Genomic DNA, 57,671 nt, shown 5'->3' with positions numbered 1-57,671 from the left:
GCCCCAATTTTGATTGGTTACGCCAATACGCAGCCGCGTGCCTGCTGACAGCGAAAGTACCCTTTAGATTGACGTCCACCACCGAGTCAAACTCCTCCTCGGTCATGTTGATCAACGTCCGATCCCTCATGATGCCCGCGTTGTTTACCACCACATGGAGGTCGCCGAATTCGCGGATGGCGGTTTCGACCAGCCGCTGCGCGCCATGCCAGTCACTGACGCTGTCAGTATTAGCCACGGCCTGGCCGCCCGCGGATATGATTTCGGCAACCACGTCATGCGCCGGACCATTGTCCGGGCTCGCTCCCCCAACGTCATTGACAACCACACGCGCACCCTCGGCCGCAAGCAGCAGGGCATGCTCGCGGCCGAGACCGCGTCCGGCGCCAGTCACAATCGCCACTCTTCCATCCAGAACACCCATAAGCCTGCTCCCATTCATTCGATCGTTCTTTAATACTGATGCTCGAGCAAGATTGTCCCGAGCCACTCTGCGATCACTGAAATTCCGACGCAATTGTGTTGTCGCTCAACTAAACATGCAGGAACTCAGACAGCAAAACCTCACATAAGTTGATTGTGAGAAATACAAGATGACCGCAGCGCAACGCCAATACTGCTACTCGAACATTGTCATCACTGTTGGATTACCAATTACGATGGGTTTGGGCCGGTGTAATTTACCTGGTCGGCAGGAACGTGCCGCCACGTGTTTCCTTGTGCAACCTCCTCCAAGTAGTGGGCTGCAAGGCCGACAGACCGCGGTGCGACCAGGAATATTCGCGTCGTCTCCCAGGTGAACCCGAGATCAAGAATGAGAGCTGCAATCGCGCCATCGACGTTCGCTGGAATCTTGCGCCCAACCGCTTGACTCAGCTCGTGTTCCAGGTGGGCCAGCAACGCCGAGTGATGGGAGAAGACCCCTTCTTCCTTGGCGATACCCATCAGAATAGGAAAGCGCGGATCCGCACCGTGTTGCGGATGACCAAACCCCTCAAGAGGGGCGCGCCTTGCCCTGCTGTCAGCCACAATCTCCTTGGCGGCTCGCTGCAGCGATTCGTCGGTGACCTCGCCATCTTCGGCTATTCGATGAACAACCGATTGCAACTTCAATGCCAGTTGTTGTCCGGCGCCACCCTGGATGTCCCCGAAGGTGGTTACTCCTGCTGCAATCCCTACTTGAATGGGAACCCCGTATGATGCCAGCATTCTGGTGATCGTACTCGACGGCGATATTCCGTGTTCCATCACCGAGACGAGTAGAGCATCAAGAACGCGAGCCTGACCAGGTGTTGAACGGTTCCCGGTAAGAACCAGGTACATCATCTCAGAATATGAAGTATTCCCGATCAATTGACTCAGGCGGTGTCCCCGAATAATTACATCGTCCTTCTCGACTTCCCCGATGTCAGTTTCCCAAGCATTGGTATCACGTGTGGTCACTTGATGTCCTCAGTTCTAGTTTTACGTGTAATTCAATAGCTTGCGCATCGAATGCTCCGAGCCTGCACGCTGGTTTCTTATATTGCGCCCCACCGCCAACGCAGCGAGGTAACAGATCCGCGATGCGAGCCTCGTGAGTACCATGGCAGCCCTCTAGACCGCCCTTGCAACCTAGATTGCCGGCCCTCGGAGCCGGCGAGCTAGTCGCAACCCGGTGGACCAATTGCCTCGTTTGCCAGTGTCCTGACTGGCTTGAGAGCGGTACTATGCAAGCAGGATATCACTTACTGATCAACAATCAAGTGTCTGACGAGCGGGCGGACCATAATAGGTTCGACTGCCAAGTTTTGCGGCAGAGACCAACCGGACACTCGACGGCCCATAGATTGCTAAACGGATTCAGGCAAAGCGAAGACTGCGATATGTTCGTGGAATGGCTCCTTCAACTCCGGGCATGCACAAGTCCTCCCCGCCCGCCGATCCCAGCACCCCAGCTTCCCGCGGCGCTGTGGCGCCCGTGTCGGGGCGCGTCGAGCGGCTCATGCGAACCCGGCTGCGTGGCGCCGTTGACGGCACGGTACCCGAATGCACCGGTTCCATGGTCACTGGAGTTTGGTGCCTGGACCATGAGGGGCGCCCAACGGGGTTGACGGCCGCCTCCCTGTTGGACCAAACTCTCGCAACTTCTATCCGCGCCGCCAACCCGGACCTTACTTGGATGGTCACGACGGAGCTGCAACTGAACTTCCTGGCCCCGCTACCTGCTGACGGCACAGTACTGGAGGCTTGGACCAGAAGCGGCTTCCTAGATCCGAGGGGAGGCGTATCCTTTGGCAGTCTCCGTGGGCCGGACGGTAGGGAGCACGTACATGCCGTTGGCTGGTTTCAAACAGTCGGACCCACCCCCGCCGGGGCACTTGACCATTTCAACCGTATGGGCGCGCTGCCCTTGGGGCCCGAATCCGACGTCACGTTGGACAGGTTGCTTGGCATGCGTAGTCCGGCCTCGAGCCCTGAGGGCGGGAAGCCAGCGAATACCGAAGGTTTCCTTAGGGGGCCGGACTTCCCTGCGGTCGATGAGTTCATGAATCGCAATGGGACCGTTCACGGAGGGGCTATGACCATGATGGCGGGACTCGCTGCCCATGCGGCCACTCCGGCTCCTGATCATTTCGATCTCCAGTCCCTGCGGATGGTGTTTCTGCGCCCGTCCACTGGACCGATTGCTACACGCGCACGAATCCGACATACAGGCCGCTCCCTGTGCAGCGTGGACGTGGAACTGTTCAGCATGCGTACAACTCCACGGAACCCGGCACCACGTGGCTCAGAAACTGCTCCGCGAGAGAACCTTGACAAGGCCTTCGAAACCAAGCCAGTCGCACAAGCCCACGCACTCTTCCGTCCGGCCCGCTGACCGACCTAGAGTGACCAGTCGAACAGTGCCGGTGACTCTGGACGTCAGCGGCCGGGCGCCTTCCGAACGGGAGTCCCAACCGGAAATGGCCTTTGAGCGGCCTGTTATTCGGTTTGTTTCCTGCAGGTCACGCAGGGATCAGCGGTGATTCCTGCCCATGCTTCACCCCATCGGGCTGGAGCTCGTTGAACTATTTGGTGACCTTGCCCATACGGTTTGCGATGGGTGTGGTGAACAACGGTTTGGTCAGGAACCAGGCTGCGGCGATGACCAACAGCGAGATCAGAAACACGACAAGGCCCCACCAGTCCACCACGTCCCGGGAACCGTACATGTGGTTTAGGTTCTGTAAGGCTCCGGTGAAGAACACCAGGAACACATGCACCACCGCAAACGCAACGAAGTAGAGCATCACCGGAAAGTGCAATGCCCGCGCCCATTCCACCGGATATATCGTCGTGAGGCGCCGAGCGCGTTCGGGCCACCAAGTCGACATCCGGGCGCCCGTCAGAACCGCCAACGGGGCGGCGATGAACACCGTGAGGAAGTAGGCCATCACCTGCAGTGCGTTGTAGTGCACCCAGCCGTTTTCGGCCGGCCAGTCCAACGAGGCATATTGGACTGCCGCTGAGAGCATGTTTGGGAAGATGTCCCAACTCGTCGGTACAATCCGCGTCCAGTGCCCGCTGACAAATAGCAGAGCGACGAAGATTATCCCGTTCACCACCCAGAGCACATCCAGAGCCTGGTGCAGCCATTGGGACAGGGATACCTTTTTCGGGCTGTTGCCCCTTGGGGAGAAGAACGAGTCCTTCTTCGCCGTCCAGTAGCCAGGAGGCTTACGCTCCGTACGCACCTGGAGACCGGTGCGGATGATCAGCACGATGAAGAACATGTTGAGAAAGTGTTGCCAGCCCAGCCATGCCGGGATTCCGACGGGAGCGCCATCCGGCTGCCACGCGTGACCGCTGTAAGACATGACGAACTGCTGCACACCTTCAAGGGTGCGCAGCCAGCGGGCGCTGAACACCACCACTGAAGCCAGAATCATCAATACGGAGATAACGACGGCGGGCTTCCGCCATCCCAGGCCAGCCACGTTCCCCTTACTGACGGGGCCGCCCCAGGCGGCTCCCTTTGTGTCGAGGAGACGCGTCGAAGAGGTCGCTTTGGCCGCCGAGGGGGACAAACTCGACTGGGCGGCACCAGAACCGCCCCCTACCTCAGAATCAGTCGGTGGGCGTGCGACCTCCTCCCCACCGGCCGTATGGGGAGGAGCGCCCATACGGCGTTTCCGTGCAGGAGTAGGATCGGCAGCGGACTTCGATTGGTCGTATTCCTGTGCAGCCCGCTCCGCTGGCAAGTCCATTCCCTGAAGTTGCTTTTTGTCGATCAACGCCGTGCCGTCATCACTGGTCTCCGGCGACGTCATGGCCCCCTCTGCAACCAGCGAATCACCCTGCTGTTGTTGCTGCAAATGCGTCTCCAAGCGCTCCGCAGGCACAGGCTCTGTGTCCCCTCGTCCAGGGGCTAGCGGCGTATATCCCGCCATGCGGCGCCGTTTCGATGCCGGGTTGGGGTTTGGCTCGCTAGTCATAGATCTCGGTCCTTTATCTGTATATCAACTTCGGGTTCATACGGTGGGAAGGCCTCCGTCGGCACTACTGAGCATGGTCCTGGGTGGGTAGCGGACTGCCGGCATTGGTCAGCTGCGTCGCTTGTTGATCTCTTCGATCAGCTGTGGGACCACTGTGAACACGTCCCCGACGATGCCGTAATCGGCGACGTCGAAGATCGGTGCATCCTCGTCCTTGTTGATAGCAACGATCGTTTTAGAAGTCTGCATCCCTGCCCGGTGCTGGATCGCCCCGGAGATTCCCAGTGCCACATAGAGTTCCGGAGTCACCGTCACGCCGGTCTGACCCACCTGGTGGGACTGAGGCACGTACCCGGCATCAACGGCAGCACGCGAGGCACCCACCGCGGCGCCCAACACGTCGGCAAGTTCCTCCACCACGCTAAACGCCTCCTTCGAACCAACGCCGCGTCCGCCAGAGACGACAATCTTCGCCCCTCGCAACACGGGTCTGCCTGCTTTCGCCGCAGCCTCGGTAACCTCATCGATCCTGGCCCCGCTCGCCGTCGGTGTTGCAATGTGCGCGGTCGTAACCTCAGGGGATGCAACGGCCTCGGCCCCGCCCTCAATGGAACCCGGACGCACCGTGACCACCATCAGGCCCCCTTCCACCGTCGACTCCGTCGTAAAGTCGCCGCCGAACACTGAATGGGAAGCAATGATCTCCTGGCTCTCCTCGTCAAAGCGAACCGCGACCGCATCAGCGGCTACGGAACCGCCAGACACGATTGCGAGCCTGCCCGCCACAGCGTTTGAATCGTTCGTCGCCGGCATCAGCACCAGGCCGGCCCGGTAAGTCTTTACCGCGTCTGCCATGGCACCGACCTGCGCGGACCCCAACTCGGTGGGGGCGCTCTCCGATTCGGCCAGGTACACGTTGGCCGCACCCAAGGCCCCCAAGTCAGCGGCTAAGCCCCCCGACCGGCCTGGGGCGGTAACCGCCACCGCTACGGGCTTGCCGAGCTCGGCAGCCAGCCTAAGCAGGCCAGCTGCAGTGGACTTCGGCGACCCCTCTCGGGTCGTCTCAATCAGGACCAAAACGTTTCCCGTGTATGCCATGGTGTCTTCCTTCAGCTGTATAACTTCAGTATCAAGAGGGATTTGCCCGTGTTCAGATGAGGCGGTTCGCCGCAAGAAACTCAGCCAGCTGCGTTGCCGCGGTACCGTCGTCAACAACCTTCGGTCCGGCCTGCTTGGCAGGGCGGGCCGAAGCCGAGACCATCACCGATGCAACTTCCGGAGTGGCCGCGATCCCCAGATCAACGAGCGACCAGCTGGCCAACGGCTTCTTCTTCGCCGCCATAATCCCCTTGAAATTTGGAAACCGAGCATCAGCGGACTTCTCAGTGACCGATACTACTGCTGGCAAAGGCGATGACAATCGCAAAGCGCCGCCGTCCACCTGGGCCCAACCCGACACGGCATCCGGCCCGATGAGGAGCTCATCCAACCCCGGAACTACCGGCCACCCCAGGATCTCGGCCACCATTGCTGGGACCATTCCTCCTCGCCCGTCCGTGGCCGCATTGCCGGCAACGACCAGATCGACGCCTCCAAGCTTTCCGATGGCGGCAGCCAGCACCCGCGCTGTCTGCACCATATCGGAACCTGCCAAGGACTCATCCGAGACCAAAACTGCGGAATCCGCGCCCATCGACAACAGCTTCCGGAGGGTCTTCCCTGCGTCCTCCGGCCCCATCGCGACCACGACGACTTCGGTATCTTTGCGCAAATCCTTCAGCTGAAGGGCGTTCTCAAGAGCCCGTTCATTAATCTCGTCCGGCACCGGCTCAGACGCACCGCGGTCCAGCATTCCGGATCGCAAGTCGATCTTACGATCAGACCACGTGTCCGGAACCTGCTTGGCCAACACAACAACTTTCATGGAGAACCCTCCTCGGGGGGCCAACGCTTCCGCTTTTCATGTTCCAATTTACGGGGAATCAGCGAAGAATACTAGTTGCTCGACAACTATTTTGTTGTCGCCCCTCGACTAAACGTACGGCTGGCCGAAAGAGCGATCTTTTGCCCGTTCAGAAAGCACGGCAGTGCCCACGGGTCAACGACTAAGGAATGCCGGAATGAGGAGTTGAGCCTCGTCGGTGGCCATGCGCCCACCGATGGTCGCAGCCTCGCGTGTGCCTGCCTCCTCGCGCGAAAGACCGGGGCCCTGGCGCAGGAGCCTTCGGACATCGCCGAGCGCACCGGGCGCACCCGCCACCCAAGCTGCGGCCACCTCCTGAGCGCGGGCCATTGGGTCGACGGCGACTTCTGTAACAAGTCCCTGATCTAGCGCTTGACTGGTGTTCAATGGCCGTCCGGACAGGGCAAAGGCCAGTGCGCGGTGTAGCCCCATGGCCCGGGGCAAGCTGGCAGAGGTGCCACAGTCGGGAGTCAGGCCAATGGCGGGGTAGGCAAAAACAAAGCTCGTACCGTCCGCTGCGATGATGACGTCGGCGGCCAGCATGATGCCAAGCCCACCACCGGCAACGGCCCCGTGCACGGCCGCCACCACAGGCTTCTGCAGTGATTCCAGAGCCTGCACAGCCCCATCAATTGTGGTTGCCAGCTCAGTCAGGAATGGACCTTTGTCTAAGGACTCCGCGAACGCGGAAATGTCTCCACCAGCACAGAACCGCTTGCCGTTTCCGGTCAGCAGGACCGCCTTGACCGCGTCGTCCTCCGCCACGCGGCTGACCGCCTCTTCGAGGGCCACGGCCAACGGCATATTTATCGTGTTGGCTGCCTCAGGGCGGTTGAGCTGCAGGTGCCCGATGCCGCCGGCAATAGTTAAAGTTACTGGCTTCGGCATCAGATCCTCCGGAAGAGTGCTGCTAGTGCCTGTCCGCCGCCGATGCACATGGTGACGATTCCCAGTTCCAGGTCCCGGCGTGCCATGTCCTTGGCAAGACGTAGCGTCAGGATCGCCCCGGTGGCACCGACTGGATGGCCTAGGGCAATAGCTCCGCCGTAGGGATTGACCTGGGCCGGGTCGAGGTCGGCATCCCGGATGACAGCGACGGCCTGTGAGGCGAAGGCCTCGTTCAGTTCAATCGAACCGATATCCTTAGGGGTGGTGCCGGTCTTATTGAACAAGGACCTCAGCGCCAGCGTAGGTGCGTAGCCCATGAGTTCGGGTTCCATGGCAGCCGTGGCAACGGCCTCAAGACTGACCAAGCCCTTCAGGCCACGCTCCGCGGCCGCAGACTCGCGAGCCAGGACGACAGCGGCGGCGCCGTCGTTTATGCCCGATGCATTGCCGGCCGTGACGGTCCCCCCAGTGGCAAAGGCCGGACGCAGTCGCGCCAAGGTCTCCATGCTTGTCTCAGGCTTGGGGTGCTCATCCTTCTCAGCTGTGAAAGGCTTGCGACCTGCGACATTGACTGGCGTAATTTCCTCAGCGAACGCCTCCTGGGCTTCGGGCGCAGCGGCGCGGCGTTGAGATTCGACAGCGAACTCATCCTGTTCCATGCGCGAAACATTGTATTTTCTGGCTACATTCTCGGCGGTAACACCCATGTGGATGCCGTGCAGGGGGTCGGTGAGCATCATGAGAGTACCGTCGCTAAGCGATCGGTCGCCAAGACGGTAGCCCTGGCGCGCGCCAAAGTCGTAGTACGGCATCCGCGTCATGGATTCGTTGCCGCCAGCCAAGCTGAAGTCAAGCTGGTTCCACTGCATTTCCATGGCTGCCGACCAGATGGCCTGCAGGCCCGAGCCACAGAGCCGGTTGACGTTGAAGGCCGGAACCCGTGTCGGCAATCCTGCCGTCACGGCGACCCGCCGGGCATTGTACGCATCGGCCCCCACTTGACCGATGCAACCCATGACGACTTCGGCGATGTCGTCACCGGTGACACCGGACCGCTCCAAGGCTGCTTTGCTGGCCGTCGCCCCCAGCACGTGGCCAGGGACATCCTTGAAAATGCCGCCGAAACTGCCGGTGGGGGTGCGCGCACCGTCCAGGACGATGATTCTCTCCACGATTTTGTTCTCCGTTGCTCTTTAGATAAATGCTGGTGTGACTATGAAGGCAAACGTGAGGGGCACCTTGTCACGAGGGAAGGCCCCTCTCCCAAGAGAGGTCAGGGGTCAAGATGCGGAGTTCAGACCCACTGCGTGAAACTGTCCACTGTTTCCCGCGGGGTAACAAGGGTGTTCACCGGCGCTGACTCGTCGGCGTAGCCAAGGGACATCCCGCAAACCAGCGTTTCGTCGGCGCCAGCGCCGATGATCGGCATAATTGTCTTCGCATAGTAATTCCATGCCGCTTGAGGGCAAGTATGCAGTCCCCGCGCTCTGGCCATGAGCATGATGTTCTGCAAGAACATCCCGTAATCGATGAGTGATCCTCGCCCCATGACCCTATCGACCGTAAAGATCAACCCCACCGGGGCGTCGAAGAAGCGGTAGTTACGCTGGAGCTGTGCGTGCATCTTGTCCTTCTCTCCCCTGCCGATGCCGAGAAGGCCATACAAACTCCAGCCGTTCTGACGCCGCCGGTCGATATACGGTGAGACCCATTCCGCCGGGTAGTAGTCGACCTTCTCGCGGTGCTTTTCCGCCAGTCCTGGATCAGAGTAGACGGCGTCGTCCACCGCGCATACCTGGTTCACGAGGTTGTCCCGTGCATGGCCCTGCAGCACGTACACCTTCCAAGGTTGCGTATTCGTGCCGGATGCGGCTTGACTGGCGACGCGGAGTATTTCCTGGATGTCGCTTCGGGCAACGGCCTTGTCCGGAAGGAATGCCCGGCACGAAAAGCGGCTCTCGATGGCGGCTTCAACACTGGCTGGGTCCCGCACTTCGGCCGTGACGCGTGATGATATCAACGCAATTCTCCTAGCACCGTATAGATTTTCAGTAACTCATCCTGATCGCCTTTATCGGCGTTCAGGTGAAGCTGGAGAAACTGGCCGGCACCTCTCCGAAACCGGCCCGTCTGCCACTTCAGTTGTAGTCTTTTTCCAATATTCGTCATATCGGGGGTTTGCGGAGCTTAGACGGTGCCTGCTTTTCGCAGTCCCGCGATCTGGTCGGCAGAGAGTCCCAATTCGCCCAAAACCTCGTCCGTGTCGAAGCCCAGCCCAGGTGCTGGCCGCATCATAGGCGCCGGGGTCCCACTGAACCTGGGCTGCGGTGCCGGCATTTTCAGCGGACCGACCCTTGGATTCTCCACAGTGGCAATAGTGCCCCTCGCCAGGTACTGGGGGTCGGCAACGATATCCTCGATAGAGTAAATGAGGGAGTAGGCTAGGCCCTTATCATCGAGGATTCGGCACAGTTCCGGAACCGGCAAAGACTTGATCCACACACCAACGAGTCGATTTATCTCCTCGATATTGGCGATGCGATCCGCATGCGTGGCGAATCGCTCATCACCGACCAGTTCCGGTATTGCTTCGCACAGGCGGCGGAACATACGGTCCGAGGATACCGTCAGGACAATATGGCGCCCATCGATCGTTTCGAAGTGGTCCCCCGGCGCTGCCGCGAAATGCAGGTTCCCCGTGCGCTCCCGTGTCTGGCCGAACTTCTCGTACGCGGTCACCATGACATCAGTAAATCGGAAGACCGTTTCATACAGCGAAAGGTCGATCTGCTGACCCTTGCCGCCACTGACGTCCCTGTTGTAGAGAGCCACCATGGTCCCGAAGGCTGCAAGGACCGCCGTCTGATAGTCAGCAATGGCAACGCCGACCTTCACCGGAGCCCGGTCAGGGTATCCCGTGGCGTTCAACACCCCGCCCAGCGCCAGGCCCATCCGGTCATAACCTGCTCGGGGCGCGTAGGGGCCGGTTTGTCCATACCCGGAGACGCTGAGCATCACCAGCCCAGGGTTCACCTGCTCTAAATCCTTCCAGGCAAGGTTCCAGCGTTCCAAAGTTCCGGGACGAAAATTCTCCACCAAGACATCGGCGCTCTTCACTAACTCCTTCAGGATCCTTTGCCCCTCAGGCTGACGTAAATCGAGTGTGATCGATTTCTTGTTGCGCCCTTCGACGTTCCACCACAAGCTCTCACCCTCGCCCAAGGTAGGGCCGATATGACGCAAAGTGTCGCCCTTGCCCGGTTGCTCGACCTTGATCACCTCAGCGCCGAAATCGGCCATCAGGGTTGCAGCGACCGGCCCGGCGACCATGGTGCCCACATCAATTACTCGTATGCCTGACAATGGTCCTTTGTCGATTTTTTCCATAGATCTAATTCCTCAAATCATCATTACGCATGTGATGGGGCACGGCCCGGGACGTATCACCGACTATTTGCCCTGGAAGCGCGGTGGGCGTTTTTCCCGGAAGGCAGCCAGCCCCTCGACACGGTCGGCAGAGTGGCTATATAGGTTTACCAACGCACGTTCGTAACGCAGTCCGATGTGTGCGGGCTGATCCAATGAGTCATTCAGGGCCTGCTTCATTTTTGCCAACCCCACGGGGCTCTTAGCGGCGAGCTTGCTGGCCAGAGCCGACACCGCGTCGTTGAGGCCGTCGTCCGGGACCACTTGGCTCACCAGGCCCATCGCCAGCCACTCGCGGGCCGCGGGCATATCGCCCGTGAACATCAAGTACTTGGCATTGTTAAGACCGATCTTCCGGGGCAAACGCACTGTTGCGCCCGCCCCTGGGAACATCGCGTAATTCGAATGAGCGTCCCCGAGGACCGCCGACTCCGCCGCGATAACAACATCGCAGGCCAACACCAATTCCAAACCACCAGCGATAGCAATACCGTTAATCGCCGCGATCACAGGTTTCGTGCACGCCTCGATCAAATTTGTGAGTTCACCTATTTTCTTTACAAATCGGGCACCACTTTCGGGACTGCGCTTTGCACTGTCCTTCAGATCCGCGCCCGCACAGAAAGCCCTACCCGTACCAGTGAGGACAATGGCCCGCACCTCTGGATCTTCCTCGGCGTCCACTATGATCCGGGTCAGATCATCCACCAGGGACGCGGTGAGCGCATTCAATGCCTGCGGCCGGTTAAGGGTGAGCCACAGAACGTGCCCGCTCTGCTGCAGTTGAAGTTCGTCCGTCTCCGTTGACAGCTCTATTGACATTCGTTTTGCCCTTCTAATCTAACTACGATGAATGTGCCCCGGCATTCCATTGACGCCGTCATGCGTAGCTGTTGTCTATCTGACATCGAGTGGGTTGACGGCGGAACCTACTTCGCATGGGACAGCGAAAGAAGCGCGGCGGCTGAATAGGCCCGGCCCCGTCGCAAGGCCACCTCTCACCGCAGTCCCAACCCCTTCGCGACGATGCCACGCAGCACCTCTTTGGTTCCGCCGCGGATCGTGGAGGAAGGCGCATTCAAGACCACATGAGCCAGGGCAGCCCGATACGCGTCGGAGGCGTTGGGATCGGGCTCGGCTTGCAACGCGAGCCGCAAGATTTCGGGAATCTCCTGCTCGAAGCAGGTGCCCAGGTCTTTTACCAGCGCGGCGTGCAGTGCGGCATCCTGACCATCGGCGATCATAGTAGCCACACTGCGCGACATCCGCCGCAGCGTGGTGAGGTGGGCCACCAAGCGCCCGAGGGCTCTAGCTCCCACAGCCGACGGTTGACTCTTCAATACACGAACGAATTCTTCCAAGACACTGAGATGCGACAGGAAACGCTCCGGCCCGCTGCGTTCAAACGCCAACTCACTCGTCACCTGTTTCCATCCATCACCTTCGACGCCGATGAGCGCCTCGTCGGGGAGAAACGCATCCTGCAGGTGCACTTCATTGAACTCCTGCCCTCCAGCGATGTTTTCGATCTGCCTGCACACGATTCCGGGAGTCTTCATGTCGACCAGGAATTGGCTCAGGCCCGCGTGGCGCTCCTGGCTTGCCGGCGAGGTGCGGCAAAGCAGGATCATATAGTGGCTGCGGTGAGCATTCGTGGTCCAGATCTTCGCCCCGTTTACGAGCCAGCCTCCGTCCACCTTCGTGGCGCGGGTGCGTACAGAAGCCAAATCCGACCCGGAGTCCGGCTCGCTCATTCCGATACAGAAGTAGGACTTGCCGGCGGCGATGTGTGGCAGGATTTCTTCGCGCTGGCTTTCACTGCCGAACCGGAGCAGCAGTTGGCCGCTCTGCCGGTCGGCTACAGAGTGTGCTGTGATCGGAGCCCGGGCGGCGAGCAGTTCCTCCATAACCACATAGCGTTCCACGAGGCCGTAGCCGCCACCGCCATAGCGCTGGGGAAAGCCCATCCCGATCCATCCGCGCGCTCCAAGCGCTTCACTGAATTCAGGATCGTAGCCACCAAAAACGCTGGCTGCCTGTGGGTCTCCCCGCCAATCAAAATCGTCGAGGAACTCGCGTACTTCCGCTCGCAGACGCTCGCCGACCTCCGACTGCCGCGGTCGCGGAAAGGACAGGTTGCTCATCGCGTCGCTCCTATGTCGAGGCTGCTCCTCGTCGGCGCAAGGGTGCGCCAGAGGGTCTTCTCCGATTCATTGCACAGAATGCTTTCCCCAAGTACGTCAGCCCAGACCGCTTCGCTGCCGTATTCGTCGCGCCAGGACCAGAGCCGTTTCGTGAAGCGGTGCAGTTCATGCTCCTCAGTGAAGCCGATCGCGCCGAAGACCTGGTGTGAGATGGCAGCGGCTTCGCCGGCGGCTTCCCCCGTACGGATCTTCGCACTGGCCACTGCAACGCTGCGCATGAGTGACTCCTCCACCCCAAGGATCCAGTCATCAATCGCCTCGCTGCCGGCTTCGGTCGCTGCGCGCGCGGCTGCTGCCTGCGTGGCGAGTACGGCAATGTTCTGCTGAACCGCCTGAAACTTGCCAATCGGCCGGCCGAATTGGACCCGCATATTCGCGTAATCCACGGTTAGCTCCAAGGCGCGTTCGATGGCACCCGCCATCAGTGCACTACGCATGACTGCAGAGATTGCCAGCAGCGAATTGGACTCAAACGGCACAGGCACCACGGCAAGCGGGGCGACGCTTTCGAGCGTCATGTCATCCCGAGGCTCCCCTGCCAAGTTCTGCCCGGCTTTAATCGAGACGCCGGATGAATCGCGGGCAACTACGATCAGCTGGGCAGCCGGGCCCTCACTCATGAAGGCGACGTGCGTGCAGGAGCTGCCCCAAGGCACGCGCACGAGAGCGCCGTCGACGTGCCACTCATTGCCAGAGCGGCTGAGCCGAACCGGTTCCAAAGGCGGAGAAAAGGCGATTGTCGGCAGCTTTGCGCCTTCAACGCCTGCAATGTCCAGGAGCCAATGCCCAATCATGGCCTCGGCCATCGGCACGGGAGCGGCATGCTTTCCAGCGATCCCCAAAAGCTCGCAGGCAATTGCCCAGCTTACGCCGACACCGCCCTTACTCTCAGGCACCAAGGCCTTATCAATTCCTACGCTTTGCAAAACCTCCCAAAGGTCAGGGGGCCCCTCAGCGAAAATGCTCGTCGCCGTTTCATGGAGCATCTCTCGAGTTTCATCATCCATCGTTTGCTCCTTCCTTCTTTTCTCGATCGCTGGGTGCCGCGAACGTGTGTTCGACCAATTGCACTACCTGATCCCTGATTCCACGTATGTCTGCTGCAGATCCTTGTATGAGACGCTGGGATGCAAGGCCACGAAGAGCGCCCACCACGAACTCCGCCCCGATTGCTGGATCGATATCTCCACGCACCTCACCCTGGGCAATTCCTATGCGCAGGTTGTCCTCCAGCCACGCAAACATCTCACGGTTGTATACGGCTACAACTTCGGCCGTCTCCGAGTTCTCAAGCAGGGACTCCGCCAGCAGCAGCAGGAGCGTGCGGGTGTTCGTCCACTTAGGATCGCTTCGGCCCAGGTAGACGCGGACATAGCCGAGTACCGCTTGCAAACCAGCGGGCGGCGTGGGCGCAGACTGCATCTCCTGGGCGAAAGACCGATTGATGTGCAGGGTCAGGGCCCGTAACAGTGCGCCCTTGCTGCCGAAGTGGTGAGCGGCCTGTCCCCGGCTGTAACCCGCCGTCTGGCCGACTTCTGCCAGGGTCATTCCCACCCAGCCTTTGCGCGAAAGTAGGGTGCGCGCGGCGGCAAGAAGCCGGGTCTCGGCTTCCTCCCGCCGCTCTTGCTGCGTGCGACGCCTCGGCGCCGACGCCTGCTCTTCCCTGCCTGCTGGGCGGTTACTCCCCCGGGCGGCTGCTGGTCGCTGCAGCTCGGTCTTGTTAGGGACGGCCCCATTGTGTGAGAGCCATCCGGTCGCTTCTTCGACTACTTGCCCTTTATCCACGTCTAACTCCTCTGAACGCCCTTGTAGCCTAACAACTTACTGGTCAGCAATCAAGAACTTGTTTGTCGGTTATCAATTAAACGTAAATTTAGCACCTCAGCGGCAGTATCTAGGCGCCTCAGCCCAACGGCTAGATTGGCTCTGCGTTAGGGCCTACCGTTTTATTCAAGTGAAAGGGCTTGTCGTTGACTCTCTCGGAGGCGCCTGTTCGGTCCAGGTAAGGGGTAATGCCGCCCAGGTGCAGCGGCCAGCCGGCACCGGCCATCATGCACAGGTCCACGTCCTCCGCGGAAGCGACCACTCCCTCTTCAAGCAAAAGCCCGATTTCTTCTGCCAAGGCGTCCTGAACTCGTTCGAGCAATTGTTCCGAGGCGGCCGGGCAGTGAGCGAATTCCAGGAGGCCAATGGTGGACTGCGGGATATACCGGCTGCCATCGTGTTCAGCGGTCCAGAGCGTGGTGATGCCGTGGTCGATGAGTCTTTGAAGATTGGTAGATACGGGGAACCGGTCGCCGAAGGCGTTATGGAGAGATTCGACGACATGCTGTGCGACTGGAAGACCGATCATGGCCAACAGCCTGAACGGGGTCATTGGCAGGCCCATGGGCTTGAGTGCTTCGTCTGCGATCTCGGCAGGGGTCCCCTCGTCAAAGGCCTTCAGAACCTCCGCCACCGAACGCAGCAGCACGCGGTTGACAACGAAGGCCGGCGCATCAAGGACGAGTACCGCAGTCTTCTTCAGCGCCCTGCCGAGGACAAACGCTGTGGCCAGAACTTCGTCGCTGGTCTTGGAGGTCCGCACGATCTCCAGCAACGGCATAGCGGCCACCGGATTGAAAAAGTGAAATCCGATGACCCGTTCCGGGTGCAGGAGGTCTGCCGCCATCTCCGTCACCAGCAGCGAGGAGGTGTTGGTGGCTAGAATGCAATTTTCGGTAACAACGGACTCAACTTCTGAGAGGACCTGCTTCTTGACGGAGAGTTCTTCGAAGACCGCCTCGATAACGAAGTCAGCGTCGGTAAAGGCGGCCGTGGACACCGAGCCGCTAATAAGGGCCTTAAGGCGATCGGCGTCATCCAGGGAGATGCGTTTCCGGGTGTACAGTTTGTCCACCTGTGCGTGGACGTGACTAACACCCTGATCCACGCGGCCTTGGTCGATGTCCGTCATAACAACGGGCACCTGCAGCTGCCGGGCAAACAGCAGGGCCAACTGCCCGGCCATCAGGCCCGCGCCGACAACTCCGACCTTGTTGATCGGGCGGGCCAGCGCCGGATCAGGCGCGCCCGACGGATTCTTGGCTCTCCGCTGTAGAAGTTCAAGAAAGGCGTACACGGAATCCTTGAACTGCGGTGTCAGGATCAGTTCGCCGAGTGCGTTGACTTCCAAATCCGCAGATTGTGCTTGGTCGAGGCTCCTGCCCAGTTCGAGCAGATCCAGCAGACGAGCAGGGGCAGGTGCGGCATTGGAGGTCTTGGACTCAACGATGGCCCGACCAGCAGCCACGGCCGCCTCCCACTCTTCCTTGGAAGAGCCGGCAATCGAAGCCCGCCGCTGGTCAAGTTCTTCCCGGTGTGCAGCATCGGTCATAATCCGGTCCGCCCAGGCCAGGGACCGGCTCAGGAAATCGGGACTGTCGAATATAGCGTCTGCAATACCAAGCTCGTGCGCTGACTTGCCGTCAAGAACCTTGTTGTTAGCCAGCGGGTTCTCGATCATCACCTTCACGGCATTGGCGGGCCCGATGAGGCGCGGAAGTCGGTACACTCCGCCCCAGCCGGGCACCAGGCCGAGGTAGGCCTCAGGCAGGGAGATCCCCTTCGCGTCCGATGAAATTGTACGGTAGCGCGCTGCCAACGCGACTTCCAGCCCGCCGCCTATGGCCGCGCCATTGATGAAGGCGAAAGTTGGAACTGTTATTGCCGCGAGTGCGCCAAACACCTGATGTCCTTGACGTGCAGCAGCTCGGGCCGACTCCAGGTCCTCCACGCATTTCAGAGACTTTAGGTCTGCGCCGGCCACAAAAAAGCGATTCTGGCCGGTGATACCAACGCCAGCCACACGTCCTGAGTCGACTCGCTTCGCGACTTCCGCAAGCATCTCGTGGAGCGCCTGCAGCGATTCAGGGCTAAAGGTGGCGGGCTTACCGTCACCACCGGTCACAGTGATCAGTGCGAAGTTGCCCGCTCCAGGCAGTCGGACTTCTGTCAATTGCACATAGTGCGAGAGCCCGCCGAGGGGCTTGGCATCCGGATCTCCGGATTGAGCTTCCGTGCGAGTCGGGTTTGTCATATGTCATTCCTTAGTCGAGGGAGTCAGTAGTGGCGGTCCGACGGCGTCAGATCGGCTCTACAGAAGGGCATCGCGAGGTCACGGGGATACCTGGTGGGCGACTTGTGCGGCGGGGCGTGCCCGGGAGGACGACCGCCTACCTTGCGTTACCCTCTCGCCACCGTGGGCATATAATACTTGCCAGGCAACTATGATATTAGTGCAGTTTGTTGCACGAGATTTGGACCCGCGCATGCCCAAGGCCCGAGGCGGACCTCTCTCAGCTGAGCATCGGGTACCAGGATTCAGTCGCGGCTCGCCTCGGACGCCAGCTTTCTGAGAACGGGAATGACTGCCTCGAGCACCCTGCGGTCTTCCGGCGTCAAGCGCTCGCTGACTGTCCGATCCAGCCAGCCGTACCCAACAAACACCTCCTGAGAAAGTTTTTCGCCACCCTCCCGCGTAAGTTCGATCCAGACCCGGCGACGGTCCACGTCATCGGGTACGCGCGTCACAAGCTGCAGCCGTTCCAATTCCCGCGATATACAACCGACTTGATCAACCTGCTTGCTCTTTCATGCGAAGATACCAAAAGAGCCTCTCTGGCAGGGCGCGTATCGACTTCTCGCCCAGAAAGAAAGCGATCGCAACGCTGTCCTCGTGCGGCAACCGAGCTTGAGGATTCCGGACACGACTGGTCGGGCGTCCAGCCGTGTCCAGAATCCCGCGAGGCGGTCAAGCGACTGCCGTGATCAGGCCTGAGCGTCGCGGATGGCTCGATTCACGGCGGAAATGACAGCCTTGAGAGCCGCCGTGCTTGTGTTGGCGTCGATGCCGACGCCCCACAGCACGCGCTCCCCCACTGCACACTCGACGTAGGCTGAAGCCATCGCGCTACCGCCCTCTGAGAGGGCGTGCTCGCTGTAGTCCAGCACCCTGAGGTCCACACCATCCTGCTGGAGGATGCTCAGCAGGGCAGCGATTGGGCCGTTGCCGGTGCCGGTGCGCTGAACCTGCACGCCGTCCACGGTGAGTGAGGCGTGAAGCGTCATGCCGCCGTCGGCATCTGTTTCTGTCTTGACCCCGCCCAAGGAGTAGCGGCCCCACTGCCCGTCAGCCTCGCGGGAGGGCAGATATTCGTCCTGGAAGATCTGCCAAAGCTGAGCGCCGCTGACTTCCCCGCCCACCGTGTCAGTGCGTCGCTGGATGACGCCCGAGAACTCGATCTGGGCACGTCGCGGCAGATCCAGGCTGTGTTCGGTCTTAAGCAGGTAGGCCACTCCGCCCTTGCCGGACTGGGAATTGACCCTGATGACTGCTTCATAGGTGCGGCCCAGGTCCTTGGGGTCGATGGGCAGATACGGCACCTGCCAAGTGAAGTCGGAAACGTGTTTACCGGCAGCGGCCGCGTCCCGTTCGAGTGCTTCGAAGCCCTTCTTGATGGCGTCTTGGTGTGATCCGGAGAACGCTGTGAAGACGAGATCGCCACCGTAGGGCGAACGCTCCGGGACGGGCAGCTGGTTGCAGTACTCCACCGTGCGGCGGACCTCGTCGATATTGGAGAAGTCAATCATGGGATCGATGCCCTGGACGAAAAGGTTCAGGCCCAGGGTGACAAGGTCCACGTTTCCGGTCCGCTCGCCGTTGCCGAAGAGACAGCCTTCGATCCGCTCTGCGCCAGCCATGTACCCCAGTTCCGCGGCAGCGACGCCCGTTCCGCGGTCGTTGTGTGGGTGCATGGACAGGATGATGCCCTCCCGGGGGTGCAGATGACGGCTCATCCACTCGATCGAATCGGCGTAAACGTTGGGAGTAGCCATTTCCACGGTTGCGGGCAGGTTAATGATGACCTGCCGATCAGCGGAAGCTTCAAAAACATCGGCCACGGCATTGCACACCCGCACTGCATACTCCAGTTCCGTGCCCGTGAAGGATTCCGGGGAGTACTCATAGATGATATGCGTGTCAACGAGCGTTTCTTCGTACTTTTTGCAGAGCCGGGCGCCTTGGAGGGCGATATCCAAAATTCCGTCCTCGTCTTGGTTAAACACCACGCGGCGCTGCAATACCGAGGTGGCGTTGTAAAGATGGACGATCGCCTGCTTGGCGCCCACCAAGGATTCGTAGGTCCGCTCAATCAGGTGTTCGCGGGCCTGAGTCAGGACCTGGATGGTCACATCGTCCGGGATATGGTTGCCCTCGATAAGCTGCCGGACGAAATCGAAATCGGTCTGGGAGGCGGACGGGAACCCGAGCTCGATCTCCTTGTAGCCCATGCGGACCAGCAGGTCGAACATCTTCATCTTGCGCGCCGGGCTCATGGGATCGATCAGAGACTGGTTGCCGTCGCGCAGGTCCACCGCGCACCATCGGGGCGCCTTCGCGATAATTTTGTCCGGCCAGGTGCGGTCTGGCAGTTCCACCTTGATCTGGTCCTGGAACGGCGTGTAGCGATGGGCGGGCATTCCTGAGGGCTTTTGTGCGTTTTGCATTACGTGGGGCCTTTTCTTGAGATCTTCATTGAAGGGTGGCCGGGTAACACGAACTCCGCGACGAGGATGGCCTTGCGCTAGATTGCGCCTGAGGCCTCGCCGCGGCAGCTAAGGGGAGGGATCTCCGTGCGCACGGTCTGAAGGTAGTACGAGTGCTCGGACGAAAGGGCACTGCTGCTGTTGAGCCGGACACCAAGGGCATGCAGGTCATGGACGACCATGTCGAGCATCGCACTTCTGTCAGTTGACCTGTCGCGGGACCGGTCCCGAGGTCGTCCGCGTCGCGAAGCTGACTTCTTAGGGTCGGCAAGTTCAGATTGCGGGGTCCAGGATGGGCGGTGTGTCGTCAGCTCCACCAAAGGGTCGAAAAAGAGCGGCAAGCCCGGTGCGTGGTGTTCGACTGCGGCCGGAAAGCTTGTCGCAGGCTCTAAGTTCTTCACTGCATTTCACTTCCTGGCGTGCGTTGGTCAAGCAGTTCCGCTAAATGCAGGCTCCTGCGGTCCGGGTCCAGCTGCTTGACCTGCATGGCGCAGCTGAAACCGTCCGCCAGGACGGGTGTCTCGTCACTCGTGTTTTTCAGTGCAGGGGCGAGCGCCTGTTGGGCCACCTTCATGGAGATGTCGAAGTGGTTGGCTTCGAAGCCGAAGTTCCCGGCGACTCCGCAGCAGCCGGTCGCTTCGTTGACGTTTGCGACGCCGAGGGCGGCCAATGCTTTGCGTTGGATGGCGGCCCCGAAGGTTGAGTATTCGTGGCAGTGGGTTTGCACGGTGACGTCCGTCGGTACGGCAGGTGGTGTCCAGCCGCCGTCGACCCATTCCTTCACGGCCTCGGCGAAGCTGCGGATCCTGTAAGAGACGCGTTCGGCCGCGTCGGTGCCGAGAAGTTCGGGTGCGTCCTTTTTCAATGCTGCGGCGCAGCTCGGTTCAATCACCACGATGGGGGTATCGGTCCCGTCGTCGAGCTTCGCTACCGCTTTGCCCATGAGTTTCTTGGCGGTGCCCAGCTGGCCGGTGGAGATCCAGGTCAGGCCGCAGCAGGCATCGGATTCGCAGCCGACCGTCCGTCCGGTGCTTTCCATGACCCGGGCGGCAGCGCCGGCCACTTCGGGCCTGAAGCCCTTGGTGAACGAGTCGACGAACAGGACAGCATCTGCCGGGGACGATGGATTGGCGTAGGGCGCCAGCTCTTTGCGGAGCATCGCGCGGGAGGCAAACTTCGGCATTTTCCGGTGCGTCGTCAGCCCGCCTGCTGCGGCCACAACCTTGCCCAGCGGGCTGGCCAGGACCAGGTTCACCAGCGGGCTGATCAGAATGGTCAGTTTCAGCCAGCGCGGCAACCAGCCGAGCGAGAAGTGCGACATGGGGCGGAGCTTGCCCTCGTAGTAGTGGGAAAAGAACTCCGACTTGTACGTGGCCATGTCCACCCCGGCGGGGCAATCGTTGGAGCAGGCTTTGCAGGCGAGGCAGAGGTCCAGCGTTTCCCGAACGTCCTCGGATTTCCAGCCTTCGTCGATGCTTTTGGCACCGCGAACCATGTCCTGCAGGGCACGGGAACGGCCGCGCGTTGAATCCTTTTCGTCCCCGGTGGCCCGGTAGCTCGGGCACATGACGCCTCCGGCATCGGACCGGCACCTGCCAACGCCAATGCAGGCCTGGACGGCGTGAACCCACGGGTCAGCCCCGGCCGCCGCGGCTTCGACCGGACGGAGTTCAAAGTGGGTTCGCCACTCTCGCTGGGGAATACCTTCGTGCGCCAAGTTGGCATCGATGGGGTCCGCATCTGTCATGGATCCTGGGTTCAGGATGCTGGCAGGGTCCCAAAGTCCACGATAGGTTTCAAACGCTCTAATCATTTTTGGGGAATACATGACCGGCAGAAACTCTGACCGGGCCCGTCCGTCGCCATGCTCACCAGAGAGTGAGCCGCCGTGCCGCACTACGAGGTCAGCTGCGGTCTGGGTGAACTTGCGGAAGACGGCGCGGCCCTCCTCGCTACGCAGGTCATAAGTGATGCGGATGTGCATGCAGCCTGCACCAAAGTGCCCGTACATAATTCCGGTCAACCCGAACTCAGTTAAAAGGTCACGGAATTCGGACAGGTATGCCGCCAGGTTCTGCGGGGCAACAGCTGAGTCTTCCCAACCTGCCTGTGATTCCCCGCCGCTTGCCGGCCGGGAGGAAAGTCCCGCCCCGTCTTCCCGGACCCGCCAGAGGGTGGCGCGCTGCACGAGGTCTGGAACCGCGCGCCCGTCCACCATCCGCCCGTTTGCCGCCAGCCGTTCGAGGAGCCGTTCCGCTTCCCCCTCTACCTGCTCAGGGTTGTCCCCGTCCAAGTCCACATAGAGGAAGGCCTTGCCTTCGGGCAGGCCGAGGACTGAATCGGGTCCGCGGCGCAGCTTCATCGTATCCACGATGGCCTCGTCGATGCCCTCGACGGCGGCGGGGGAAAATTCCAAGATGGTTTCGATATCCCTGGCTGCGTCAACGACGTCGGCGTACCCGAGGCACACGAGGAGCGCGCTGGGTGCTTTGGGGACGAGTTTCATGCGGGCTCGGACGACGATCGCGCAGGTACCCTCGGTGCCCACGAGGGCTCGGGCCACGTTGAAACCATTTTCGGGCAGGAGGTTCGCCAAATGGTACCCGGAGACCTGCCGTTGGATGCGGCCGAGCTCAACCCTGAAACTTGCCAGGTTGTCCTGGGCGAGTTGTTTGAGGTCCTCCCCCAGCTCGAAGGCGCGGGAGACCGAGAACGTGTCAGCCGGGTCAGTTGCGCGCAGTCCGGTCGCCGCGGCGGTCAACTGTGCACCATCGGACGTGACAACGTCGATCTCCAGTACATGGTCAGAGGTGCGGCCGTAGCGCACGGAGTGATTACCGCAAGCGTCATTCCCGAGAGAGCCGCCGATGGTCGCGCGGTTCTTTGACGAAGGATCCGGGGCGAACGTGAGTCTCCCGCCCGTGACCCTCTCGGTTTCAAGGGTGAGGTGGGAGAGGACGACGCCGGGGCCGACGTCGGCGGTTTTGCTCGCCTCATCGACGCTGATGATGCGGTTCATGTAACGGGAGAAGTCCAAAACAATGCCGGGTCCGATGGCGTTGCCGGCCATGGATGTCCCGCCGCCCCGGCTCACCAGCGGTGTACCGGTTTCCCGACATGCGGCTACTGCAGCGACAACGTCCTGGCTGCTTCGTGGGAAGACTACGGCAACAGGCGGAACCCTGTAATTGGACGCGTCATAGGAATATGCGGCAATGCGGTGGCCCGTTACTTCAGCAATCAAGCCCGCCGCTTCCAGCCGGGCAAGGACCGGTGCATGGCCCGGGGTGGAGAGGACATCTTGGGTCATAGCGTTATCGGCTCCAGTTTCGGTCCCGACAAAGACAGGCACGCACGTCGAGATATGCAGTATTGACAAAAATCTTAAGGTGACAAACCTGTCCAGTTGGAGAAGACCATCTCCCGGAAAGAGCACGTCTGCCCGCAGCAACCTTGGCGTGGTCTGGCGAGTATCCGGTCATCGGGGCATGTGGATCACCAACGTCGACCATGCCTACTCCTTTGTACAAATGACAGTTTCATCCGTTCTGCGGCCCATGCGCCACGCTATGACGACTCCTCCAGCGACGCCACTGGAATTGCACCAATCCCCTCACACAAACTCTGGTGAAAGTCTTGGTAGTGGGTTGGCCCATGCGGCATGAGCGCATCACCGGATTAGCAGCGTGATGGCCGAGCGAAGCTCTATCAAGGCCGCTTCCCGGTATCCCCCGCGATCTGTTGTCGCTGGCGATGGAACCCCTCTATTTCATCAAGGCGCAGGCACACCGGCTCAATTGGCCGTTTCACCGAAAGCACTTGCTCGATGGTATCCAATTCCGCGAATTCGTCGAGAATGGCCAGCGTTGGGGGCAGGAGCTTAAGTCTTCCGGCGGCTTCGTCTATCTGGAGCTTTCGGACCGGCATCCATTGCGACAACGTTGCCTCCGTGGTGACATGCTTAGGCTCAAGTTCAGGTCCAATGGCAGTGACAAAGAAGAAGGTATCGAAACGTTTGGGAAAGCCTTCAGGTGTGATCCAGTTTGCCCATGGGATAAGAGCTTCGGGTTGCAAGACAACTCCGCATTCTTCTGCCACTTCACGCACGGCGGCAGATAAGAGGCAAGCGGTAGTGTAACGCGCCGTCGCTACTTTGGCCCCAACGCTGGTCCGGCTCCAGGCCAGTGCCTGAGCGTCCAATAGCTTTCGGCTGAGCGCCGAAGGCAAGGAGTCAACAGCGTCGACCCTGCCTCCTGGAAATGCGACCACGCCAGCAGCGAAGTCCATGGTTAGGGCCCTGCATTGGACAAACACTTCAACTCCATGCGGAGAATCCCGCATCAGAACCACGCTTACCGCAGGCCGCGGAGCCGGTGGTTTTGTTGAGTTCACTTCCTCAGCAGCAGTACCGCTCATCGATTCCTCCGTCTTCATGGCGTGTACGCTGCTGATCGATACAGCAGCACAACCCAGAATCCTTCTTGGCAGACTTCACCTCGCTGATTGAGTATCTGAAGTCTGGTTTTCACAATGCCCCGGTCCGGCTTGGTCGTGGAAGGTCGGAGCTCTACTACTTCTTCCCGTACGGCAATGGTGTCGCCAATGCGTACAGGTGCAATGAGGTTCCAGTCATGAATGCCCAGAAATGCTATGGCCGAACGATCCTTCCAGCCCATTCCCATTTCCAGGCCAAAAGCGATCGCAAGTGTTCCTGGACCGTGGAAAACCCGTTCTCCAAACTGAGTACCACGGGCATACTCCTGGTTCGTGTGCAGGGGGTGCATGTCCCCCGACCATGTCGCGAAGGTGACCAGGTCCGTCTCTGTAATCGTTCGCCCGTGAGACGACCACGAATCTCCGGTTTGGAGATCCTCAAAGAATCGGGTTGCTGAAGGGATCAGACGATGTTCGGCTCCTGCATTCATCTTCAACTCCTGTTCGGTTACCGCCTAAGACCCCGAAGGCCCCAGCCCGCTTCGAGTCGGTCCGCGTCAAAATCCCGGCCAGTTATCCCCTTATAGGATGCTAAATCTCTCGGGACGATTCGGATTGGCTTCCCTCCGGAGAGTTCTTCAGATACGTGTGCGATAACCCCAGGGAGGGTTGAGAGCAGGGCAACACCTGTCCCTTCTTCGGGTGTAAAGCCAAGCCCCAGCAGTATCGCGGCCATAACACCGACGTCATTTATTGGAATGTCTGACTTGCCTGGGAGTTTCGTGAAGGCCCTGTGTACTGCCTCGTACACTTCAGCCGCTTGATCCCACAAACCTTCCTGAAGAGCAATCGACCGGAGCCGTTGGGCGCGAGGATCAACAACCTTAAAAACAGGGTGCCCCAGGCCTGGAATGCGTTCCTTTGCTTCCCGCATGAAATTTACCTTTGCCTCAGCGAAAGCTTCGAGTGTGAGGCCGGATCGCAGAAACTCGGCATGCGTAGCGAGGATGAAGCGGCCGCTGTCCTCAGTCGCCAGCGTGTGCTTCCCGACAGATAAACACGCAGCCGACATGCCGATAGCCATACTTGGATTGGCGGAGACGGCAAAGCGCGCGGCCACTGTCCCGGGCTTTTCAAGACCATAATCGAGGATTCCGCTGAGGACTGCGTCCAGCGCCCGTATCTCATGGTCCGAGGGGATCCGACCACGGATCACGAGAAATATGGCGGCCGTGAAGGGGATTTGCCCGATGAGGTCCTCAAGGTCATAGCCGCGAACATAAACATTCGTATCGGTGACTTGACTGACAGAGGATGACCAATAGGCCCCAGACCGGTCTGCAGTATCGTTTTGCAATGTTTCTCCCGAACCGTCATGTGTTCCACGGGGCCTGCCATGCTTGGAAAGTTGACGAGGCAACCTCCAAAGTATGTCGGCCAGTGATTGAACTCTAGGATCCAGCGAACCATCCCGGCATTGGAGATTTTCTAATGCCGTGGCGTCCAGGCGTAGAAATTACCGGAGCCAAATTACCGGAGTGCCTGCGCAGCTGCACCCGCGGACCACTCAGGGCATATGTTTGGGACCGGGTCCCCCAGCGGACGATCAGCTGGAGGACCCGGGGTACGGCTGGCATAACCGCTGCGCAGCCAGGTCTTTCACCCGGGCGCGTTGGTGCACCAAACCTCTGACTGATCTGTGTAGATCGAAAGATCAGTCAAGTAGTGAGATCTGTTGAGACCGGCCGCAACGTCCTGGGTCGGCCTCGGGCTGAAACGACGTCGGCCCCTCGCGTTGGATGCCTTCCCGAAAGAGTAGAGTCGTCCCTCGAACATTAGAACGAAGAGACCGGTTCCGCCGCCGGAATTGTTTCAAGGGCGCGTACTGAACCCTGGTCTAAGTACAAAAGCGGTTCGTTGGGGTCCATTCGCATCCATGGCTGCGAGTCTTAGAGTGGCGTGCACAGAAACCGAAGCTCCAAGCCCGGCTCCTGTAGCTTCCACGACAACGTCAGCAAAAAGCCGTGAAGATGACAGTTCTATTCGGACGATCCCAACCGTAATTTGTAAGGCATGGGAAGCAAAAGTGTGATTATCACCGGATCCGGATCTGGCATCGGCCGGGCTATTGCCCAGGCATTCGTCGAAGCAGGCTACGAAGTCTATGCGAGTGACGTTTCAGAGGAACGTCTAGCGGAGACTCGGCAAGAACTCGGCTCTCCGGACTCACTCCACACGAGGGTCGTAGATGTTAGCGACTACCACTCGGTGTCTGCGTTGGTGGACGAGGTTGTGGACAAGACGGGCAAGCTCGACGTTATGGTCAATAGCGCGGGAGTCTTCGACGGGTATGCGGACGTGCTCGAGACGACGCCCGAGTTGTGGGCCAAGATTATTGGAGTCAACCTGACCGGAACCTTCTTCGGCTGCCGCGCGGCAGCACAGGTTATGACGAAGCAGAACTCCGGCCGAATTATTACAATCGGCTCCGTCGCCGGCCAAAGGGGTGCAGCAGACGGTATCTCCTACGTCGCATCCAAGGCGGGCATAGAGGGTCTTAATCGACGTCTCGCCATCGACGTTGCCCCTCACGGGGTAACGGCCAACGTTGTCGCCCCAGGAGTCATCAAGACAAACCTTCGTGCCACTTCCGAGGAAATTCTAGGTGATCTCGTCTCAACGCAGCAGCGGGGCATCGGAGTGTCTCCCGAAATCATGGACTTCCTCATTCCAGCAAAACGATCGGGCGAACCCTCAGAGGTGGCGAGCGTAGTACTGTTCCTCGCGTCCGACGCTGCCGGTTATGTAAACGGTCAAACTATCCAGGTCGATGGAGGCTGGAACGCGACTTAGTTCTGCCGGCGACATGGCCTGCTAGCAACAAATACCCCACCAGGGCCCTGTTGGGGCCAACATGACTAACCGGAAGCCAAGATGAACTTGGGCTCCGAATGTGAAAGGTGTCTTTGTGATCAAGACAGCATTGACGGAGGCCCTCGGCCTCAAATACCCCGTCTGCTCTGCCGGCATGGCGCGTGTCGCTCAGGCCGGACTCGTCACCGCGGTCAGTAACGCGGGCGGCTTGGGATGCCTGGGCGGCGTCAGCTTCATGCCGGATGACCTTCGGGCCGAAATCAAGAAGATCGAAGCTGGAACCGACAAGCCCTACGCAATTAATCTCCTGCTGCCGGACTCACTCACCACCGAAGATGAAACACAATGGGCGCCAGTGCGCGAGCTGTGGAAATCACTTTCCGGAGCCGACCAAGAAAAGATGGCAGGTGTAGAAGCGCTTTTGACGCCGGGGGCCGTAGCAGACCAGGTGCAGATCGTCCTGGACGCGGCACCTTCCGCGGTTGTTTTGACGTTCGCTACACCGGATTGGTTCATCAAAGAGTGTAAGGATCGCGGAATCACGGTGTTCTCGCTTGTCGGCTCAGTGGGCAAGGCACAGGAAGCTAGTGCAGCGGGTGTTGACTTTATTGTCGCTCAGGGCAGTGAGGCTGGCGGGCACACAGGATACGCATCTACTATGACCCTGGTCCCTGCCGTTATTGATGTGGTGGAGCAGCCAGTCCTGGCCGCTGGCGGCATCGCGGACGGCCGCGGGCTGGCCGCCTCACTCGCTTTAGGTGCAGCAGGAGTCTGGGTGGGAACGCGCTTCATTGCCAGCCCCGAAGCTTACGGGCACGATAATTTCAAGAACCGAGTGGTGGGAGGATCCTTCAAGGACAGCACCATCACCTACTCATACAGCGGTAAGCGTATGCGTGCATTCGAGAACAAATGGACCTCGGAATGGGAGTCTTCGGATAAAAAACCCGCAGGCTTCCCCGGACAATACGCCGTCGCCGGGACGCGCGTCGAAACAGGATATCTGGACGGAGACATGGACTTCGGGATGATGCCGGTGGGCCAGACCATGCAGCTTGTTCACGAAATTCTGCCTGCTGGTGAGATCGTCGAGAATATGGCATCAGATGCAGAAAAAATTCTCCGCCGACTTGCGACTGGAAACTAGCAAAGCATCTCAATCGTCAAATCCAAGAGGCCCGTTGAGTCCGGCCAACCGGCTCAACGGGCCAGCTGGAAATTTTCCAACCATTAAATGAGAGTAGAGCGGATATGAATAAATCGTCGCCTGAGCTAGCGGACTGTGTCTCCGCGCTGGAATACATCGCCGGTCAATACCCTGAGAAAACAGCGATTGTCGACGGCGACACCTTCACCAGTTATAAGGATCTCCAGGCATCGATCGAGCATCGCTCAGCCGTGCTGCTTGCGGCAGGCCTCAAGCCGGGATACCGGGTTGCCCTCGTTGCAGAAAGCTCAGCCGATTATCTTTCCACAGCCCTCGCTGTATGGCGCAGCGGCGGCGTACTGGTTACTGTCTATCCTTCTTCCGGTCCAGAGGACTTGGAATATGCGATTGCCACGAGTGACCCGGCGCTGATAATCACCTCCGAAAGCGTTAATGCTGCGCATATCACTACTGCCGCACAAAATGCTCCCATCGTCGATATCGTTGACTTCCACGTAACCAGTGTTCGGCACGACGCCCTACCCAACCCTGAGGGCCTTCGCGAACCGCTGTCCATGATCTGCTTCTCGTCAGGCACCACCAGCCGACCCAAAGCGATCATGCTTTCAGCCACAGCCATCTATAACTGCGCGAACACCTACGGTGAAGTGTGGCACCTTTCCCCCGAAGACAATGCCATAATCTGTCTGCCGATGGCATGGCTCTATGGGCTTGCCAGCACATCCCTGGCCGTCCTGCTACGCGGCGGGACAGTTGTGGTAGTCCGGAGGGCTCGTCCGGACATGATAGCTCCGGCTATTGAGGCACATTCCGCCACATTCCTGGCCGGTGTGACGGCGACTTTCGGAAAATTGGCCCAGTACGCAGAACTTCGAGCCGGAGATCGTCCGGCTTTTCCATCACTTCGGCTGTGCATTTCAGGCGGAGAGCCCCGGAACGAAGCAGCATTCAGCCGCTGGGAAGCTCAGACTGGACTACCAGTCCTGGATGCGTATTGCGCCTCCGAATGCCTCCCGCTCGTGACTTACGATCCCGTCGCGAACCCAACTCCCCAACCCGGGTCAGCAGGCAAGCTTGTGCCCCGGTCAAAGCTAAAGGTTCTCGACGCCGACGGAGCGGAAGTTCCAGCCGGTCAGGTTGGGGAAGCCTACTCGACTGGACCGGGGCTGATGCTCGGCTACTGGCGTGACGAAGAACAAACGCGGACAGTCATCACTGATGACGGCTGGTACCGCACAAAAGATCTTGTTCGCGTGGATGAGGACGGTTTCGTCTACGTCGTTGGGCGGCTCTCAGACGTCATCATCCGCGGCGGAACGAACATCTCGCCGGCAGAAGTTGAGCGTGTACTTCAGCAGCATGCCTCTGTTGGCGACGTGGCAGTTGTTGGTCTTCCCGATGACGTGTACGGCCAGCGCGTGGTAGCCGCTGTCGTCCCCAGGGGCGTAGCGGCCCTTGACGAAGCCGAACTGAAAAAATTCGCCGCGGCCCGCCTGTCGTCCTACAAGGTCCCGAGCGAGTTCATCGCCGTCGACTCCCTTCCAGTGAATTCGACGACCGGCAAAGTCAACAGGCGGGACATTGCGACTCTGTTGACAGCTGAAAAAACCCAGCGCAGGGCATAACAGCCAGCTCCATACGCCGCCAATTCATGATTCGGCACCCTCATAAGTGGTGCATCAAGACGAAGTTAGGACATGACGAAATGAACCTCGACAAGACCGGTGTGGTCGTTGTAGGCGGTGGAATAGTGGGTGTATCAACCGCCTATTTTCTTGCTTCAAAAGGGCATGAAGTCGTGCTTCTCGAACAGCGGGAACTTGGTTACGGGGCTTCCGGGCGAAATCTCGGATTCCTTCATATGCAGAACCGTCACGGAGACTACGCCGTCGAACTGACCCGTGCGGGTAGAGCCCTGTACGACGACTTTGCAGACATCCTCGGGCCATCTTTCGAATATAGAAGCAACGGCGCCATGACATTCTTCTACACGGATGATCAGCGTCGGGTCTACAAGGAATTCGTTGAAGCCCGGATCGCCGACGGATTCAAAGCCGAACTTCTGGACGATCAGGCCGCTCACGAAGCCGCCCCGATATTGCCGCCTGATGTTATTGGGGCGACGTTCAGCCCGGAAGATGGCCAGATTCGTACGCCGAAGTTTGTCCGCGCCTTGGCGCAGGAATGCCGAAGGCTTGGCGTTCGAATTCATGAGAACACACCGGTCCTCGGACTCCTAAAGAACGGCTCGAAAGTAGTCGGAGTACGAACGGTGGGCGGAAGCGTTTCAGCGGACAAGGTCGTTTGGGCCGGTGGTGTCTGGTCTACGATGCTCGAATCGGAGGGCGTAACCGTACCCATCAAGCCACATAGGCTAGGTGCTGTCCTATTGGCTCCTGTAGAGGAAAAGCTCGATAAAATCCTCAACGGACCGCTTGCTGCAAAGCAATACGCCCACATCCGGAACCTCCCCAGTTACAGGGACGAGTACTTCACCTCCGCATCCGAGGACCAGTCAACGGGTCTCGAGCACATGGAATGTGTGGCCAAGACGGAGGACGGGAACCTATTTATCGGCTGCCCGATGGACTATCCCGACCAACTCGATGACAGGTTGCCTGCCGCCGGCCTGAAGCTGGCCATCGATTCGTTGCTTACAACTTTCCCTAATTACAGGTCTCTCGGTATTGAACGCGCCTGGGCTGGCCTCGTCCCCGCCACAGCTGACTCCCTCCCGATCGTTGACGAGGTGGAAGAACTACCCGGCCTGATTCTGGCCACCGGGCACGTCTACGGCAACTTGGCCGGCCCGATCACGGGAAAGCTGGTAGCCGAACTGATCTCAGGCGACCGCCTCAGCCACTCCCTTGAGGAACTTTCCCTCTATCGGCCGTCCCTGACCGCCAAGGTAGACGGCGTCATTCGCTATTAGCCCCAGCACCCAACCCGCCACAAGTGCACCAGAGACTTTACGGAAGTGAAACAAAAATTGACTACTCACCTTCTCGGCACGACCAATGAGTCAGCCGTACGCTATCTGGAAGAGCTGGATCTCGGACAGCAGTGGACCTCGGCAGGACGAACCGTCACAGAGTTCGACGTCGTAACCTTCGCCACATGGTCAGGAGACATGCACCCGCTGCACACCAACGAGGAGTATGCCAAGACGACAGAATTTGGCACCAGGCTCTTTCATGGCCCCGGCGCACTTTCAATCGCCTTTGGGCTGGAAATGGCCCTGGGATGGAAGAACGGCTCAGCAATCGCCTTTCTGGGGATAAACAACTGGAACCTCTGTGCCCCGATCCGTATTGGCGACACTATCAGTGTTCGTGAAGAAGTGATCGGCATTAAGCCGTCTGCCAGCAAGCCGGACCGCGGAATCGTAACTACCCGCGTTCAAATTCTTAACCAGGACGGTGTGATCTGCCAGGAAGGCGACTGGATTGTCCTCCTTTCCCGTCGCCCCGCCTAGGCTCAGTACACCACCCTCAAAATTCGTCAAGGCGGTTTCCGTTGCCTGAAAAAGAAAGTTGCTCGTAGTGTCACTTCATCTACCAGAGGGCAAACGCCTTGCCGTTTCTCTAAGCCCCGATTTTGACGCCCAGAGCGTATGGCTAGGCACTTTTCGCTCAACGTCTCAGTCTTTGATGTCCAGAGGAGAATTTGGTGCCCTGGTCGGTGCCCCTCGACTTCTCGATGTCTTTCGGCGTTACGGAATCACTACGACATGGTGTGTGCCTACACACACGATGCAAACTTTCCGTAGCTCAGTGGATGCAATTGTCGAGTCCGGCCATGAAATCGGCGCTCACGGCGTCTACCACGAATATGTTCCTGCACTCGATCGAGCCGAGGAAGAACGGCTGCTGGAACTGCAAATAGCCCAGCACGAAAAGCTCCTGGGTAAACGTCCGCGGGGATACCGCTCACCGGCACTGGATGTTACCGACAACACCCTCGATCTCCTTGCGAAATTCGAGTTTGACTGGGATTCTTCCCTAATGGGCCGAGACTTCGAGCCCTACCGGCCGCGAATGGTGGTCGGTGTCAGTGAGGAAGAGGGAAACACCTTCGGCCCGGAGAGCAGCGTGCTTGAGTTCCCCGTGTCCTGGTTCCTTGACGATTTCCCCGAACTTGAGTCTTTCAAGGGAAACGCGCTCATGCAGAGCAACGAGACTGTTTTGGCTCGTTGGATTGACAGTTTCAATTTCGCCTATGAGCGCTGTGCCGGTGGCGCGATGACGTGGACATTGCACCCGCAGACCATTGGACGAGCACACAACCTTGTCATGTTGGAAAAGTTCCTCGATCACGTCACTTCATTTGCAGATGTGTGGTTTCCCACCCTCTCCGAGCTCTTCAACTGCTGGCAGGACGACACTGCGACCGCGCAGGCGTCCTCCCCGACAGTTTCCGGACCCACCCGCAATGACCTCGATCCCCTTGATAGGAGGCTTCCGTGATCAGAATGCTTCTCATAGGTCCACCCGGAGCTGGCAAAGGTACGCAGGCCACATATATTGCAAAGAAGTACGGGATCGTCAGCATTTCCACCGGCGACATCTTTCGCGAAAACGTCAAGAATCAAACTCGGTTGGGCCAGATTGTTGAATCGTACCTGGATTCAGGGCAGTTCGTACCGGATTCGGTCACGAACGAGATGATCCGTGAGCGTTTGCGGCAGGACGACGCCCACAACGGATTCCTGTTGGATGGATACCCGCGCACCGTAAGCCAAGTGCATTTTCTCGATGAGGTGCTTGCAAATAGAGGCTATGAACTTGACCTCGTATTGCAGCTCACGGCTCAAATGGAAGAGCTGGTCCAGCGCCTGCTCCTGCGGGCCGAACGCGAAAACCGTTCAGACGACACAGCGGAAGTCATACGGAACAGGATGGCGCTATACTTCGAACAAACAACCCCTGTTACGTCCCGATATGGTGAGCGCGGCATCCTGACGAGGGTAGATGGGGTCGGCAGCATCTCGGACGTTTGCACCAGAGTTTCGACCGCCCTCGATCTCGCACTGGGATCGTCATCACGATTTACCACTGTTTCTGCCGACAACAGTTTGGAATGGGCGCTGCAGCTCTAATCCCTTCGCGCTTCACAGAACAGCCGTGATTCTGGGGCTCTCTGTCGGCATTTCAGACTGTTGTCTCAATCCGGAGAAGCTACGTTTCGGGACATCCGTTGTCCCGCTATTTTGCAAGCCTCCAGCCGGAACGGATCTACGCCTACGGACTCCATGCATGCTCGGAACAACGTCCGTCCGTGTGCCATGGAGCTTCGGCGGAAGCCGTCGACAGAGGAATGGAAGCCGCCATAACACCTTGGCCGCCCAATTCCGCCGCCGGTGCAACGGATACTTTTCGACCCACACGCACGATTTTATCTTCGCAATAGGCGCCATTTCCCCAAACCACTCGGCCTGACGCCGCGGAACGGAGTCCGGACAGGTTCTTGGGCCTCGAGACTATTTCCGTAGCCAACAGGATGGCACGCAGGGCACGTCCACCCGACCTCCGCCGTGGGGCAACTGTTGGGGCGGATGAAAATCCTCTCTGATTCCGAAAGAGCCGCCAGGAGGGCGTGTCCACGAATTTCACACGGCATTTACAACGCCAGCCGCTCACGTGTTTCTCCCGCTCACATGAAGTGCGTCACCTGCCGGGTGCACGAACGACGCCGGCTCTTTCGGCGGACGGCCTCGAGTAGGGCAGGACTTCGCTTGCTTCGACGTCTGATGGCCTACGGCTTCGGCCAGTGTCGCCCGACGATTTGGGCCTCGGCTGCTGAATCCGTCCAAGCTCAAGGGCTGTCAGTGCCAAGAAGACGGAAGAAACGGCACCAGGTTCCCTCAAATTGATGCCCAGGATTTCTTCAGCTTTGGCTATCCGGTAGCGCAAAGAGTTGTGGTGTATGTCCAGATAGTCGGCCGCGGCATTGATGTTTTGAGCATGTTCAAAGTAGGTCTGGAGCCCCTCAACTAGCAGTTCCCGTCCGTCCAGGGGCTTCAGGAACTCCTGAGCCCATTTGATCATCTTGTCGAAGCCCACGTCAGCGAAAAGCCTCGTTGCGTAGTTGAAGTCTTCGTAGGCCATAACTTTGGGACCCCGCGCATTGCGGCGAAGGGTCCGAACCGCCAGCTGCGCATCCTGGTAAGAGTCCAGAATGTCTCCTAAAGCGTGCACACTGCGACCGACTCCAATGAGCGCGTCCGGGAGTTTAGAGCCTTCCGCCACGATCGCACGCCGGAAGGCCTGAACACTGCACTGCGCCGCTATCGTTATTGTCTTGTCCTTGGCGGTCATGAGGTATGGGATGGACTGCGACTCCAGCGCTTTGCCCAAAATTTCCGACAGATCCTCAGTCGCTGGCAGCGATCGCGATGCAACTGCAGGACGAATTGGCCGAAAAACAATGGTCCGCAACTCATCCGCAAAAGACAGACCGAAAGCCGTGATCCGGGCAGCCAGTTCGGAATTCTGAGGCTCTCGGCGCAATGCCAGCGCTTCCTCAAGCACTGCGGTGCGTATGGCTCGTTCTTGCTGTCGGGCTGCCACGGCCATTCGCTGGCTGGCCTCCACCAGGGTTGCCGCCACGTGAGCTGCGGAGGTTGAATGGCTATCCGGAAAATTCGCCCGCCTGGCGGTGATGACGAGCCAACCGAAATGCGAGTCAGCCTCATTAGCAGCCGAAATTTTGGCTGCCACCCCCCGCCATCCGTCCACGTCCACCTTCTGGGAGTCGGCCGCGGTACGGCCGATCTCTTCGAACAGAAGCGACATAGGTGTGGGACCGGTCGCATGAACAGTCTTACCGAATCTGTCGATCAGGACTGCGGTGGCATTACATACGTGTGCCAAGCGGGAGAGAAGCGCCGGAATCGGTTCAGTTTCCGTCATCGCCTGACTCAGGGCCCTCTGCAAAGAAGCCAACCTACGGGAAACGGACTCCTCCGGCATCTGCATTGATCGGGAAAATGACATGACGACGTGGGCAACGTTCAGGGCTGGATCAACGGCGATGACAACGTGCTGCTCCCCGACGGCTTCGATCCCTTCAGAAAGAGATGACTCGGACGCCGTAACAAAGATTACTCGTCCAGGCCCGTGATGGGTGGCCGCAGCAAGGTCATTAAAGCATTCGGCACCTGGGCATATGACAACCACATCCGTGTCCGCTGGCAAGTCTTCCGGCTTCAACAAGACAACAGCGCCGTGAACTTGTCTGGACTGCTGGGAAGCGTCCCCCGCGACAAGCTTCACAGCAGGACCCAAGTCGGCGAGAACAGCTCCAAGTGGTATGGAGGTCGGATCATCTATCATGGGGAACTCTTTCGGGAAGAGACCGGGACGGGCGGCTGGCCTCGCCGACCGCTTTCGCCCAGACTAGACCACAAATATAGCCGTCCCCCTGTGAGAATTCTAACGCTCTTAGCGGAGCGTTGGACAAGAAACAATTACACCGGTGCTGGTGGGCTCCTAACGTCGCAGGTAGAGACTCGAACGCCATACTGCTGGCAAATGGCCTGCTTGCTTTATCCGGCTGTAGGTCGAGTTGCATGGGCTTGACCTCTGGAGAATCAAGCGTCAAGGACTTCTCGCCCTGCTATCGGATTCGTCTATCTGGAAGACTAGCGAAGAGGGCCACAGGAAGCCCCGAGGAAGAAGGTATCTTGCCATGAGCTCTGACACACTGGCGACAGGTGACATCGTCGTCATAGGAGCAGGAATTGTGGGGCTTTGCACCGCCTGGGAGCTGCGCAAGCGGGGATTCGACGTCGTCGTCGTGGAGCAGCGTTTTCCTACCTACGGTGCTTCCGGACGAAACCCGGGCTCCCTTTGGCTGCAGACGAGGCGCACAGGGGACGAACTGTCACTCGCCAAAGCCGGCAAGGAAAAGTACCAGGACTACCTAAGCGAACTTGGCGACGTGTTTGATTACCGCAATGCAGGCGGCCTTTTTTTCTTCGAAAGTGAAGCACAGGGCCGGGTTCTTGAAGACTATGCTGCCAACCGTCGGGCAGCTGGCCTGAATGCAACCCTGATCAGTCGGGAGGAGGCTCAGAAGCATTGCTCCATCCTTCCGGAGGGTGCTCTCGGAGCCGTCTTTTGCGCCGATGATGCCCAAATAGATGGTGTGCAGTTCGTCAACGCTCTGGCCAGCGCCTGTGTCCGGGCCGGGATCCGGACTTTTGAAAACACCTCTGTTCTTTCGACCCTGCGAAATGGCGAAACCGTAACAGGGGTACGCACTGTCCGGGGCGAGATTCATGCATCAGGCGTGGTGTGGGCAACGGGCGCTTGGTCAACCAACCTCCGGGCCGAGGGAATCGATGTTCCCATCGGCACCGCCAGAGTAGGTCAGATGCTGACTCAGCCCGTAGACACGCGCTTGAACGCCATAATGCATGGACCCAGGGGAGTTTACGGATGCGGGGCGCTTACTGACCTTCCAACTTATGACCCCGCGGTTTTTCCTCGCCCAAACAGCTCCATCGCTGGAGAGGGCCCTGGCGGGGCGTCTGGGTCCTCTTTCGTTGACTATGACGACTCGATCGCCCAAAACCGTGGAGGGTCAATATTCATTGGCAACAGTTTTGACGGACGGGGTTCCCTCAATCCCCACATAAGCATTAACGCTACAAACGCTATGGTTTCCACAACCCTGGACAGATACTCAACCCTGGCTGACTACGGCGTTACCGGTCTTTGGGCAGGCCTCGGATGCGAAACAAGTGACCACCTGCCCATCGTCGATCGCGCTGACGGCGCCTACATCAATGTCGGTCACGCCTGGGGCATCGCAAGCGGGCCCATCTGCGGCCAGGTAATGGCGGAGGTCATCGCCGGGGAGGCCAGCGTCTTTGCTGGTGCCTTGAAGATGAACCGGTCGGCCCTGAGAGCCTTGGGAGAGTAGCTTTCCAGTACTCGATGCCATGTCAAAAGCCTTAGCGGCTGGCCAGTGGTCCTGGCCTTTGGCCTGAGGACCAAATCATTGGCTACCCTGTCGGAATCCTTCTAGTGTTCAGCCCTTCGACGCTCCATTAGCGTCTATTGCATGGGTCGGTCCGGCACATGGATAGCCATATAACGCCATGTACCACCTGAAAGTTCCTTCTACGACCTGCCGACCAGCTCGTCCGCGACCGCGGGAAGAACATAAATGGAAGAATCGCCGATCAGAGACGGCCGACTTCTCAGACAGGAGATTCCTATGACCAAAGCGTCACTAAAGGTAGCCACCGTTCAGTTCGAGCTTCGGCCGGAGAGGACCCTCCGCCAATATCTGGATCATGTAGAGCGACTAGTAAAGCGCGCGGCGGAGCAACAGGCCGAACTCGTGCTTTTCCCCGAGCTCGCAAGTACGGGGCTTCTCGGAGCTGTCACCGATCATGAAGTCACTACTGCCACAATCACATCGGACTATTGGAAGTTCTTACCGGAGTTCACAAACGACGTCGTTGAGGGGACGGGCAGAATGGCCCGGGATTACAACATCGTGATTGCTGGTGGAAGTCACAACCGGGTCGCCGAAGACGGTTCGCTGCGCAATACCGCTTACATCGCGCACCCGGACGGTCGGTTCGAATCCCAGGACAAAATACACCTCACACCTCAGGAGCATGCTCTCGGCGCCCGCGGTGGCGATGAACTCCTAGTGACAAAGATTGGGCCGTTTACTGTCGGCCTCCTGATCTGCGCGGACATCCAGTTCCCTGAGCTCTCACGCTATCTTGTGCACAAAGGCGTCGACATGATTCTTTGCCCTTCGCTCACTTGGAACCGGCGGGGCGTCCACCGTGTACGTACCGGGTGTCAGGCGCGTGCTATTGAGAACCAACTGTACGTCGTGATGTCTCCGCTGTTCGGTACAAGCGGCATTCCGACCGATTCCCCGATGTTCGCTGTGGGCAGGGCCCTTATCGCCGGGCCCGTGGACAAGACGGTGGGAGTCAACGACGGGATCCTGGCCACCACAGCGTCAGCCGACGAAGAACTGCTGGTCGCCGACTTGGACCATGACCTGTTGGTTGCCTCACGGGCGAAACCCGAAGCACCCGGCCTGGCACTTCGTAGGCTGGATCTGTACGCCAAGCTCCAGGCAGAAATGGGAGCCTGATGCCCCTGTACCAGCATCGTGTGAGGAACCACGAGGTGGACTCTCAGGGGTTTCTCTTCAACAGCCGCTATCTCGAGGTCGCCGACGTAGCGATGACGGAGTTCTTCCGCAGCATTGGTTGGCCCTACCCGAAGCTGGTCGCTGAAGGGACGGATCCCTCGGTTGTCAGTGCAGTTCTTTCTTTCAAATCCCCCGCCTACTTCGACGACCTTTTAAACGTTGATGTCAAGTGCCGAACCGTCGGGACTTCCAGCTTCGCGATCGAGGTATCGATTGCTCGTGGTGGAACGGAGGTTGCGAACGTCGAACTCGTTTACGTCAACGTCGACGCAGCTCAGGCCCGTTCCCGACCCCTTCCGGAACCCGTCGCGCTGGCACTCCAAGGCGCATTGCAGGGCTGATCCAAACCTCTGCTCTGAGTGTCGGTACTTTTTCTCAATTGAGCACAGCCAGCTAGCCCGCCGCACAAGACGAGCTGGCCATCGAAGCACGAACTACACCCTTAGGAGCCCCACATGGCCATCACTTTGAACCACAAACCCGCTTTTGACCCAAGCAACGTGAACGACTTTGGTCCGGCAAAAATCGAACATAGAACGGCCGGCAGCGAGCTCACGCAGCTTGGAACATACATTATGACCTTCCAGGAGAACGGCTTCAGCGACCCCTGGACCGTTCAGTACGAGGAAACAATTTACGTCATCGAAGGCCAGGCTCGGCTGGTCATAATCGATGGTGAACACAAGGAAACCTTGACCGGTGACGCCGACGAATTGCTTGTGCTTCCCAAGGGAACCACTGTCCAGTACAGCGCAACCCCCGGCACCCGGCTTCTGCTTTCCATCAGCCCTGTCCACTGGCGCGATGCAGGCGCGTAGGCAGAATCCGGATTATGGAAGCCATATTCGCTGAGGGTCCCGGCACAACCAGCACAAGGGCCTCTTCCAGGACTGAGACATCAGAGTCAAGCATTCCTTGGGTTCTGGTGGAAGTAGGGCAAGATCTAGTCCTCAAAAATGGGAATCACCGTTTTGCTGGAACAGTAGACGCATTGACTAGTGACCGGAATATCATCTGGGTTATCTCACGGATTGGCGAGCGACGCCTCTTCCACACAGCTGACGGTTACGATGTGTTCCTTCAACAGCCCCTTCCACCATCGGATTACGCTCAGGAGGGCGACTGATGCAGCCTGGGAATCACAATCTGAAATGTTGAACGTATCCGATTTGTAAAGCGTCCTTTGCGTCTTCCAGATATCAGTATTGGGAATAAAGGTTCTCTAAGGCGCGCTGGGCAACGTGATCGGATGGTACGAGTTCGGTGTCTTTGCCTACCTCATCACTGTTATGGGTCTCGTCAAAGTTAGGAGTCTCATGGGCTCATTAACAGACAACTTATGCCGCTCTCCTACGAAGCACTAGTTGTACTGAGTCGAGACGTTGGTTACATCGCGAATAGGTGAAGACCTCTTAGATTGGTGGTTACCACACGCAGCCAACGACTAAGAGGTCCTCATGTTCCACCGTAATGCCCGCCTGACCCCAAACGATAGGCGGATCATCATCGAACGCGTTCTGGCCGGCCGCCCGATTGCCCTGTGGCCAAGGAAATGGGCATCTCGCGGACCTGCGCCCACCGCTGGCTTGCTCGGCTGGCCGGGTCTGGGCCGAGGACCCGGAGGGCGGACCACGCCGCGATTTGACCTTCGGAGAGCATCGTGGTTTCTGGACCTGGGTCATGGTCGAGGAGCTGCGGCACACGGGCATCCGCATCGAAGAGCTCGGTGAGCTCTCACACCACAGCCTGATCCAGTACCGGCTGCCCGACACAGAAGCACTGGTTCCCCTGCTGCAGATCGCCCCTTCCAAGACCGACGCCGAGCGAATCCTGGTCATCTCGCCCGAGCTCGCTGACGTGCTATCCCAGATCGTCTCCCGGATCCGCGCCGTTCAACCCTAGGTCCCGCGGGTCGTGTCATACGACAAAAACGAACGCGTCTACAACCAGTCCCTGCCCCTGTTGTTCCAATGGCGGCGTCTCGACAACCGGGAGTTTCAGAAACCGCGTTACGCACATACCTGGACCACGCGCTGCAGGAACTCGGCATCAAGGACGGCGGCGGCAGCCCGATGCGCTACACCTTCTACGACTTCCGCCGCATATTCATCACCGATGCGATCATGCACGGCATGCCACCGCACATCGCCCAGCTCGTCGCGGTACACGGCGACATCAACACCACCATGGGATACAAGGCCGTCTACCCCGAAGAAGTCATCAACGGCCACCGTGAATTCATCGCCCGACGCCGGGCTCTACGTCCCAACCAGGAATACCGCACCCCACCGATGCCGAATGGGCCGAGTCCATCGGCCACTTGGAACCGCAAGGTCTCCATCGGCGAGTGCGGCCGCTCCTACCACACGCCCTGCATCCAAGAGCACAGTTGCCTGCGCTGCCCGCTGCTGCGGCCCGATCCCACGGCCAGACCCCGTCTGGCACAGATCCGCGACAACCTCATTGAGCGCATCGCCGAAGCCGAGTCCCACCGCTGGCTCGGAGAAGCCGAAGGCCTCTAAGTCAGCCTCCCAGGGGCACGCGCCGAATTTGCCGAAATCGACCAAAATAACCGAGGGCCGAAACACGACCCAACTCGGCCTGCCCACCTTCACTCAAGCCGCCGGCCGTACCAACATCAGCCTACCCGGCTCCCGAAACGTACAGTAATATGGACGATTTCCCCGCAATTTCTTAGTTCGGAGAAGAGGTTTCCGAAGCTGCCTGGCTGGCGCAGCTCGGCGCGCACGGTCTGCTGCACGCCTGTCGAGTCCCTCCCGAGAACATCCGCCTGCTGCATGATCTGACCCGGACCCGTACCGCGATCAAAGATGAACGCTCCTGGGAGATCCAGCAGCTGGAGAAGATGCTGGAGCACTCCGGAATCGAACTCTCCTCGGTCGCGACCGGCATCATCGGTGTCTCTGGCAGGGCAATGCTTCAGGCCCTGATCGAAGGCCAGAACGACCTGGCAGTGCTGGCCGATCTGGCCAAGGCCCGCATGCGACGTAAGATCCCCGCGATGCCCACAGCAAGGACATCGGCCCCAGGCCCGGATCGATGAGCTCGGCAGCCCTTTAGCCCAGCCCGGGGACTGCTGCCGACAACCCCGGACATCAGCAACCGCACCGCCGAGGTCACCATAGCCGAAACCCGCGCCGATATGAGCGTTTCCCCACCGCCGGACACCTGGCCTCGTGGGCCGGCACCGCCCCCGGTGCCGACGAGTCCGACGGGCGGGTCGAGTCCACGAAGAGCCGGCCCGGAGAAGGGCCCTCGGCACGGCCGCTCTCACCATGGCCCGATCACAAACCACGTACCTCGCGGCCAAATACCGGCGCGTCAAGTCCCGGCGCGGGCCGATGAAAGCCCTCGTCGCCGTCGAGCACTCCGTGCTCATCGCCATCTGGCACATGCTCACCACCGACGAATGCTACGCCGATCCCGGACCGGACTACTGCACCAGACGCCAGCCACTGCGCAGCAAGGAAACAACTCGAAACACTCAGCTAGACGGTCATCCTCGGCCCCTCCAGCCAACCTGCTAAGACCACCAACCGGCGAACACGACTCCGCTCACCACAATTTTCGCGTCAGAGGGTCTGACGATAGGGGGATGATATGACGTGCCGAGGTGAACCGTCAGGGCGGCTACCCAGAGACCGGAACCACCGGCAACTCGATGTAGGAAGGATGACCGGCGTCGTGGAAGAGCGTCTCGCGAGCTGCCACGAAGTCGGCAACCCCCTGGTTCCCGGTGTTCAGATTGCGATTCCAGCGTGGGAAGCTGCTGTTCGTCACCTGGAGTCTGATTCGGTGACCAGCCAGGAACGCATTGCTGGTAGCCCAAAGATCGATCTCGACCTCTTGCGCTGTATCCGCACCGTCGACAATGCGGAAGATGCCATCGGTGAGGTTCAGAGAACGGCCATCCTGGTCGACGTCGCAGAGTCGCGCAATCCAGTCGGCCGACGGGGCGGAGCTTTGGACAGTGAGCCTCGCCCAGATCGGCCCGGTGACCTCGAGGTCCTCCTTGAGGACCTCAGACGTGAAGACCAGCACGTCCGGTCGCGATTCGACGATCGCCTGGTCGCGAGGGCCGCGGCCGGGACCAACCCCGATCGTGCCACCGATTGTGGGCACCTGATCCGCCGGGTCGTAGTCGGCCTCGCTCGGCGCCGCCTCTTCGGGCAATGCCGAGGTGCTGAGAACGCCGCCTGAGCGCAGATTCCATCGCTCGGTTCGGGCGCGTTCCAGGGGACACGCGGCCTCATCGCGCCAGACGTTCGTGCCCATCACGAAGATCCTCACGGGCGGCGAGGGATCAGGAGCAGTGTCATCGCTGCGCTGGCGACGCAGGAACGCCAGCACCTCGTCACTCCAGCTCCCGTACGGATGCGCTCCCGCATCCCGCGAGGCCATGATCCCGAAGTCTTGCACGCCTACCTGGCCGCCGAAGTCCCCGTGTGTCCACGTGTGTCCACGGACCGACGATCAGCCGTGACTCTTGTCCGAGATCGCGCATCGTCGTGTAGGCGTCGAGTGTGCCCTGGATGCAGCTGTCGAACCACTCTCCCGTGTTCAGACTCGGGATGGTGACCTGGTCGTGGCGGCCTGCGAAGCGCATGTGCTGCGTCGCCTCGACGTCGGTGGCCAGATCCAGATCGACCATGACCGGTATTCTGTGGCGATTCAAGACGGGCAACTCGGTTACCGGTAGCCCCCAGTAGCCGTCCGCTTCGAGGTTGTCGAGATCTTTGATGAGCGCAGCCGAGCGATTGGCCATCTCCTCCTGCGTCAGACCTTGACGTGACTACCAGTCGAACGCCGCAGCCATGGCCCATCCTACGATGACCGAAAACTGCGTAGCGCCACCCCGGGCGACGAGGGCCTCGCTCGGTTCAGCCCAGGTCATCAACGGCGTGATCGCCTTCAACGCAGGTGGCTGCTCGATCGCTGCCCGCCACTGTGTGTGGCCGCAGTAGCTGCCGCCGAGCATACCGACGCGACCGTTCGAGCCGCCAAGCTCCGCGGCCCACGCGATCGTGTCAGCGCCATCGTGACCCTCGTTGCGCAGCGGCTCCCATGCGCCGTCGGACGCATAGCGTCCCCGCACGTCTTGGATCACCATAATGAAGCCCCTGGCGGGCAACCTCGGTCGGCGGGAAACCGTTCCACAGGTTGTCAGCTGCGCCGGACTTGTTGTACGGCGTGCGGACGACCTGAGCCGGCCACGGCCCGTCTCCCGAAGGTCGGTACACATCCGCCCGAAGGTTAACACCGTCGCGCATCCGCGCGGGAACGTCGAACTCGACGATCACGGACGGCTGGGCGGTCACCGACGAGATCACGGCGACATTTTCTTCGTTCATGCTTGGCTTTCGATCGTGTGCGCTCCGGCCCTGGCTCCGTTTGGATGAGGGCTCGGCTCGAGCGGCTCGTCGAATGAACCGACGAGCTCGAGTGCGCGTGCTCGATCGCCTGTTTCGATTGCAACCGCCAGATCTCGGATTCGTCCGTACAGCACGCCGGACTGCCCACGGGAGATCAGGGCGCTGCACTTTCTCGCTCGCGCCTCTTGGACGAGAGTTAACATGGCTGCGGGGGTCATGGCCTCAGCGGTCCGGGGCGCCAGCTCGAGAACAGCCGCCCTGAGCGCGGTGACGCCGTCGACATCGGCGACTCCCGCAATGCCCCGGGAAAGCGGAAGCGCCAACGCTCGAGACTGAGGAACAGGTTGGGCGAACACCTCGGTCACAGCTTGATGTTCAAGTGTTCGGAGAACCTCGTCAGCCCGCTTGCTGCGGTCACCGGTCGCATCCGCAGCAAGCCGTGTCATTGCCCGACGGGTTGATCGGCGGTCTCGCTGCAACTCAGAATCGGCACTCAACGACGCCGAAATGAGTCGGCGGGTGTACGGCTGAGAAGGCTCGTCGGTCACTCCCGCGGCGTCGCCCTGCTCGATGAGTTTGCCGTGTTCGAGTACAGCGATGCGCGTGCTCATGTGTCGCACGACAGAAAGGTCGTGCGTGATGAACAGGTAGGCCACTCCGCGCTCGCGTTGTAGTTCCAGGAGCAGGTTGAGTATCTGAGCTTGCACCGACAGGTCGAGTGCGGAGACCGACTCGTCACAGACGACGAGCCTCGGCTCGGGGAGGAGCGCTCGCGCGATCGAAATGCGCTGTCGCTGTCCACCAGAGAATTGAGCGGGGAACTTCGACAGCGCCGAGCTATCGAGGCCCACACGATCCAGCATGGCGACGACCCGCGCCCGCTTCTCCCCCCGCGACATCGGCGGCGAATTCGCCAAAGTCTCGCCCATGCTCTGTTCGATTGTTCGATGCGGGTTGAACGAGGTGTACGGATCCTGGAAGACGGCCTGGATCTGGGTGCTCAGCTTGCGACGCGCCGCGCCGGTGAGACCAGCGATGTCACTACCGTCGAAGCGAATTGTCCCTCGCTCCGGCTTCACGAGCCCGAGCACCGTGTTTCCCAGAGTCGACTTGCCCGAACCGGATTCCCCGACCAGCCCGAGGGTTTCTCCCTCATTAAGGCTGACACTGACTCCCTCGAGAGCCACCTTGTCTTTCCGGCGACCTCGTCCGCGGTACATCACCGTCAGGTCTCGGACTTCTAGCAACGAGCTCATGTTCTCACCAATTCGTCCACGTCGGTACGGATACATCGCGCAGCTGAGCCTTCGTCGAGCGTCACCATCGGAATAGGCCCCGTGCGACAGGCGTCCTCCGCCAGCACACACCGGCTGGCGAACCGGCACCCGTGCGGCCAGGAACCCGGCACCGGCACGGTGCCAGCGATTACCGGCAGGAGTTGACGTGGAGCGATACCGACTGACGATGACTGCAACAGTGCCCGAGTGTAAGGGTGCGCAGGATGGGCGATGATCGATCGCACGTCCGCGCTCTCGACGACCTGCCCGGCGTACATCACAAGCGCGCGATCACAGGCCTCTGCCACGACTCCCCAGTCGTGGGTGACCAGGATGAGCGCCATCCCAGTCTGTTCGCGCAGGTCTCTGAGCAGGTCGAGAATCTCACACTGCACCGAGACATCGAGAGCAGTTGTGGGCTCATCGGCGATCAGGAGATCTGGTTCGCCGGCTAGCGCCCGCGCGATGGCGATGCGTTGCGCCATACCGCCCGATAGTTCGTGCGGATATTTCTTGGCCACCGCATCCGGCTCAGGCAGCCGCACACGGGCCATGAGCTCCCTGGCGATCTGGCGTGCCTTGCCTTTGCCGACACCCCGATGCAACCTGACCGCCTCTTCCAGCTGATGTCCGACCGTGAATGCGGGATTCAAGCTGGAGATCGGCTCCTGCGAGATGAACCCGATTCCCGTTCCCCGGTAGGCGTTCATCTCGCGCTCGCTTAGCGAGGTCAATTCCGCGCCTTTGAACGAGATCGAGGCGGCTGCCACGTGGGCGCCCATGGGAAGCACACGAAGCACTCCCGAGATGGTCATCGACTTTCCACAACCGGACTCGCCGACGATCGCGACTGCCTCTCCCGGCGCCACATGGAAGTTGACGTCGTCGACGATCGTGACTTCGCTCGAGCCCCGCGGCAATCTGACCGTCATGCCCTTCACGCTCAAGATCGATTCCTGCCCCAGGGGTGCTGCTCCTCCGCCTGCCGGAGACGCAGCCTGGGAGACCTTCACAGCGAGCGCGCGCCAGCTGAAAGCCTTCGACGAACCGCTCGACCGGCCCATATAGGCATCACGGATGCCGTTTCCTAGAAGCGTGAGGCTCAGAGTGACGACGGCGATGATGCCACCGGTTGGTACGAGCATCCATGCACTGATAGGCATCAGGTTCTGGGCGTCTGTCACCAGGTTTCCCCAGCTCGGTGCGGGAGGCGCAACGCCGAGTCCGAGGTAGCCGATGCCGGCTTCGGCGATGCACGCCACAGCGGCCACGATACTGATCTGCGTCAGCGCCGGCCCGGTCACGCCCGAAAGGATGTGGCGGCGCATGATCTGGAAACTCGTCAGTCCGGCCACCCGCGCGCTGGCGACGTAGAGCTCCTCACGAACGGCGATCGTGGCTGAATACACCACTCGGGCCAGTGTCGGAGCCATGATCACGCCCAGTGTGATCATGGCCGCGGCTTCGTTGTTCCCATAAATGCCGAGAATGACCAGCAGCATCACCAATCCCGGTACAGCGAGCAGCAAGTCGCACAGTCGCATGGCGACCGTTTCGACCCACCCACCGAGTGTACCCGCGGTCAGACCGAGGAACAGTCCGATAACGGCGCACACCACCACTGCCTGCACGATTCCCAACAGGGTGACCTGGCCACCGTGGAGCATCCTCGACAGGATGTCGCGGCCGAGCTGGTCAGTTCCGAGCAGGTGGCTCGCGCTTGGCCCTGCGGCCGTGTTCTGCAAATCCTGGTCGAGAGGCCCGTAAGGCGAGACCCACTCGGCGAACACGCAGGCCAAGACGATGACGAGCAGAACGAGGCTGCATGCGACGGCGATAGGTTGTCTGACGAGACGCGGGAGGAAACCGGCCCCGCGTTCGGCCGCCCGACGAGACTGTTCTTGAATTGCTGCACCTTCAATGACTGCGCTCATCGCGCCCTCGCCTTCGCGTTTAGGTATCCTGAAGCGATATCGGTCAAGAGGAATACCACCACGACCATAGCCGTGTAAAAGACCGCCAGACCCTGGATGACTTGCAGGTCGTGCTTGGTGGTGGCGCTCACCATCAGAGTGCCGAGACCGGGCATGCCGAAGATCTGCTCCATGAGGATAGTGCCGCCGATCAGGCTGACGAACACCAGGCTGACCATGGTCAGCACAGGCCCAGCGGCATTCTTCGCAACGTGCTTGAACACGATCCGCTTCCACGGATAGCCGTTCGCCCGGAGACTGCGGACGTAGTCACTGCGCATCGCGGACAACATCTCGGCCCGTGTCACGACCGCGACCAACGCGATTTCCGACACGCCGAGGACGACCACCGGGAGAATCAGCGATTGGATCCATCCCGATGGGGAATCGGCGAAGGGCACGTATCCGGAGACGGGCAACCAGGCGAGGTTCACACCGAATACGAGAACGGCGATCAATGCGAGCCAGAAGCTGGGGAGGCCTCGACCGAGGACGGCGAGCACCTCCGCCAACCGTCCGGTGATGCCGCCGCGAATGGCAGCGATCGCGCCGGACGTCACACCGAGGATGATGACGAGGAGCAAGGCCCCAACGGCCAGTGACATCGTCACCGGGATTCGAGATGCGATGGTATCGGCCACTGGCACACCAGAGACGACTGACAAACCCAAGTCGCCGGTGATCGCGTGGCGGAGCCAATCAACGTATTGCACGAGTACTGGCCGGTCGGCCCCGAGCTTCGCATTGAGCGCAGCCACAGACTCCGCGGAAGCGGTAGGGCCAAGGATGGCCTGCCCGACGCTCCCGCCCGCGAGCGAACTCAGCATGAAGACGATGAATGAGATCACTCCCATCAGCGGAACCGCCACAATCAATCGTCGTATGACGACACTTAGCATGATCTCTCCTTGAGTATCACGTCACGAGAGCTCTTCGACGCGAGTCGAGGCGCTCTCGGGTGAGTGGCGCCGCGGCCCCCGGTGACGGGAGCCGCAGCGACAGACCAACTACTTCTTCGCAGCCCAGGCCGAGATGGCAAATTGACCCATGGGATCGCGCTTTCCGACGTCGATGCCCTTGGAGTAGATAAATTGGGGAACCGACACGATCGGAATGTACCAAGCCTTGGCCGTCATCGTGTCGTTGAACTGCTTCGCATTCGCCTCGAAGGTATCTTTTGTGGAGGCGTTCAGTGCGTCGTACGCCTTATCGAGATCCGGATCGGTCGAAGCGAACGGATTCCATACGGCAGAGTAAGGCAGCTTGTACAGCCGGTACGCTTCGTTCGGGAGCGTGCCGTACAGCCCGTACGAAACAGCGCCGGCGGAGTACTTCTTAGCCGCGAAGTCCGTGAAGAAGGACGAGTTCGGGAGCGACTTCAGATCCAGCTTGATGCCTATCTTGGCGAGTTGCGCCGCTGCGGCGTTCACTGCGATGGTCGCGTCAGGGTCGTCGCTGTTCACTTCGAGAGTCATCGAGAAACCGTCGGGGTAACCGGCGTCGGCCAACAGCTTCTTAGCCTGGTCGACGTCGTAGGTGTACTTCGAGGGCAGGTTGTCGTCGTGGCCGGGGAAACCGGCGCCGGTGAACTGGTCCTGGGAAGCGATCGCGGTTCCGACTGCCTTGGCGATCGAGTCGCGATCCAAGGCCAGTGCCATGGCCCGCCGCACACGCACATCGCCGAGTTCGGGGGTGAGCTCGCCTGCCCTGTCCCACAGCATAATGGCGGTTGCTTGCACTCGTCCTACGGTGCTGTCGAAACCCTTGGACTTGGCCTGATCGGCCAGCTGGGCGCCACCCGTCATGTTCACTTGGATCTGTCCGGAGGCCAGCGCGTTCATCGCCGTGTTCTGGTCTGCGATCACACGCAAAATGATTTTCTTGTAGTTCTGGCGCGATTTGTCGTAGTACAGCGGGTTCGGCGTGTACGTGTAGTGGTCGCCGTTCTGGCTTTGCGCTGCGTCGTAGACATAGGGTCCCGCGCCGAACGTCGCGGTCTTCAGCTTGTCGGGGTTGGCGAGCCCAGCAGCGCTGATGATCATGCCGTTGTTGCAGTTACCGCTGTCCGACAGGATCGACTCCATACCGGCGAACGGTGCGGGCGACGTGATCGCGATGGAGTCCGTATCGACCGCGGCGATTTTCCACGGCTTGATGTAGCCGTCATTGAGCCCGGGCACCGACTTGTAGTAGTTCAGCGTGTTCAGCACCGAATCACGCGTGACGTCTGTTCCGTCGGCGAACTTGACCCCGCCGCGGATCTTCATCGTGAAGACCGTGTTGTCGCTCGAGTACTGCCATGACGCAGCAATGCCGGGCTCGTAGCCGCCGTCCTTCGTGATTCGAATTAGCGGTTCGTAGGCCAGCTGGAACATTGGGCTCGAACATTGCTGCGTGAGCTCAAAGCTCGTGGGCGAATCGATTGGGAGTGCGACGGTGAGTGTGTCGGACGCCGCCGAACCTGACGAGGAGCCGCCGCCGCTGCACGCGGTGAGGGCCACTCCAAGCGCCGCGGCGATCAAGCCCGCTGCGAGCCGTCTACCGCGGCGTACCTTTCCTATCGTCCGACCTTGCTTCAAAACCTGCATGGTACCTTCTCCTACTGTCATCCGTGGTCGCGCGCATCCACGCTCAACCACTCGGTTCAACCATCTCTTGACGGTCATCATTTAGTTCAGGGTTTGCGCTGTGTAACGTTCAAGACTCTTGACACTCCGGTGTGCAATATGGATCTTTCCGACGTCCACTACCGCGGGGATTTGGCGATCTTCGCGAAAGCATAGAATTCGGCTGACCTTCGTCGGGAAGGTGGCGCTATCCCTGACGGTGTGGGCCATAACTCATGATCATCTGGGACGCCCTCTACGAACATTGGAAAGTTTCCGAACAGAGCGTCGAGCCATAAGTGTCACCACGATGCTGAGTCGCACCAGCGACCCGGCATTCGGGTACCGGGCTATCGCCGACGAACTCCTTCAGAAGGGCATCGCAGCGGGCAGAACAGGGTCCAACGCTTATGCCGGGACCACGGCATCTGGTCGGTGTTCTCGAAGAAACGCGGCCTGAACTGCAGACCCGGGCCGCCGGCCCACGACGACCTGGTGGAACGGGACTTCACCGCAGCTGCTCCCAACGAGCTGTGGCAGTATCCTGTCCCGCTGCGCTTAAGGCAGAGGCCCCTTAGGTACCAGCCGGCGTCGACGAGTCGAACCGACGCAGTCCCTGGGACTTGAGCCACGCCGTCGTCCATTTGATGGGCCACCACTCCGAGGCCGTACGGCCCTCGAGTTTTCCCAGATGGACTGCGGGCGCCTCGTGGGTGCTTCCGCCGCAATGTCAGAACGTTCGATGGTGGTCAAAGGCCGTCCATCTGACGCGACAACCAAGACCAGGTGCACGTGATCATCAGCGAATAGGGAAGGAACATCGCCAACGGTCGAAGTCCGAGGGAGCGTCTTCGGGATATTCACCATCGCTGCCCCGACTGTGCCACTGATCGCTGACGGAGCACTCTCCTGCCGGTCCAAAACTTCTCCCTCCCCATATGGATCGAGTATGGGATCCCGCCCATACCGCGGGCATTGGAACCCCACCAAGCGAATAGGCCCAGCCTCGGCTCTTCTCCAGCCCTCCGTCGCCTTCCTGCGGCATCAGTAGACCCTCCGACCCCTCGGTGTCGGGCCCCCGACCAGCTCATCTGCAATGAGCTGGTCTCACCAACGCTCTTGAACGAAAGGGCACTTAATTCATCAGCCGGAGCAGGCCCTCCCAAGAACATAGCGTGTCTATGGAATCGTGCTTCTCGCTGCTGTAGGAGGGTGTCTTGGACCGGCATTAAAGTACCGCCAAGCCGAAGTTGTTACTGACGTTCCGCTGCGAGTATGACCAGAGCAGACTACCCAGCCCAGCCTCAACAGGTCAGCCGGAAAATGACCGACGGTCCTAGCCGGTAACGCGACGACGACTGGCGAATGCGTGGACAAGTAACGCCACGAATACCGCCATACAGATGAGCGCCCCGATCGCGAAGGTCGCTCGGATACCGTCCCCGGTCGCGTGGAGATCAGGTGCCATGTTCGCCGCGAGCACAGCACCGGAAACGGCGGTGCCGAAGGATGCGCCAACAGACCGTAAGACCTGGTTGAAGCTCACGGAGCTTCCCACTTCCGCCCTGGCCACGCTTCGGGCGATGAGGGCAGGCATTGCGGCGTAACTGGCCCCCATACCGACACCGAAAGTGACCATCCCCACCAGAATCTCCCAGAGTTCATCGTGTGCAAACCAGAGCAACATTCCAGCCCCGGTCATAATGCCGGCACCAATCGGCAGAAGCGTTGCTAGCTTTATTCGTCGTGAGAGCCAGCGGACCAGGCGGTTGGCCGCGAAGCTTCCCAAGGAGAGCGGCAGCATCACGAATCCAGCCCAGAAGACCGGGAGGGCTATGCCATACCCTGTGGACAGAGGAGCTTGTGCGACGAGACTTGAAATTGAGAGGCCAATATACAGTGCGGCGCCTAATCCGGTTCCAGTGGCATTAGCGAGCAAGACCTCACCGTGTCTGAATACTCGTAGGTTGATCAGAGGGTCCCGCAGCCGTAGCCCCGTCCTGACCCAAAGGAACAGAAAGAGAGCGGCCAAAGCAAAGCTGCTCATAGTCCACGGAGACGTCCACCCCCAGGTTGGTGCCTCGCTAACACTGATCAATAGTCCGCCCAGTCCTAGACTGAGTAAAGCGGCCCCACAGTAATCGAATGGTAACCGTGCGGCACGCGTGTCAGGTCCAGCCGGAACTGCAACGAAGACGACCACGATCGCGGAAACCACAAAAAGCACCGCAAACCAGAATGCGATCCGAAAATCCGTCAGGCCTGCGATTACCCCCGTCAAGGGGTAACCTAATCCCAGCCCGGTTGCGACTGTCACGGACAAGCTGGAGATAGAAACCTGCACTTTGTCGACAGGAGCATAGCGGCGGGCAAGGGAAATCGTGACCGGCACTATCCCGTAGGTCAATCCCTGAAGGGCCCGACCAACGAGGAATACCGTAAAGTTCGGTGCCAAGGCCGCCACCATGGAGCCAAAAAGGATAACGGTCAAAGAGACTAAAAGAAGCCGCTTCTTGTAGGGGCCATCACTCAGGCGCCCCATTATTGGTGTTGAAATCGCTCCAGACAACAGGTTGACGGTGAGCATCCACTGTGCGTTGCTGACTGAAACACTCATCTCACGAGAGATGGCAGGCACTAGCAACATGCCGAGCGAACTCACGATCGACGTCGAAAGCGCTGCATAAATCAGCGCCGGAACCAGGCGGGAGGGTGCAGCTGAGTCAGTCATCGAACAAATCCGATGCCAGTTTTCTCGGGGCAGATACTGCTGCCTCAAAACTCGCCCACTCTTGGAGCGTTGGTATCTCTATCCCGACGTCAGCCAGCCTATGGTGCCCTCTGGCCCACTTCTTGTGCATGAAAAGTCCCTGTCAAGTTGAAAATTGTTGTCCACCGTGCTCCCCCACGCCGACAGAACACTGGATTGGAACCGAAACGACAGGGACAAGTATGGAGACGGATTCGTCGAATACGAACGTTCTAACGATCAGGGCATAGTGAAAAGGCTGAAGAACTCCTATTTACAAAGCTAATTGGCCACCAGCGGCGGCTCGGATCCAAGCCCACCGTGCGCATAAGATAGATCGCTGCGGACGCCCCCAAGCCCGCGGGTCGGCCAAATGCTCGTGTTAGAGGCTGAGACCCTCCGCCGCAACATGCCGGTAGAAGTCGACGTGCTCAGCGGGGAGCGGATCCTTGTTGAGGATGACGTCGGCCGCTTTCTCGGCGATCATCATGACCGGCGCATAAAGGTTCGCATTCGGGATAGAAGGCATCACCGATGCATCAACAACTCGAAGGCCCTCAACGCCGTGTACTCGGAAGCTGTGGGGATCAACGACGGACTGGTCGTCGCTCCCCATCTTGCAGGTACCGCATGGGTGGTAGGTCGTCTCAGCATCCTGGGAGACCCAATCGAGGATCTCCTCGTCCGTCTGGACTTCAGGGCCGGGCGAGAGCTCGCCGCCGTTGAATGCTGCGAAGGCGGGCTGATTCATGAGGGCACGTGTAGTGCGAACACCGTCAATCCACTCCTTGCGATCACGTTCGGTGGACAGATAATTGAACGTCGCAACGGGTTGTTCAAATGGATCGCTGTTCCGCAGCTTGATGTGCCCCTTCGACTGTGGCTGTTGCGGACCGAGGTTGATCTGATATGCGTGAGGAGTCTCTGCGGGGGTGCCGTCGTTCCGCACGCCGAGCGTGAGCATGGTCATCATCAGGTTCGGCATCGGAGCGTCATGGATGGAGCGGACGAAGCCGCCGCCCTCGAAGTGATTCGACGCACCCGGCCCGCTCTTATTGAACAACCACTTGAGACCTGTAATCGGGTAGGTGTGCTTTTTGACGATGCTTTGGTTGGAGACAGGCTGCTTACACTCAAACATGATGAACGCTTCAAGGTGATCCTGCAGGTTCTCGCCGACGCCAGGCAGGTCGGCGACGACGTCGATGCCGTGCTCCCTTAGCTCAGCGGCGTTACCGACGCCCGAAAGCTGCAGCAGCTGTGGCGAGTTGTACGCGCCGCCGCTCAGAATGACTTCAGCGCCTCTCGCGATGGTCCGCTTCCGAAACCGGGTGGCAAACTCGACGCCGACTGCGCGAGTCCCTTCGAAGACCACCCGCGTTGCTCGCGCGCCTGTGATGACATCGAGGTTTTTGCGCTTCTTCGCCGGGGCAAAATAGGTGCGCGCAGCGTTGTAGCGTTCACCGTTCTCGATGTTTGAGTCGAACGAGGAGAAGCCCTCCTGCCGGTAGCCGTTCACATTGTTGACGAGTTCGTAGCCCGATTGCTTGGCCGCTTCAAAGAGGGCGTCGAACAACGGGTTTCGTGATCCGTTGTGATGATGCTGATTGACTGGAATAGGTCCCGATCGACCGCGGTACGCACCGGTTGGATCCGAGCCCTTGAACGTCTCTATCCGCTTAAAATACGGAAGTACGTGAGCGTAGTCCCATTCTTCGGTTCCGGTCTCTTGGGCCCAACGCTCGTAGACGAGTGGATTGGCGCGCTGATAAAACATCCCGTTAATCGAGCTGCTTCCACCCATGACCCTGCCGTGATAGTGGTCAATTCGACGACCCTTGAGGCCTGTCTCCGGCTCGGATTTGGTGCGCCAGTCATAAAAGGGGTGGCCCATGAGGAAGAGGAATGCTGCGGGCACTCGCACGGGGACATCAAGCGAGGAGTATCGGTGACCGGCTTCAAGGACCAATACCCGGTTTTCTGGATCTTCGCTCAAACGGTTCGCGAGGACGCAACCTGCGGAACCTCCCCCAACAATGATGTAGTCATAAGCGTCAAGCTTCATTGTTTTGTCCTCACGTGGTAGTTGGCGTTGTTCGAACGACGTCGCTCGAGTGTAATCCGTGCCTTGCCAACATCCTTCCCCAAGTGGCAGAGCGAGGGGCTAGGGAAGATTACGAAGTAACGGACGGCACCTTGTGAGCGATGACAGATGATGGATATCCGTGTTCCCAGATGGAGCAACCCAGAAAGCCCGTCAGTTGCCAGCACATCGTCGACAGTTGTGCCAGGGCTCACTTTTCTATGTTCGTTTCAGAAAATATACGAGGCGGCGCCCACCGCGGCACGCGATGATTGAGCTTGACAGTGACCCAACCTTGGACGACGACCACTGAGGAGCAACTCGACAATGACCCTGGAAAGCATGGACTTTATGGCCTTTGCGGAAACGTACCTCGCTGATGAGAACGGTGAAGACGCTTCGAAGGTATTCAACCCGGCGACCGGAGAAGTGATCGCCAGATTCCCCATAGCGTCTGATTCCGACGTCGATGCTGCCGTGCAGCGAGCCTCGGAGGCGTTCAAGACTTGGGGAAGCACCTCACCAGCTGAGCGCGCGGCCGTTCTGCTCAAGATCGCTGATGCGGTCGAGCAGGAGATCGACGAGTTCGCGCGGATCGAGAGCCTGAACGTGGGGCTTCCAATCGGAGATGTGCGCGACTTCGTGGTGCCGACTGTCGTGGACGTTCTTCGATTCTTCGCGGGTGCTGCCCGCATCTCGACGGCGCCCGCCGTCGACGAGTACGACAACGAGAGCACTTCATGGGTTCGGCGGGAGCCGCTCGGGGTCGTTGGACTCATCACGCCCTGGAACTATCCTCTACTGATGGGAGCCTGGAAGATCGCGCCGGCGCTCGCAGCCGGGAACACTATGCTGCTCAAGCCGGCGACTGTGACACCACTCAGTACCCTCAAGCTGGTAGAGATCGCCAACCGCTTCCTTCCTGAAGGCGTAATCAACCTCATCCTGGGTAGCGGATCGGCGGGCACCGCGATGGCCAAGCACCCCGGAATCCGAAAGATCGCCTTCACCGGCGCAACCTCGACGGGCAAGTTTGTGGCAGCAACGGCCGCGGAGACCGTCAAGAAGGTGGGCCTCGAGCTTGGCGGCAAGGCACCGGTGCTGGTGTTCGCGGATAGTCCAATTCGCAAGACGGCCAGGGATCTCGTGACTTTCGGGTATTCGGGCGCTGGCCAGGATTGCACGGCTGCTTGCCGCATCATCGTTGAAGAGTCTGTCTACGAGGAATTCGTCGAGGCGTACTGCAAGGAAGTCAGCGAGCTTGTCCTCGGCGACCCCTCCGATCCTGCCACGACACTGGGGCCGGTGATATCAGAAAAGCAACTGAAGTCCGTCCTCGGGTTCATCGAACGCGCACGCGAAGCCGGCAACACGATCAAGACGGGCGGGCGACAGGCAGATCGTCCAGGCTGGTTCATCGAGCCGACCGTGATTGTAGACGTCAAGCAGACGGATGAGATCGTTCAGAGCGAAGTGTTCGGCCCGGTCGTAAGCATCCAGTCTGCAAAAAGCGATGATGAAATGCTGCAGCTCGCTAACGACGTCAATTACGGCCTGTCGGCTAGCGTGTGGACGACCAATCTTGCGCGCACTCTGCGCTTCACGAAAGAACTGCGCTTCGGCACGGTATGGGTTAACCAGCACACGCCCAATGTGTCGGAGATGCCATTCGGCGGATACGGCGAGTCGGGTTACGGCCGCGAGCTATCACTGCACGGTCTGGACGAGTACTCCCAGCTTAAGCACGTAATGGTCAAGCCGGGGCTCGACCTTTAAGAAACGGGAGGACTCAGAGATGACAGAGGGATCAGTGACCACGATTACGAACATTCCCACAAAGATGGCTGCGGTCCAGCTCGTCGGCCATGGTGGGCTCGACCAGCTGGTGTACCGGACTGATGTTCCGACCCCTGTGGCGGGGCCGGGAGAGGTGCTGGTCAAGGTCGGTGCGTGTGCGCTCAACAATACCGAAATCAACACACGCACGGGATGGTACGACCGAGTCGTAGAGGAGTCCGTCTCAGAAGAGCTTGGGCGGTCGGGGCGCGACGACGGTGCCGGTGCGACGTGGAATAGCGCGAAAATGTCGTTTCCCCGCGTTCAGGGGGCTTCGGTGGCTGGAACGATCGTAGCGGTCGGGGATGGAGTGGATGAAAGCCGGATCGGTACCCGAATCGTCGTCGATCCGTCTGTTCGTGATCCGAAGCTTCCTCGCCGTGCACAGATTGTTGAATACCTGGGTGGTGACCGGGACGGAGGATTCGCGGAGTATGTGCATGTGCCATCTGTGAACGCCCATCACGTGAGCACAGACCTCAGCGACGCTGAGCTCGCAACTTTCCCCTGCTCTTACGACACTGCCGAGGAGATGCTGGCCCGGACCGAACTGGGCGATGGCGAGACAGTCGTCGTCACTGGCGCAGCCGGCGGGGTGGGCACGGCAACTATCCAGCTGGCGCAGGCACGTGGCGCCCGTGTTATCGCAATTGCGAGTGCTGGGAAAGAGGCACGGCTGCGGGAACTCGGCGTCGACGGATTTGTCTCTAGGCAGGAACCGGACTTAGTGGCTGCCGTTGCAGATGTCATCGGTGAACGTGGTGCCGACGTTGTTATCGATGTTGTCGGGGGCAGTATGTTCGAGAGTTTGCTCCTCATGCTTCGGCGCGGGGGGCGATACGCGACAGCGGGAGCCATCGGTGGACCGGTGAGCCGTATCGACCTCCGGGAGCTTATCTACAAAGATCTGGAGTTGCACGGGATCACGAACCCGACGCCCGAGACGTTCGCGCGTCTCGTCGGTCTCATAGAGGAGGGAAAAATCAAGCCTCTCGTGGAGGAAGTCTTTCCGCTCTCAAAGCTCCCTAACGCCCAGGAGACCATGCTGAAGAGAACCCATATCGGCAAGATTGTCGTCGTTCCCGACGGTTACATGACTTCCGGTTAAAGTACACAGAAGTGAAAACATTTGGAGGCGCTGGCCGGGGACTTGATGGTCCCGGCCAGCGTTTTCGCTTTTCTTGCCGGTATCGGGGCCGGCTGTTTACAAATTTGATGATGTCGAACGTCACGAGAACGAGCTGCGGCAGCGTCCACACCGGTCACTGCGCCAAGAACCTGGACCGCCGCTTGCACCCGGAAGCCAAGACCAAGCCACAGCCAGCGAAACGCGCGCCAACCGGATTACCTAGGTAGCAAAAGCCCGGAACCACTCCAAACGCTCGGGGCGAGGCCATCTTAAACGCAGTGCCGTGGGCATCGACCGGGAGGTCCGCACCGAACTAAGTGGGCTCTTCGCGGTTCGCGGGGGAACGGGTCCCTGAGATAAGTGTCATGCCGCCGTCAGGACGGCACTTCTCAAGAGAATAACCGCTTTGTAATTGGCAGGGTTGCGGTAGCC

Annotated in this window: 46 protein-coding genes and 5 pseudogenes (1 of these 51 running past the window's edge); 20 read left to right on the top strand and 31 right to left on the bottom strand. The window is 59.7% G+C overall.

Annotated elements, in window-relative coordinates; all coding sequences use genetic code 11:
* A protein-coding gene (locus BMX78_RS19300; protein ID WP_091423081.1) for an SDR family oxidoreductase crosses the window boundary here: on the bottom strand, positions 1 to 424 show its 5' portion. 464 nt of this gene lie to the left of the window's left edge; 424 of the gene's 888 nt are visible here — the first part of the coding sequence; it begins with the start codon at positions 422 to 424; the stop codon falls past the left edge of the window.
* A 230-nt stretch (positions 425 to 654) separates the two neighbouring features.
* Positions 655 to 1,443, bottom strand: coding sequence for a citryl-CoA lyase (locus BMX78_RS19295; RefSeq protein WP_091423052.1), 789 nt, complete (start codon positions 1,441 to 1,443; stop codon positions 655 to 657).
* A gap of 433 nt (positions 1,444 to 1,876) precedes the next feature.
* On the opposite strand from BMX78_RS19295, the gene BMX78_RS23735 reads away from it, so the two are divergent.
* Entirely contained in the window at positions 1,877 to 2,860 is a 984-nt protein-coding gene (locus BMX78_RS23735) for an acyl-CoA thioesterase domain-containing protein (RefSeq protein ID WP_353615454.1), read from the top strand.
* 190 nt (positions 2,861 to 3,050) lie between these two features.
* On the opposite strand, the gene BMX78_RS19290 is transcribed toward BMX78_RS23735, so the two are convergent.
* The 18 genes from BMX78_RS19290 to BMX78_RS19205 all read right to left on the bottom strand — a co-directional run bounded on the left by BMX78_RS19290 (position 3,051) and on the right by BMX78_RS19205 (position 25,317).
* Positions 3,051 to 4,364: a cytochrome b/b6 domain-containing protein gene (locus BMX78_RS19290; protein WP_286139167.1), complete on the bottom strand. Its 1,314-nt coding sequence runs from the start codon at positions 4,362 to 4,364 to the stop codon at positions 3,051 to 3,053.
* Positions 4,365 to 4,565: 201 nt separating this feature from the next.
* Positions 4,566 to 5,555 (bottom strand): electron transfer flavoprotein subunit alpha/FixB family protein, encoded by a 990-nt coding sequence (locus BMX78_RS19285; protein ID WP_091423046.1) that lies wholly within the window; start codon positions 5,553 to 5,555, stop codon positions 4,566 to 4,568.
* A gap of 52 nt (positions 5,556 to 5,607) precedes the next feature.
* Positions 5,608 to 6,381: an electron transfer flavoprotein subunit beta/FixA family protein gene (locus BMX78_RS19280; protein ID WP_091423040.1), complete on the bottom strand. Its 774-nt coding sequence runs from the start codon at positions 6,379 to 6,381 to the stop codon at positions 5,608 to 5,610.
* A gap of 174 nt (positions 6,382 to 6,555) precedes the next feature.
* The gene (locus BMX78_RS19275) at positions 6,556 to 7,308 is read right to left on the bottom strand and encodes an enoyl-CoA hydratase/isomerase family protein (RefSeq protein ID WP_091423034.1); all 753 of its coding nucleotides are present in this window, start codon (positions 7,306 to 7,308) and stop codon (positions 6,556 to 6,558) included.
* The gene (locus tag BMX78_RS19270; RefSeq protein WP_091423031.1) at positions 7,308 to 8,483 is read right to left on the bottom strand and encodes a thiolase family protein; all 1,176 of its coding nucleotides are present in this window, start codon (positions 8,481 to 8,483) and stop codon (positions 7,308 to 7,310) included. Before BMX78_RS19270 ends, BMX78_RS19275 begins: the two co-directional genes overlap by 1 nt.
* Before the next feature lie 119 nt (positions 8,484 to 8,602).
* Positions 8,603 to 9,328: a nitroreductase gene (locus BMX78_RS19265; RefSeq protein WP_211482598.1), complete on the bottom strand. Its 726-nt coding sequence runs from the start codon at positions 9,326 to 9,328 to the stop codon at positions 8,603 to 8,605.
* A 167-nt stretch (positions 9,329 to 9,495) separates the two neighbouring features.
* Positions 9,496 to 10,695: a CaiB/BaiF CoA transferase family protein gene (locus BMX78_RS19260; RefSeq protein ID WP_091423025.1), complete on the bottom strand. Its 1,200-nt coding sequence runs from the start codon at positions 10,693 to 10,695 to the stop codon at positions 9,496 to 9,498.
* A gap of 63 nt (positions 10,696 to 10,758) precedes the next feature.
* Positions 10,759 to 11,556, bottom strand: a complete 798-nt coding sequence (locus BMX78_RS19255) for an enoyl-CoA hydratase/isomerase family protein (protein WP_091423022.1) — start codon at positions 11,554 to 11,556, stop codon at positions 10,759 to 10,761.
* Between the two features lie 176 nt (positions 11,557 to 11,732).
* A complete protein-coding gene (locus tag BMX78_RS19250; RefSeq protein ID WP_091423021.1) occupies positions 11,733 to 12,878 on the bottom strand; it encodes an acyl-CoA dehydrogenase family protein in 1,146 nt (381 codons plus the stop codon).
* Positions 12,875 to 13,945 (bottom strand): acyl-CoA dehydrogenase family protein, encoded by a 1,071-nt coding sequence (locus BMX78_RS19245; protein ID WP_091423019.1) that lies wholly within the window; start codon positions 13,943 to 13,945, stop codon positions 12,875 to 12,877. The genes BMX78_RS19250 and BMX78_RS19245 overlap by 4 nt, the downstream gene beginning before the upstream one ends.
* Entirely contained in the window at positions 13,938 to 14,723 is a 786-nt protein-coding gene (locus tag BMX78_RS19240; protein ID WP_211482597.1) for a TetR/AcrR family transcriptional regulator, read from the bottom strand. Before BMX78_RS19240 ends, BMX78_RS19245 begins: the two co-directional genes overlap by 8 nt.
* A gap of 130 nt (positions 14,724 to 14,853) precedes the next feature.
* Positions 14,854 to 17,016, bottom strand: a complete 2,163-nt coding sequence (locus BMX78_RS19235) for a 3-hydroxyacyl-CoA dehydrogenase NAD-binding domain-containing protein (protein ID WP_091423017.1) — start codon at positions 17,014 to 17,016, stop codon at positions 14,854 to 14,856.
* A gap of 284 nt (positions 17,017 to 17,300) precedes the next feature.
* Entirely contained in the window at positions 17,301 to 17,528 is a 228-nt protein-coding gene (locus tag BMX78_RS19230) for a winged helix DNA-binding protein (RefSeq protein WP_139205039.1), read from the bottom strand.
* A gap of 219 nt (positions 17,529 to 17,747) precedes the next feature.
* Positions 17,748 to 19,487 (bottom strand): 2-isopropylmalate synthase, encoded by a 1,740-nt coding sequence (gene leuA / locus BMX78_RS19225; RefSeq protein ID WP_091423013.1) that lies wholly within the window; start codon positions 19,485 to 19,487, stop codon positions 17,748 to 17,750.
* A 436-nt stretch (positions 19,488 to 19,923) separates the two neighbouring features.
* Positions 19,924 to 22,836, bottom strand: a complete 2,913-nt coding sequence (locus tag BMX78_RS19220; protein ID WP_091423011.1) for an FAD-binding and (Fe-S)-binding domain-containing protein — start codon at positions 22,834 to 22,836, stop codon at positions 19,924 to 19,926.
* Between the two features lie 398 nt (positions 22,837 to 23,234).
* Positions 23,235 to 23,960 (bottom strand): NUDIX hydrolase, encoded by a 726-nt coding sequence (locus BMX78_RS19215; RefSeq protein ID WP_286139163.1) that lies wholly within the window; start codon positions 23,958 to 23,960, stop codon positions 23,235 to 23,237.
* The gene (locus BMX78_RS19210) at positions 23,957 to 24,451 is read right to left on the bottom strand and encodes a MaoC/PaaZ C-terminal domain-containing protein (RefSeq protein WP_091423009.1); all 495 of its coding nucleotides are present in this window, start codon (positions 24,449 to 24,451) and stop codon (positions 23,957 to 23,959) included. The genes BMX78_RS19215 and BMX78_RS19210 overlap by 4 nt, the downstream gene beginning before the upstream one ends.
* A gap of 17 nt (positions 24,452 to 24,468) precedes the next feature.
* Entirely contained in the window at positions 24,469 to 25,317 is an 849-nt protein-coding gene (locus BMX78_RS19205) for a citryl-CoA lyase (RefSeq protein ID WP_170850887.1), read from the bottom strand.
* Positions 25,318 to 26,033: 716 nt separating this feature from the next.
* Here BMX78_RS19205 and BMX78_RS19200 point away from each other — a divergent pair.
* The 7 genes from BMX78_RS19200 (at position 26,034) to BMX78_RS19170 (ending at position 33,100) form a co-directional block, all read left to right on the top strand.
* A complete protein-coding gene (locus tag BMX78_RS19200) occupies positions 26,034 to 26,813 on the top strand; it encodes an SDR family NAD(P)-dependent oxidoreductase (protein ID WP_091423005.1) in 780 nt (259 codons plus the stop codon).
* 115 nt (positions 26,814 to 26,928) lie between these two features.
* Positions 26,929 to 27,981 carry an NAD(P)H-dependent flavin oxidoreductase gene (locus BMX78_RS19195; protein ID WP_170850886.1) on the top strand — a complete coding sequence of 351 codons (1,053 nt, stop codon included), beginning with the start codon at positions 26,929 to 26,931 and terminating at the stop codon, positions 27,979 to 27,981.
* A gap of 104 nt (positions 27,982 to 28,085) precedes the next feature.
* Positions 28,086 to 29,627 (top strand): class I adenylate-forming enzyme family protein, encoded by a 1,542-nt coding sequence (locus BMX78_RS19190; RefSeq protein WP_091423001.1) that lies wholly within the window; start codon positions 28,086 to 28,088, stop codon positions 29,625 to 29,627.
* A gap of 80 nt (positions 29,628 to 29,707) precedes the next feature.
* The gene (locus tag BMX78_RS19185) at positions 29,708 to 30,934 is read left to right on the top strand and encodes an NAD(P)/FAD-dependent oxidoreductase (RefSeq protein ID WP_170850885.1); all 1,227 of its coding nucleotides are present in this window, start codon (positions 29,708 to 29,710) and stop codon (positions 30,932 to 30,934) included.
* A gap of 45 nt (positions 30,935 to 30,979) precedes the next feature.
* Entirely contained in the window at positions 30,980 to 31,477 is a 498-nt protein-coding gene (locus BMX78_RS19180) for a MaoC/PaaZ C-terminal domain-containing protein (RefSeq protein WP_211482596.1), read from the top strand.
* A 175-nt stretch (positions 31,478 to 31,652) separates the two neighbouring features.
* Positions 31,653 to 32,468, top strand: coding sequence for a polysaccharide deacetylase family protein (locus BMX78_RS19175; RefSeq protein WP_286139170.1), 816 nt, complete (start codon positions 31,653 to 31,655; stop codon positions 32,466 to 32,468).
* A gap of 5 nt (positions 32,469 to 32,473) precedes the next feature.
* A complete protein-coding gene (locus BMX78_RS19170; protein ID WP_502686312.1) occupies positions 32,474 to 33,100 on the top strand; it encodes an adenylate kinase in 627 nt (208 codons plus the stop codon).
* Positions 33,101 to 33,668: 568 nt separating this feature from the next.
* Here the strand turns inward: BMX78_RS19170 and BMX78_RS19165 are convergent.
* On the bottom strand, positions 33,669 to 35,336 hold the full coding sequence (locus BMX78_RS19165; RefSeq protein WP_091422981.1) for a PucR family transcriptional regulator: 1,668 nt from the start codon (positions 35,334 to 35,336) through the stop codon (positions 33,669 to 33,671).
* Positions 35,337 to 35,691: 355 nt separating this feature from the next.
* On the opposite strand from BMX78_RS19165, the gene BMX78_RS19160 reads away from it, so the two are divergent.
* From BMX78_RS19160 to BMX78_RS23485, 9 genes and pseudogenes are all read left to right on the top strand, one after another.
* Positions 35,692 to 36,930, top strand: coding sequence for an NAD(P)/FAD-dependent oxidoreductase (locus BMX78_RS19160; protein WP_091422976.1), 1,239 nt, complete (start codon positions 35,692 to 35,694; stop codon positions 36,928 to 36,930).
* Positions 36,931 to 37,227: 297 nt separating this feature from the next.
* A complete protein-coding gene (locus BMX78_RS19155; protein WP_170850884.1) occupies positions 37,228 to 38,133 on the top strand; it encodes a nitrilase-related carbon-nitrogen hydrolase in 906 nt (301 codons plus the stop codon).
* Positions 38,133 to 38,534, top strand: a complete 402-nt coding sequence (locus BMX78_RS19150) for an acyl-CoA thioesterase (RefSeq protein WP_091422967.1) — start codon at positions 38,133 to 38,135, stop codon at positions 38,532 to 38,534. Before BMX78_RS19155 ends, BMX78_RS19150 begins: the two co-directional genes overlap by 1 nt.
* A 114-nt stretch (positions 38,535 to 38,648) precedes the next feature.
* Positions 38,649 to 39,011, top strand: a complete 363-nt coding sequence (locus tag BMX78_RS19145; protein WP_091422962.1) for a EutQ-related cupin domain-containing protein — start codon at positions 38,649 to 38,651, stop codon at positions 39,009 to 39,011.
* Positions 39,012 to 39,650: 639 nt separating this feature from the next.
* Positions 39,651 to 39,802 (top strand): annotated as a pseudogene (locus BMX78_RS23495) (helix-turn-helix domain-containing protein); the annotation flags it as partial.
* Between the two features lie 71 nt (positions 39,803 to 39,873).
* Positions 39,874 to 40,095 (top strand): hypothetical protein, encoded by a 222-nt coding sequence (locus tag BMX78_RS23195; protein WP_091422961.1) that lies wholly within the window; start codon positions 39,874 to 39,876, stop codon positions 40,093 to 40,095.
* 68 nt (positions 40,096 to 40,163) lie between these two features.
* Positions 40,164 to 40,715 carry a site-specific integrase gene (locus BMX78_RS22865; protein WP_170850883.1) on the top strand — a complete coding sequence of 184 codons (552 nt, stop codon included), beginning with the start codon at positions 40,164 to 40,166 and terminating at the stop codon, positions 40,713 to 40,715.
* A gap of 185 nt (positions 40,716 to 40,900) precedes the next feature.
* Positions 40,901 to 41,216 (top strand): annotated as a pseudogene (locus BMX78_RS23490) (IS110 family transposase); the annotation flags it as partial.
* A gap of 41 nt (positions 41,217 to 41,257) precedes the next feature.
* A pseudogene (locus BMX78_RS23485) lies at positions 41,258 to 41,670 on the top strand (transposase); the annotation flags it as partial.
* Positions 41,671 to 41,844: 174 nt separating this feature from the next.
* On the opposite strand, the gene BMX78_RS19115 reads toward BMX78_RS23485, so the two are convergent.
* From BMX78_RS19115 to BMX78_RS19085, 8 genes and pseudogenes are all read right to left on the bottom strand, one after another.
* Positions 41,845 to 42,615 carry a CocE/NonD family hydrolase gene (locus tag BMX78_RS19115; RefSeq protein WP_286139159.1) on the bottom strand — a complete coding sequence of 257 codons (771 nt, stop codon included), beginning with the start codon at positions 42,613 to 42,615 and terminating at the stop codon, positions 41,845 to 41,847.
* The gene (locus tag BMX78_RS19110; RefSeq protein WP_091422945.1) at positions 42,569 to 42,979 is read right to left on the bottom strand and encodes a CocE/NonD family hydrolase; all 411 of its coding nucleotides are present in this window, start codon (positions 42,977 to 42,979) and stop codon (positions 42,569 to 42,571) included. The genes BMX78_RS19115 and BMX78_RS19110 overlap by 47 nt, the downstream gene beginning before the upstream one ends.
* Positions 42,980 to 43,006: 27 nt before the next feature.
* Positions 43,007 to 43,456: a CocE/NonD family hydrolase gene (locus tag BMX78_RS19105; RefSeq protein ID WP_139205033.1), complete on the bottom strand. Its 450-nt coding sequence runs from the start codon at positions 43,454 to 43,456 to the stop codon at positions 43,007 to 43,009.
* Positions 43,359 to 43,565: pseudogene (locus BMX78_RS23730) on the bottom strand (CocE/NonD family hydrolase); the annotation flags it as partial. The gene BMX78_RS19105 and the pseudogene BMX78_RS23730, both read right to left, overlap by 98 nt.
* Positions 43,562 to 44,842 (bottom strand): ATP-binding cassette domain-containing protein, encoded by a 1,281-nt coding sequence (locus BMX78_RS19100; RefSeq protein WP_091422932.1) that lies wholly within the window; start codon positions 44,840 to 44,842, stop codon positions 43,562 to 43,564. The gene BMX78_RS19100 and the pseudogene BMX78_RS23730, both read right to left, overlap by 4 nt.
* Positions 44,839 to 46,797 (bottom strand): dipeptide/oligopeptide/nickel ABC transporter permease/ATP-binding protein, encoded by a 1,959-nt coding sequence (locus BMX78_RS19095; RefSeq protein ID WP_091422929.1) that lies wholly within the window; start codon positions 46,795 to 46,797, stop codon positions 44,839 to 44,841. Before BMX78_RS19095 ends, BMX78_RS19100 begins: the two co-directional genes overlap by 4 nt.
* Positions 46,794 to 47,735 carry an ABC transporter permease gene (locus BMX78_RS19090; protein ID WP_091422925.1) on the bottom strand — a complete coding sequence of 314 codons (942 nt, stop codon included), beginning with the start codon at positions 47,733 to 47,735 and terminating at the stop codon, positions 46,794 to 46,796. Before BMX78_RS19090 ends, BMX78_RS19095 begins: the two co-directional genes overlap by 4 nt.
* A gap of 108 nt (positions 47,736 to 47,843) precedes the next feature.
* Entirely contained in the window at positions 47,844 to 49,424 is a 1,581-nt protein-coding gene (locus tag BMX78_RS19085) for an ABC transporter substrate-binding protein (protein ID WP_170850882.1), read from the bottom strand.
* Positions 49,425 to 49,764: 340 nt separating this feature from the next.
* On the opposite strand from BMX78_RS19085, the pseudogene BMX78_RS19080 reads away from it, so the two are divergent.
* Positions 49,765 to 49,979, top strand: a pseudogene (locus BMX78_RS19080) (IS3 family transposase); the annotation flags it as partial.
* Positions 49,980 to 50,778: 799 nt separating this feature from the next.
* Here BMX78_RS19080 and BMX78_RS19075 read toward each other — a convergent pair.
* Both BMX78_RS19075 and BMX78_RS19070 read right to left on the bottom strand, forming a co-directional pair.
* Positions 50,779 to 52,173 (bottom strand): MFS transporter, encoded by a 1,395-nt coding sequence (locus BMX78_RS19075; protein WP_091422919.1) that lies wholly within the window; start codon positions 52,171 to 52,173, stop codon positions 50,779 to 50,781.
* A 400-nt stretch (positions 52,174 to 52,573) separates the two neighbouring features.
* Positions 52,574 to 54,256, bottom strand: coding sequence for a choline dehydrogenase (locus tag BMX78_RS19070; RefSeq protein ID WP_091422916.1), 1,683 nt, complete (start codon positions 54,254 to 54,256; stop codon positions 52,574 to 52,576).
* 345 nt (positions 54,257 to 54,601) lie between these two features.
* Between BMX78_RS19070 and BMX78_RS19065 the strand changes: the two genes are divergently transcribed.
* Both BMX78_RS19065 and BMX78_RS19060 read left to right on the top strand, forming a co-directional pair.
* Positions 54,602 to 56,050: an aldehyde dehydrogenase family protein gene (locus tag BMX78_RS19065; RefSeq protein ID WP_091422912.1), complete on the top strand. Its 1,449-nt coding sequence runs from the start codon at positions 54,602 to 54,604 to the stop codon at positions 56,048 to 56,050.
* 19 nt (positions 56,051 to 56,069) lie between these two features.
* Entirely contained in the window at positions 56,070 to 57,218 is a 1,149-nt protein-coding gene (locus BMX78_RS19060; protein ID WP_091422907.1) for an alcohol dehydrogenase family protein, read from the top strand.
* Positions 57,219 to 57,671 lie beyond the last annotated feature (453 nt).

This window comes from Arthrobacter sp. OV608 (genome assembly GCA_900110595.1).
Taxonomy (GTDB): domain Bacteria; phylum Actinomycetota; class Actinomycetes; order Actinomycetales; family Micrococcaceae; genus Arthrobacter.
The sequence above is the reverse complement of the archived record's forward strand: the minus strand, read 5'-3'. Positions and strand labels throughout refer to the sequence as shown.

Coding starts and splice junctions, on each gene's coding strand:
- BMX78_RS19110 (WP_091422945.1), bottom strand. CDS start 42,979: ATGGCCAATCGCTCGGCTGCGCTCATCAAAGATCTCGACAACCTCGAA.
- BMX78_RS19160 (WP_091422976.1), top strand. CDS start 35,692: ATGAGCTCTGACACACTGGCGACAGGTGACATCGTCGTCATAGGAGCA.
- BMX78_RS19115 (WP_286139159.1), bottom strand. CDS start 42,615: ATGGCCTCGCGGGATGCGGGAGCGCATCCGTACGGGAGCTGGAGTGAC.
- BMX78_RS19070 (WP_091422916.1), bottom strand. CDS start 54,256: ATGAAGCTTGACGCTTATGACTACATCATTGTTGGGGGAGGTTCCGCA.
- BMX78_RS19165 (WP_091422981.1), bottom strand. CDS start 35,336: ATGATAGATGATCCGACCTCCATACCACTTGGAGCTGTTCTCGCCGAC.
- BMX78_RS19175 (WP_286139170.1), top strand. CDS start 31,653: ATGTCCAGAGGAGAATTTGGTGCCCTGGTCGGTGCCCCTCGACTTCTC.
- BMX78_RS19100 (WP_091422932.1), bottom strand. CDS start 44,842: ATGAGCTCGTTGCTAGAAGTCCGAGACCTGACGGTGATGTACCGCGGA.
- BMX78_RS19285 (WP_091423046.1), bottom strand. CDS start 5,555: ATGGCATACACGGGAAACGTTTTGGTCCTGATTGAGACGACCCGAGAG.
- BMX78_RS19060 (WP_091422907.1), top strand. CDS start 56,070: ATGACAGAGGGATCAGTGACCACGATTACGAACATTCCCACAAAGATG.
- BMX78_RS19090 (WP_091422925.1), bottom strand. CDS start 47,735: ATGCTAAGTGTCGTCATACGACGATTGATTGTGGCGGTTCCGCTGATG.
- BMX78_RS19190 (WP_091423001.1), top strand. CDS start 28,086: ATGAATAAATCGTCGCCTGAGCTAGCGGACTGTGTCTCCGCGCTGGAA.
- BMX78_RS19235 (WP_091423017.1), bottom strand. CDS start 17,016: ATGACAAACCCGACTCGCACGGAAGCTCAATCCGGAGATCCGGATGCC.
- BMX78_RS19170 (WP_502686312.1), top strand. CDS start 32,474: ATGCTTCTCATAGGTCCACCCGGAGCTGGCAAAGGTACGCAGGCCACA.
- BMX78_RS19185 (WP_170850885.1), top strand. CDS start 29,708: ATGAACCTCGACAAGACCGGTGTGGTCGTTGTAGGCGGTGGAATAGTG.
- BMX78_RS19250 (WP_091423021.1), bottom strand. CDS start 12,878: ATGAGCAACCTGTCCTTTCCGCGACCGCGGCAGTCGGAGGTCGGCGAG.
- BMX78_RS19150 (WP_091422967.1), top strand. CDS start 38,133: ATGCCCCTGTACCAGCATCGTGTGAGGAACCACGAGGTGGACTCTCAG.
- BMX78_RS22865 (WP_170850883.1), top strand. CDS start 40,164: ATGGCGGCGTCTCGACAACCGGGAGTTTCAGAAACCGCGTTACGCACA.
- BMX78_RS19065 (WP_091422912.1), top strand. CDS start 54,602: ATGACCCTGGAAAGCATGGACTTTATGGCCTTTGCGGAAACGTACCTC.
- BMX78_RS19215 (WP_286139163.1), bottom strand. CDS start 23,960: ATGAAGACGGAGGAATCGATGAGCGGTACTGCTGCTGAGGAAGTGAAC.
- BMX78_RS19075 (WP_091422919.1), bottom strand. CDS start 52,173: ATGACTGACTCAGCTGCACCCTCCCGCCTGGTTCCGGCGCTGATTTAT.
- BMX78_RS19255 (WP_091423022.1), bottom strand. CDS start 11,556: ATGTCAATAGAGCTGTCAACGGAGACGGACGAACTTCAACTGCAGCAG.
- BMX78_RS19275 (WP_091423034.1), bottom strand. CDS start 7,308: ATGCCGAAGCCAGTAACTTTAACTATTGCCGGCGGCATCGGGCACCTG.
- BMX78_RS19210 (WP_091423009.1), bottom strand. CDS start 24,451: ATGAATGCAGGAGCCGAACATCGTCTGATCCCTTCAGCAACCCGATTC.
- BMX78_RS23735 (WP_353615454.1), top strand. CDS start 1,877: ATGGCTCCTTCAACTCCGGGCATGCACAAGTCCTCCCCGCCCGCCGAT.
- BMX78_RS19200 (WP_091423005.1), top strand. CDS start 26,034: ATGGGAAGCAAAAGTGTGATTATCACCGGATCCGGATCTGGCATCGGC.
- BMX78_RS19155 (WP_170850884.1), top strand. CDS start 37,228: ATGACCAAAGCGTCACTAAAGGTAGCCACCGTTCAGTTCGAGCTTCGG.
- BMX78_RS23195 (WP_091422961.1), top strand. CDS start 39,874: ATGGTCGAGGAGCTGCGGCACACGGGCATCCGCATCGAAGAGCTCGGT.
- BMX78_RS19280 (WP_091423040.1), bottom strand. CDS start 6,381: ATGAAAGTTGTTGTGTTGGCCAAGCAGGTTCCGGACACGTGGTCTGAT.
- BMX78_RS19145 (WP_091422962.1), top strand. CDS start 38,649: ATGGCCATCACTTTGAACCACAAACCCGCTTTTGACCCAAGCAACGTG.
- leuA (WP_091423013.1), bottom strand. CDS start 19,487: ATGCAAAACGCACAAAAGCCCTCAGGAATGCCCGCCCATCGCTACACG.
- BMX78_RS19105 (WP_139205033.1), bottom strand. CDS start 43,456: ATGTGTACCGACCTTCGGGAGACGGGCCGTGGCCGGCTCAGGTCGTCC.
- BMX78_RS19220 (WP_091423011.1), bottom strand. CDS start 22,836: ATGACCCAAGATGTCCTCTCCACCCCGGGCCATGCACCGGTCCTTGCC.
- BMX78_RS19245 (WP_091423019.1), bottom strand. CDS start 13,945: ATGGATGATGAAACTCGAGAGATGCTCCATGAAACGGCGACGAGCATT.
- BMX78_RS19095 (WP_091422929.1), bottom strand. CDS start 46,797: ATGAGCGCAGTCATTGAAGGTGCAGCAATTCAAGAACAGTCTCGTCGG.
- BMX78_RS19085 (WP_170850882.1), bottom strand. CDS start 49,424: ATGCAGGTTTTGAAGCAAGGTCGGACGATAGGAAAGGTACGCCGCGGT.
- BMX78_RS19260 (WP_091423025.1), bottom strand. CDS start 10,695: ATGGAAAAAATCGACAAAGGACCATTGTCAGGCATACGAGTAATTGAT.